The organism is Streptomyces sp. NPDC001770, from assembly GCF_053596135.1.
Window position 1 is genome coordinate 1 of record NZ_JBSFFN010000014.1, and the last position, 56596, is coordinate 56596.

Genomic DNA, 56596 nt, shown 5'->3' on the forward strand with positions numbered 1-56596 from the left:
TCCGCGCGGGCCACTTCCTCGGCGTCGGCCTCGACGTGTACGAGGAGGAGGCCGGGCTCTTCTTCCTGGACAAGTCGCTGGAGGGCATCGACGACTGGCCGTACCGCCCCGCGCTCCCTCCGCATCCGCTCCACGACCGGCATTCCCCGGCGGGCGCGCCGCGCCGGGTACGCCGCGCCGTTGTCGCGCTCCCCGCTCCCTACGTCATGCGCCCGCCGTGCGCCCCGGCGTGCGACCCGCGCGGGGTTGGCGTGTTTTCCTTCTCCCAGTTCGGTAACTCCGTGCGCCTGCGCACGGCCGGTCTGTCACTCTGTCGTGTGTCGGCGGCGTTTCGAGATCCGGAGGAGCCGCACCGTGGGGCCAATTCCACTGCAACGGGCCACCATTCACCGGCCGGGTGGCACCGACGCGGACCGGGCGGGCGGACCTCCGCTCGTCAGTACCACCAGCCTGCCCGCGACACCGCAGTCCCCGTCCGGGGCCCGTCGGTTCGTCCGTGCCGTGCTCGCCGAATGGGCCGGGCTGGGGGTGCCCGCCGCCGTGGGGTTCAGCGACCGGCTCGCCGACGATCTGGTGAACGTCGCCAGCGAGCTGGTCACGAACGCCGTGGTGCACGCCGGGACCGTGGTCGACGTGCTGGTGCGCCTGGAGCACGCGACCGGCGAGGAACCCGCCGCCCTGGTCCTGGAGGTCACCGACCACCACCCGGCCCGTGCGACCGGCGAAGAGGCCGGGGAGCCGGCCACCGCTCCCCGGGCGCTCCCCGGCGCGGGCGCCGCCACACCGACCGCCGCCACCGTCCCCGATGCCACCGTCCCCGACGCCACGGCCACGGTCACCGCCGCCGGTGACGCGTACGGTCTGGCCGAATACGGTCGCGGGCTCGACCTCGTCGCCGCGCTCTCCGTCGCCTGGGGCATCACCTACCGCACCGGGCACAAGACCGTCTGGGCCCGGCTCCCCGTGGACGACTGGGGCTCCGGCGCACCGGCCTGTGCGGACACCCCCGTCGAGCACCGGCAGGGCGCGGACCCCGCGGCGGCTGCCGCAGGCCACCCGGTCTTCGTGCCCCCGCAGCCGGCCGCGGACCACCTGGTGCCCGCCGCTGCGCCCGGGGCGCGCGACGACGGCGTCTGGGACCAGCAGGGCGCGCTCGCCTTCCTCGCGGAGGCGTCCGACCTGCTCACCGGGCAGCTCGACGAGGAACTGGTGGCGACGATAGCGGGCCGGATGCTCGTCCCCCGGCTGGTCGACTGGTGCGCGATCTGGCTGGACGAGGAGGGCTCGGGCGCCCCTGGCGCACCCCGCCTCACCCGCGTACGGCACGGCGACGAGCCGGGCGCCGGTCCGCTGGGTGGCGCGCTGGAGAGTGAACCGTTCCGGCTGCCGGGCAGCGCAGGACCGGGGCCCGTGCCGCTGCCCTGGCCGCCGGGCGGCCGGGAACCGGGCGCCCACGACGGGGCCGCCCTCGCCTGCCGCATCACGGCGGGCGGCCGCACGCTGGGCACCGTGCTCGTCGGCCGCGACCACGACTCCGGCGCCGAGCTGCCCGAGGCCGTGGTCCGGGTCGTGGAGGACTTCGTACGCCGCCTCGGTCAGGCGGTCGGGGCCGCCCGCGCCTACACCCGGCAGGCCACCATCAGCCGCATCCTCCAGCGCGGACTGCTGCCCAACAAGGTCGCCGACATCCCCGGCATGAGCAGCGCCGTCGTCTACGAGCCCAGCGACGACGGCGTGGTCGGAGGTGACTTCTACGACATCTTCCCGTGCCCGAAGAGCCGCTGGTGCTTCGTCCTCGGCGACGTCCAGGGCAGCGGCCCGGAGGCCGCCGTGGTGACCGGCCTGGCCCGGCCCTGGCTCCGGCTGCTGTCCCGCGAGGGCTTCGGCGTCGGCGAGGTGCTGGACCGGCTCAACCGGCTGCTGCTCGACGACGCCATGGAGGCCGCCGAGGCCGCCGCCCTGATGGTCGCCGCGGCGGGCGGACAGCAGCTGACGGACGCCGGGCAGTCCCGGTTCCTCTCGCTGCTCTACGGCGAGGTCGTCCCGCTCCCCGGCGGCGGCGCCCGGTGCACGGTGGCCAGCGCGGGCCACCCGCTGCCGCTGCTGCTCCGCCCGGACGGCACGGTACGCCCGGTCGCCGAGCCACAGGTGCTGCTCGGGGTGGTGGAGGACGTGGCGTACGAGAGCCAGAGCTTCGTCCTGGAGCCGGGCGACAGCCTGCTCTGCGTCACCGACGGGGTCACCGAGCGGCGCTCCGGCTCCGCCCTCTTCGACGACGGCGACGGCCTCTCCCAGGCCCTCGCGCCCTGCGCCGGGCAGAGCGCTTCGCAGGTCGCGGAGGAGATCCGCCGGGCCGTGCACGGCTTCTCCGAGCTGCCGCCGGACGACGACGTGGCGCTGCTGGTGCTGCGCGCCGACTGAGCGGCCGCGCCGGGGTGCCCGGCGGCCCGTCGGCTCACTCCTCGCCGGCGGGCTCCTCGGTGGCGCGGGAGTCGGTGAGGGTGAGCGCACCGCCCGCCGCGATCAGGCCGACGACGACCGCCAGTACGGCGTAGGTGATCCGCTCGCCGTGGAAGAACGAGGTCACCAGGGCGCCGCTCCAGGTGCCCGCGGGCAGCTGTGTGGTGACCAGTGCGGCGATCAGGGTGCCGACCACGGCGGTGCCGAGGCTGCTGCCGACCTCCTGGGCGGTGTCGTTGAGCGCCGCGCCGATCGACGTGCGGTTGGCGGGCATCGCGTCGACAAGCGCGATGGCGCAGATGGTCATCACGGTGCGCAGGCCGATGGTCATCACGACCATGCAGACCGCGATGGCGAGGTACCCGTGGCTGACGCCCCAGGACAGGCCGGCCAGGGAGCCGGCCAGGCAGGCCGCGCCGACCAGGCAGGCGACCCGGTGGCCGAACCGCTTCGCGAGCCACTCGGAGAGCGGGGTCGCGGCGATCATGGTCACGATGAGCGGCAGGTTCGCCAGGCCGGCCCGGACGGGGCTCCACCCGTACGCGTACTGGAAGTGGAGGATCAGTCCGAACATCACGGCGGCCATCGCGATGGCCGTGCCGATCTGCGCGATCGCCGCACCGCGGACCGTGCCGCTGGAGAAGAGGCGGAGGTCCAGCATGGGGGAGGAGCTGCGGCGCTCGTGCGTCACGAAACCGAGGCCGGCGGCGAGGGCGCCGAGGAGCGAGGCGAGCGTGGGCGCGGAGAGCCAGCCGTGCTCGACGCCGCTGGTCAGCGCGTAGCAGGCGAGGCCGATGGTGGCGACGCTCAGGGCGGCGCCGGGCAGGTCGAGCCGGTCGCGGGTCAGGTCCTCGGGACGGTCGGCCGGGACGCCGAGGCGGACGCCGACGGCCGCGATCAGCGCGATCGGGGCGTTGACGAGCAGGAGCCACTGCCAGCGCGCGTGGGCCAGGGCGGTGCCGCCCAGCAGCGGGCCGAGGATGAAGCCGGAGAGACCGACGGTGATCATCAACGTCATCGCGCGCATCCGCAGCGCCTTGTCGTCGAAGAGCCGGAAGACCAGCGAGTTGGTGATGGGGGCCATCGCCGCCGCGGCGATCCCGAGGCCGGCCCGCAGGGCGATGAGTTCGCCCGAGGTGCTCACCGCGGCGACGCCCAGGCTCAGCAGGCCGAACACCGCCAGGCCCACCAGCAGCACGCGCCGGCGCCCGAGCCGGTCGGCCATCGATCCCGCCGTCAGCAGCAGGCCGCCGAAGGTCAGGGAGTACGCGCCGGTGACCCACTGCAGCGCGGTCGTGCCGCTGCCGAGGTCCCGGCCGATCGTGGGGAGCGCGATCGACAGCAGGGTGTTGTCGACCATCTCGACGAAGAAGGCCAGGCAGAGCGCGGCCAGGGGTATCCAGGCCGCTCGCAGGGACGGGTAGGTGCGCGACGTGCCGGGCGGCGCGGTGGCGTCGGTCGTGGTCATGGCGGGCCTCCTCCTGGAACGCCGCCGACGATCGAACGACGTTCTATAGAACGTTGTTCTAAGATAGAACGACGTTCGATGATGAGGCAAGCTGTGATTGGATGGGGCCCATGACAGGCCCGCGACCACGACCCGCCGACCGCCCTTCCCGAGGGCGGCAACGTGCCTCGCACTCCATCGAGGCCGTGCTCACCGCGGCCGTGGACCTGCTCGACGAAGCGGGCGAGCCGGCGCTGACCCTCCGCGCCCTCGCCGCCAGGCTCGGCACCGGCGTCGGCAGCATCTACTGGTACGTCTCAGGCAAGGACGAGCTGCTCGAGCGGGCCATCGACCACGTGCTCGGCGGGGTGCTGACCGCGGTCGAGGGGCAGACGAGCAGCGGCGACCCGATCGACGACCTGCGCGTGATGGCCGTCACGCTCTTCGACGCGATCGTGGACCGGCCGTGGCTGGGCGCGAACTTCATGCAGAACATCAGTTCCAAGGGCAACTCGCTGCGCCTCTACGAGGAGCTCGGGCAGCGCACCCTCCGGCTCGACCTCACGCCGAAGCAGCGGTTCCACGCCGTGTCGGCGGTGGTGGGCGTCGTCGTCGGCAACGCCGCCGACATGGGGCAGGAACCGCCCCGGGAGGTGGTCGACGGCTCCGTGGGCCGCGACGAGTTCCTCGGCCGCTACGCCGAGACGTGGCGCGGCCTCGACCCCGAGCAGTTCCCCTTCGTGCACGACATCGTCGACGAGTTCGACGGGCACGACGACAAGGAGCAGTTCCTCGCCGGGCTGGAGCTGACGCTGGCGGGCCTCCGCCTCCAGGCCGGAGCCTGACACCGGCTTCCCGGGCTCCCCGACCCCGACGGGACGCGCGTGGCGGGGGCCACTCCGGCGGCGAGCGACAATGGACGGTATGCCTTCCGTACTGCCCGATGGTGAGCCCGTGCCCGACGACGGGGCGCTGCCCCGCCACGCCCTGGAAGGCGCCGCCGACCGCCCCCTCGGCTTCTACCTGCACGTCCCGTACTGCGCGACCCGCTGCGGCTACTGCGACTTCAACACCTACACCGCCACCGAGCTGCGCGGCTCCGGCGGCGCCCTGGCCTCCCGCGACAACTACGCCGCCCACCTCGTCGAAGAGGTCCGCCAGGCCCGCAAGGTCCTCGGCGACGACCCGCGCCCGGTGCGCACGGTCTTCGTCGGCGGTGGTACGCCCACCCTGCTGGCCGCCGCCGACCTGGTCCGGATGCTCGCGGCGATCCGCGACGAGTTCGGGCTCGCGCCGGACGCGGAGATCACCACCGAGGCCAACCCGGAATCAGTGAACCCGGCCTATCTCGCGGAGCTGCGCGAGGGCGGCTTCAACCGGATCTCCTTCGGCATGCAGAGCGCCAGGCAGCACGTGCTGAAGATCCTGGACCGCACCCACACCCCGGGCCGCCCCGAGGCCTGTGTCGCCGAGGCCAGGGAAGCCGGGTTCGACCACGTCAACCTGGACCTGATCTACGGCACCCCCGGCGAGTCCGACGACGACTGGCGGGCCTCCCTGGACGCGGCGATCGGCGCCGGACCCGACCACGTCTCGGCGTACGCGCTGATCGTGGAGGAGGGCACCCAGCTGGCCCGCCGCATCCGGCGCGGCGAGGTCCCGATGACCGACGACGACGTACACGCCGACCGGTACCTCATCGCCGACGAGGCGATGGCAGCCGCCGGCTTCTCCTGGTACGAGGTGTCGAACTGGGCCCGCACCCCCGAGGGCCGCTGCCTGCACAACGAGCTGTACTGGCGCGGCGCCGACTGGTGGGGCGCCGGACCCGGCGCGCACAGCCACGTCGGCGGGGTGCGCTGGTGGAACGTGAAGCACCCCGGGGCGTACGCCCAGGCGCTCTCCGAGGGCCGCTCGCCCGGCGCGGGCCGGGAGATCCTCTCCGCCGAGGACCGCCGCGTCGAGCGCGTCCTCCTGGAGCTCCGGCTGCGCGAGGGCTGCCCGCTCTCCCTCCTCAAGCCCGACGGCCTCGCCGCCTCCCGCCGGGTCCTCGGCGAGGGCCTGCTGGAGCCGGGGCCGTACGAGGAGGGCCGCGCGGTCCTCACCCTGCGCGGGCGCCTGCTCGCCGACGCGGTCGTGCGCGACCTGGTCGACTGAGGCCAGGGCCAGGGCCAGGGCCAGGAGCACGGCCAAGAGCAAGGCCAGGGTCAGAGCCAGGACGCCGGGTCACGGCTTGCAGAGCTCGGCGGTCAGCTTCGGCGCCGGGCCCGCGGGCTTGCCGCACACGACCGTGCTGACCGTCTGCTCCCCCCGGCGGGCGACCTTGACGACGTCGATCCCGTGCAGGTTGTCGCTGACCGACGAGGGCGAACCGGCCAGGGAGATCGTCCCGGTGGGCATGTTCTCGCGGTTGACCGTGTGCAGCAGCGCCCAGGTCTCGGCGGCGCTCCTCGGGACGTCGCGCCGGGCGGCGGCGTCGTAGAGGGCGGCCGTCGCGCTGTACGCCATGACGATCTGCCCGCTCGCGAAGAGGGCGTTCCGGTAGCCCGGCGGACCGGTCTCGGCGGCCGTCCGCCCGGTGCCCTCCGGGAGCAGGCCGGCGAGGGCGGCGGCGGCGCTCCGGTAGAAGGCGGAGCCGCGCTCCGGTGCCATCGGGGCGAGAGCGGTGTAGTACAGGGTGACCCTGCTCGTGTCGTCGAAGGTGGCCTTGGTCAGGTCGTCGCCGGTGAAGACGGTGATGTCCTTCTCCGAGCAGCCCGCGGTCTGCGACAGCTTGTCCAGCAGCGGGTTGACGTCTTCCGCCCGGCCCGCGAAGTACAGCGCGTCCGGGACCGGCTGCTCCTCGCACATCTCGCCGACCGCACCGCCCAGGGCGGCCGCACCGTTCCCGGCGAGGGGGTAGCCGACGTTCTCGCCGACGAGATAACCCGCGGCCTCGAGCATCGCCCGGCCCGCGTCCCGCTGGTCGATCGTGTACTGGTCCTTGTCCCCGTTCTCCTCCGTCCGGGAGAGCACGCGCGCGTGGCCGGTGCCGTTCTCGGGCAGCAGCTGACGCGCGATGAGCCCGAGTGCGTACGTCTGCTCCGTGTCGGTCGCCGCGAGCCCGAAGTAGTTCGGCTCCTTGGGCAGCTTGCTGCTGGAGTTGGTGGTGTCCACCACGGCGAGCCCCGCCTTGCCCAGCGCCTCGGTGGCGGCCGGGCTCTCGGTGGTGTTCCGGCCCATGCCCACCACCCCCACGACGTGCGGGTCCCGGTGGGCCACCTCGATGATCTTCCGCACGGCGACGGTCTGCCGCAGCATGTCCTCGCCGCCGTTGGCCAGGAGGACCTTCAGCTTGACGGGGTGCTCGTCGGTGGCGGTGCCGTTGACCGCCTGCTGCTCCAGATAGACCCCGGTGAGCTCCTCCAGCCCCTTGCGGGTGTCCGTCTCCTCCTCGGCGGTGAGCGGACCGGCGTAGATCACCGTGACGTACGACTCGGAGGGGCCGATCCTGGCGTTCTCGTCCCGGACCGCCTGCTCGACGCGTTCGAACGTGACCTTCGCGCCGAGCCCCTTCAGCGCGAGGTCGTTCCCCTCGGCGAACCGCACCTCGGGCGCCGTGGCCACGCCCACGCACTCCCGGGGGCTGCCGTGGCCCGCGCTGCTCCACACGGCGTCCGTGTTCCGGTCGGTCAGCGGCCCGTGGCAGTACGTGTCCTGCCAGTGCTTGCTCCAGAGGAAGGTGCCGAGCAGGCTCCCGACGAGGACCAGCGCGACCGTGGTCCGGGACATCACGTACCAGGCCCACGTCCGGCGCACCCGCACCGTGCGCAGCTGGGCGTCCGCGTGGTCGTGGGTCAGCTGCGCGGTGGAGAGCGGCAGGCGCAGCACCCAGGAGAGCGCCGAGGCTCCGGCGGGGGACTGACCGACGCTCAGCTCGTCCACCCACAGCCGGTAGCGGGCCTGCGCCCCCAGCCACGGCGCCCGGCCGCCCACCGGCCGGCCGGGCGGCTGCGAGGGCGTGTGGACCAGCTCCTCGGCGGCCGGCAGCGTGGCGAGAAGCAGCAGCGGGTCGACCTCGCTGCGGCGCGAGCGCACGTTGTTGATCGCGTTGATCAGCAGTACGCCCCCGTTCTCGTTGGTGGCCGTCGGCAGCAGCACCACCGGGGGGACGGTGCGCTTGCTGCGCCGCCAGTCCAGCGCACGGGGGCGGTAGCTGTGCCGCAGGTCCTCCAGGAGCGCCTGGACCCGCAGCTCCAGATGGAACTGGCGGGCGGCCGCGTCGCCCTCCTCGGCCTCCGCCACCCGGAGCGCGACGGCGGCGGCGCGGGCCCGGATCACTCGCCACGAGCCCCTCGGCGACAGCCAGGACCAGCCGTCCGAGGGGTACCCGGTGCTGGAGGCGGCGAGCGAGGAGGTGGTGGCGAACCAGCGGCTGGCCCGCCGCAGCCAGAGCAGCGGGGGAGCCGAGGTCGTCAGCAGCCGCACCACCGCCAGGACCAGCGTCGCGGCGGCGGTCAGCAGCAGGGTGGCGGTCCAGCCGATCTCGCCGAGCAGGGTGCCCAGCACCGCGATGAACACGGCGCCCAGGAAGGTCTCGGGGCGGACGGACGCGCGCAGCGAGCGGGACCAGTCGCTGGACCCGGACCGGGCGGGCCGCCACCGCAGCGAACCCAGCTCCTCCAGGATGCGCTCGCCCCGGTCGGACCGGGTGGTGGCGCCCGGCTGCGCGAGCACCTGGGCGGTCGCCTGTTCGATGGCGCCCAGCAGCCGCGACCGGGGGAAGGAGAAGGGTTTGTACTGGCTGCGCTCCCGGGTCTCCCAGGGCCGCTCGCCGAGCCTGCGCACCATGTCGAGCGCCGAGTCGTACGGGGAGGTGCCCCGGCTCTCCAGCAGCCGCACCGGGACCCGGCGCGGCTCGTTGGCGCGGTGCACCAGGTGCGCGATCTCCCGGACCCGGTCGTCGATCCCGGGCGGGGCGCCGCCGTCGTCCGCCTGGGCCACCACGATCGGCATCACCGGCCGGTTGATCCGGTACCGGTCGATGAGCTCCTGCACGAGGTGGAAGACGGCGGAGGCCGCCTCGTTCCCGCCGCTTTCCTGCCAGTCCCCTTGCGACATCCCCGTATCCCCCGTCGCAGACGAATCCCGTACTCCCAATTAACCGGTCAGGAGTGCGAACCGCAGCGCTTTGTCCGGATCGGAACCCGATCCGTGGGAACAACTTCCGTGCGGCGTCGCGGGGGGATCCGGGTGTCACCCCGGAAGCGTGACAAAGTCGATCAATTCCTCTACCCGGCCCAGGAGTTGGGGCTCAAGATCCTTGTACGAGCGGACCCCGGACAGGATGCGCTGCCAGGCCGCCCCGGTGTTCTCCGGCCACCCCAGCGCCCGGCACACCCCGGTCTTCCAGTCCTGCCCGCGCGGTACGGACGGCCAGCCGGCGATCCCCGCCGAGGCGGGCTTCACCGCCTCCCAGACGTCGATGAAGGGGTGCCCCACCACCAGCAGGTGCGGATCGGACACCTCGGCCACGATCCGGGACTCCTTGGAGCCCGGTACGAGATGGTCCACCAGCACCCCGAGCCGCGCGTCCGGCCCCGGTCCGAACTCCCGCACGATCGCCGGAAGATCGTCGATGCCCTCCAGGTACTCCACGACCACCCCCTCGATCCGCAGGTCGTCGCCCCACACCCGCTCGACCAGCTCCGCGTCGTGCCGGCCCTCCACGTAGATCCGCCCGGCCCGCGCCACCCGCGCCCGCGCCCCCGGCACCGCCACCGACCCGGAGGCCGTACGCACCGGCACCGCCGGACCGCCGGACGACGGGCGCACCAGCGTCACCACCCGGCCCTCCAGCAGGAAGCCGCGCGGCTCCATCGGGAACACCCGGTGCTTGCCGAACCGGTCCTCCAGTGTCACCACCGGCCCCTGGGCGGACTTCTCGCAGCGGATCACCGCACCGCAGAAGCCGGTGGACACCTCCTCCACGACCAGATCCGGATCGGCGGGCACCTCGGGCACGGGGGCGGACCTCTTCCACGGCGGGGTCAGGTCCGGCTGGTAACTGCGCATGGCACGACGATAATTCGGCCGCCGTCCGCCACGGGGGACCACCCGCTCCGGCGGACGTCCTTCACACGCCTCACACGCCGAAGCGCCCCGCCAGCAGCTCCCGCTGCGCCCGCACGAACGCCGCGTCCACCGCCGCCCCGTGCCCCGGTACGTACACCGCGTCCTCGCCGCCCAGCGCGAGGAGCCGGTCCAGGGCGGCGGGCCAGCGGGCCGGCACCGAGTCCGGGCCCGTCTGCGGTTCGCCGGACTCCTCGATCAGGTCCCCGCAGAGCACCACCGCGGGCGCCCCCGAGGACCCGGACCCGGGCACCAGGACCGCCAGATCGTGCCCCGTATGACCCGGCCCCACATTGGCGAGCACCACCTCGCGCCCGCCGCCCAGGTCGAGCGTCCAGCGGTGACACACCTCACGGCCGGGGAACACCAGCGCGTCCACCGCCTCGGCCGCGTCGTGCTCGGGCAGACCGTTGCGCACCGCGTCGGCGTGCATCTCGTCCACCGACCGACGCATCCGCGCCGCCGCCCCGTACGCCCCGAACACCTCCGTGCCCGCGAAGGCCGCGGTGCCGAAGACGTGGTCGAAGTGGGGATGGCTCAGTGCGACATGGGTCACCCTCCGGCCCAGCAGCCGCTGCGCCTCGGTCCGCAGCCCGACGCCCTCGCGCAGGCTCGCGCCGGTGTCCACCACCAGCGCGCGGTCCGCCCCGGCGACCAGGGCGGCGGTCGCGTCCCAGCCGGGAAGCCTTCGGCGGCCCACTCCGTGGCCCAACCGCTCCCAGCCCAGCTCTTCCCAAGAGAGGTCCATGAGGAGACGCTATCCGCATCGACCTGCGCGGTCTCGCGGACCGCGGCCGGTCACCCTTGCCCGCTGCCCTCCCCACCCCCGTACACTGGCCGGGGGAAAGCTGGCACTCAGACGCACAGAGTGCCAGGCAGAAGCCACCACGACCGACAGCTGGAGGTGTGCGCGATGCTCAGCGAACGCAGACTTGAAGTGCTGCGCGCCATCGTCCAGGACTACGTCGGCACCGAGGAGCCGGTCGGCTCCAAGGCGCTCACCGAGCGGCACCGGCTCGGGGTCTCCCCGGCCACCGTCCGCAACGACATGGCGGTGCTGGAGGACGAGGGCTTCATCGCCCAGCCCCACACCAGCGCCGGCCGCATCCCCACGGACAAGGGCTACCGCCTCTTCGTCGACCGGCTCGCGGGCGTCAAGCCCCTGTCGTCGCCGGAGCGCCGGGCGATCCACAACTTCCTCGACGGGGCGGTCGACCTCGACGACGTGGTGGGCCGTACGGTACGGCTGCTCGCGCAGCTGACCCGGCAGGTCGCCATCGTCCAGTACCCCTCGCTGACCCGCTCCACGGTGCGTCACGTGGAGTTGCTGGCCCTGTCGCCGGCCCGGCTGATGCTGGTCCTGATCACCGACACCGGCCGGGTCGAACAGCGTATGATCGACTGCCCCGCGCCGTTCGGCGAGACCTCTCTCGCCGATCTGCGGGCCCGGCTCAACAGCAGGGTCGTGGGACGCCGCTTCAGCGACGTCCCACAGCTCGTGCAGGACCTGCCGGAATCCTTCGAGAACGAGGACCGCGGGACGGTTTCCACGGTCCTCTCCACTCTCCTCGAAACTTTGGTCGAGGAGACGGAGGAGCGGCTGATGATCGGCGGCACCTCCAACCTCACCCGCTTCGGGCACGACTTCCCCCTGGTGATCCGGCCCGTGCTGGAAGCACTGGAGGAGCAGGTCGTCCTGCTGAAGCTGCTCGGTGAGTGCACGGACTCGGGCATGACCGTACGGATCGGGCACGAGAACGCCCACGAGGGCCTCACCTCCACGTCCGTCGTCACGGTCGGCTACGGTTCGGGCGACGAGGCAGTCGCCAAACTCGGCGTGGTCGGACCGACCCGCATGGACTACCCCGGAACGATGGGAGCGGTACGCGCAGTGGCACGTTACGTCGGACAGATCCTGGCGGAGTCGTAAGTGGCCACCGATTACTACGCCGTGCTCGGCGTACGGCGCGACGCGTCGCAGGACGAGATCAAGAAGGCATTCCGTCGGCTCGCCCGCGAGCTGCACCCGGATGTCAACCCCGACCCGAAGACCCAGGAGCGGTTCAAGGAGATCAACGCCGCTTACGAGGTGCTCTCCGACGCCCAGAAGAAGCAGGTCTACGACCTGGGCGGGGACCCGCTGTCGGCCTCCGGCGGCGGCGGTGGCGCGGGCGGCTTCGGAGCCGGCGGCTTCGGCAACTTCTCCGACATCATGGACGCCTTCTTCGGTACGGCGTCGCAGCGCGGACCCCGTTCGCGCACGCGGCGCGGCCAGGACGCCATGATCCGGCTGGAGATCGACCTCGCCGAGGCGGCCTTCGGAACCACCAAGGACATCCAGGTCGACACCGCCGTCGTCTGCACCACGTGCAGCGGCGAGGGCGCGGCCCCCGGCACCTCGGCCCAGACCTGCGACATGTGCCGCGGGCGCGGTGAGGTGTCCCAGGTCACCCGGTCCTTCCTCGGCCAGGTCATGACCTCGCGGCCCTGCCCGCAGTGCCAGGGCTTCGGCACCGTCGTGCCGACCCCCTGCCCGGAGTGCGCCGGCGACGGCCGCGTCCGCTCGCGGCGCACCCTCACGGTCAAGATCCCCGCGGGTGTCGACAACGGGACCCGTATCCAGCTGGCCGGCGAGGGCGAGGTCGGCCCCGGCGGCGGCCCGGCCGGTGACCTCTACGTCGAGATCCACGAGGTCGCGCACCCGACGTTCCAGCGGCGCGGCGACGACCTGCACTGCACGGTCACCATCCCCATGACGGCGGGCGCGCTCGGCACCAAGGTGCCGCTGGAGACGCTCGACGGGGTGGAGGAGATCGACATCAGGCCCGGCACCCAGTCCGGCCAGTCGGTCCCGCTGCACGGACGCGGCATCACGCATCTGCGCGGCGGCGGCCGGGGCGACCTGATCGTGCACGTCGAGGTGCTGACCCCCAGCAAGCTCGACGCGGAGCAGGAGCGCCTGCTGCGCGAGCTGGCCAAGCTGCGCGGCGAGGAGCGGCCCACCGGGCAGTTCCAGCCCGGACAGCAGGGGCTCTTCTCCCGCCTGAAGGACGCCTTCAACGGCCGCTGAGGCCCGTACGGCTCCGTACGTACGCATCCGCACCGCCCGCCGGGACCCGTCCCGGCGGGCGGTGCGCGTCCGCGGCCACCGGCGCCGGCCGGTGGCGGATTCGGTGCGGTGGACCGGACATGGCACGATGCGGGGATGTCCTCCCTGACCGATCTCTGCCGATATCCGATCGTGCAGGCGCCGATGGCGGGCGGGCCCTCCTCCCCCCGGCTCGTCGCCGCCGTCGCCGACGCGGGCGGGCTCGGCTTCCTCGCCGCCGGGTACAAGACGGCCGAGGAGATGCGCCAGGAGATCGACCAGGTCCGCGCGGCGACCGCCGGCCCCTTCGGCGTGAACCTCTTCATGCCGCAGCCCCCGCCCGCCGACCCCGGCGCCGCGGCGGCGTACCGCGACCGCCTCGCGGCCGAGGCCGACACCTACGGCACCCCGCTCGGCGACCCCGACGGCGACGGCCCCGACTCCGGCTCCGACGGCACCGACGGTTACGACGCGAAGGTGGCTGCCCTGCTGGCCGAGCCGGTCCCGGCGGTCTCCTTCACCTTCGGCTGCCCCACCCGCGACACCCTGGACGCCTTCGCCCGCGCCGGTACATACACGATCGTCACGGTCACCACCGCCGAGGAGGCGCGCGACGCCCAGTGGGCCGGGGCCGACGCCGTCTGCGCCCAGGGCGTCGAGGCGGGCGGCCACCAGTCCACCCACCACGACGACCCGCGGGCCGACCACACCGGCGTCGGGCTGCTCACCCTCGTCACCCAGGTCCGCGAGACCGTGCAACTGCCGGTCGTCGCGGCGGGCGGGATCATGCGCGGTGCCCAGATCGCCGCCGTCCTCGCGGCCGGCGCCGACGCCGCGCAACTGGGCACCGCCTTCCTCGCCTGCCCGGAGTCCGGCGCGCACCCGCTGCACAAACAGGCCCTGACCAGCCCGATGTTCGTCCGCACCGCGCTCACCCGCGCCTTCTCCGGACGGCCCGCCCGGGGCCTGGTCAACCGCTTCGTCCGCGAACACGACCCGTACGCCCCCGCCGCCTACCCCCAGGTGCACCGCGTCACCGCCGGGCTGCGCAAGGCGGCGGCCCGGGCCGGGGACGCCCAGTCCATGGCGCTCTGGGCGGGGCAGGGCCACCGGATGGCACGCGAGCTGCCCGCCGGGGAGCTCGTCGAACTGCTCGCGGCGGAACTGTCAGGAACGGCCGGCGCGGCCGTCGGCATGAGGAGTGAACAGTGACCGCACCGGTCTTCGTCGTCGAGAAGCTGCCCAGTGGGCCCGAGTACGTGCTGGAGGGCCCCGAGGGACGGCACGCCGTCTCCGTGAAACGCCTCCAGCCCGGCGAGGAGGTCGTGCTGACCGACGGGCTCGGCCGCTGGGCCGAAGGCGTCGTGCGCGCCGCCGAGGGCAAGGACCGGCTGATCGTCACCGTGCGGCCGGTCCAGGAGGAGGAGCCCCCCGCCCCCCGGATCACGGTCGTCCAGGCACTGCCCAAGGGCGACCGGGGCGAGGTCGCCGTCGAGACGATGACCGAGACCGGCGTCGACGCGATCGTGCCCTGGCAGGCCGGCCGCTGCATCACCCAGTGGAAGGGCGACCGGGGGCTCAAGTCGCTCGCCAAGTGGCGCTCCACCGCCCGCGAGGCGGGCAAGCAGTCGCGCCGGGTGCGGTTCCCCGAGGTCGCCGAGGCGATGACCACCAAGCAGGTCGCCGCCCTGCTGGCAGCCGCCGACTTCGCGGGCGTGCTGCACGAGGACCGCGACTGCGACAGCGAACCGCTGGCCACCGCCGAACTCCCCCCGACCGGCGAGATCGTGCTCGTCGTCGGCCCCGAGGGCGGGGTCTCCCCGCAGGAGCTGGAGGCCTTCGCCGCCGCCGGGGCCCGTACCTACCGGCTGGGCCGCAGCGTGCTGCGCACCTCCACCGCCGGCACGGCCGCGACCGCGCTGCTGCTGGGGCGGACCGGCCGCTGGGGCTGAGCCCGGGGCGGGGTCGGACAGCACCCGTAGCCCGTGCCGCCCGGCCGCGGGCGGCCACCGCCCCGATACGATGGGCGGCCGAACGGATCATCAGCGTCACCACCACCCACCGAGGAGGCCGGCCCATGGCGGGAGAGCCGCAGTCCGACTGCCTGTTCTGCAAGATCGTCTCGGGGGAGGTCCCGGCGACCATCGTCCGCGAGAGCGACACCACGGTCGCCTTCCGGGACATCAACCCGCAGGCACCGACCCACGTCCTGGTCATCCCCAAGGTCCACTACCCGGACGCCGCGTCGCTGGCCGCCGCCGAACCGCAGATCGCCGCCGACGTGCTGCGCGAGGCCGGAGCGGTCGCCACCGAGGACATGGTCGACGGCCACGGCTACCGCGTCGTCTTCAACACCGGCGCGGGCGCCGGCCAGACCGTCTTCCACGCGCACGCGCACGTCCTGGGAGGCCGCGGCCTCCAGTGGCCCCCCGGCTGACCGGAGCTCCCTTCCATGTCCGCACGTGAGCTGGTGGTGCTCGGCACCGCCAGCCAGGTCCCCACCCGCCACCGCAACCACAACGGCTACCTGCTCCGCTGGGACGGCCAGGGCATCCTTTTCGATCCCGGCGAGGGCACCCAGCGCCAGATGCTGCGGGCCGGCGTCGCCGCGCACGACATCGACCGGATCTGCGTCACCCACTTCCACGGCGACCACTCGCTCGGGCTGGCCGGGGTGATCCAGCGGATCAACCTCGACCGGGTCCCGCACCCCGTCACCGCCCACTACCCGGCGAGCGGCCAGCACTTCTTCGAGCGGCTCCGGTACGCCACCGCCTACCGCGAGACCGTCGAGCTCACCGAGGCCCCGGTCACCGCCGACGGGGTGCTCGCCACCACCGACGCGTACACCCTGGACTCGTACCGGCTCTCGCACCCCGTCGAGTCGTACGGCTACCGCCTCACCGAACCCGACGGGCGCCGCATGGTCCCCACGCTCCTCGCCGCCCACGGCATCCAGGGCCCGGACGTGGGCCGCATCCAGCGCGAGGGCTCCCTCGGCGGCGTCCCGCTCGACGCGGTCTCCGAGCACCGGCCCGGACAGCGGTTCGCGTTCGTCATGGACACCAGGCTGTGCGACGGTGTGTACAGGCTCGCCGAGGGCTGCGACCTGCTGGTCATCGAATCGACCTTCCTCGACGAAGACCTCGCCCTGGCCACCGACCACGGCCACCTGACCGCCGGCCAGGCGGGCCGGGTGGCCGCCGAAGCGGGCGTACGCCACCTCGTACTCACCCACTTCTCCCAGCGGTACGACGACCCGGAACTCTTCGAGGTCCAGGCCCGCGCCGCCGGGTTCGAGGGCGGACTGACCGTCGCCCAGGACCTGACCGTGGTACCGGTCCCGGCGCGGCACCACTGAAGTACCGGCGCCCACCGGGCACCACCGATCCACCCCCGGTGCCGGCCGACCCCGGCACCACCGACCGACCGATCCACCCCCGGTGCCCACCCGGCACCACCGAAGGACCGGTGCCGACCCCGGCACCACCGATTCACGTCACCACCCCCCTCCGTGAGCGAGACACCGTGCACCTCCCCAAGGCAGAACTCCACCTCCACATCGAAGGGACCCTCGAACCCGAGCTGGCCTTCGCGCTGGCCCGGCGCAACGGGGTGACCCTGCCCTACGCCACCACCGACGAGCTGCGCACCGCGTACCTCTTCGACGACCTGCAGAGCTTCCTCGACCTGTACTACGCGCTGATGGCCGTGCTCCGGACCGAGGAGGACTTCGCCGAACTCGCCGACGCCTACCTCACCCGGGCCGCCGCCCAGGGCGTCCGGCACGCGGAGATCTTCTTCGACCCGCAGGCGCACACCGCCCGGGGCGTGCCCATCGGTACCGTCATCGAGGGCCTCGGCCGCGCGCTGGAGAGCAGCGAGGAGAAGCACGGCATCTCCACCCAGCTCATCCTCTGCTTCCTGCGCGACCAGTCGGCCGACTCGGCCCTGGAGACGCTGGAGGCCGCCAAGCCGTACCTGCACCGCATCACCGCCGTCGGCCTCGACTCCGCCGAGGTCGGCCACCCGCCGGCCAAGTTCCGCGAGGTCTACGAGGAGGCCGGGCGGCTCGGCCTGCGCAAGGTCGCCCACGCGGGCGAGGAGGGCCCGCCGGAGTACATCCGCGAGGCCCTCGACGTCCTCGGTGTCGAGCGCATCGACCACGGGCTGCGCTGCATGGAGGACCCCGAGCTGGTCGAACGGCTCGTCGCCGAGCGCGTACCGCTCACCCTCTGCCCGCTCTCCAACGTCCGGCTGCGCGCCATCGACATCCTGGAGGAGCACCCGCTGCCCGCCATGCTCGCGGCCGGGCTGCACTGCACGGTGAACTCCGACGACCCGGCCTACTTCGGCGGATACGTCGGAGACACCTTCCACGCGGTCCACGAGGCGCTCGCCCTCGACCACGAGCAGCTGCGCACGCTGGCCCGCAACTCCTTCGAGGCGGCCTTCCTCGACCACGACGAGGAGCGCCGGGCGCGCTACCTGTCCGAGGTCGAGGCGTACGCGTTCGACTGACCGTCCCCGCCCGCCGGCCCGGCCGTCCGGAACGCGCTCCGCCCCAGCCGCCTGCGGCGCAGGGCGGGCACGGCGAGTTCCGTGACGGCCTGCTCCGGCGCGCCGAGCTTCGGTACGGCACCGGGCAGACCGCCCGTCGTCGCGGCGAGCAGCGCCGCCGGGGCACCACCGCGGCGGCGCACCGAACCGGGCACCAGTGGACGCCCGCCCGCGTGCAGGGCCACCGCCGTGACCGGGGCCGCCACCAGCAGGGTCGCCGCCCCGAGGATCAGGCCCATCGCGGGGAACCCGGCCCCCTCGGAGAGCACACTGCCCAGCACCGGCCCGCAGGCCACCCCCACCGACGAGGCCGACCCGGCGAGCACCGCCCAGCGGCCCCGTACGTCGAGCGAGGCGGCCAGACCGATCAGGTACGAGAGGACCACCGGGTAGACGGTGTTCCACAGGACCTCGCCGGTCGCGAACGAACCGAGCCCCCGCGCCGAGGCGCTCAGCACGATGCTCCCGGCGATGACGACCGTGCCGCAGCCGATCGGGACCGCGCGGCCCAGCCGGGAGCCCAGCGCCCCGGCGCCCATGACCCCGAGCAGCCCGGCGCCCAGCGCGGCGGCGAACACCGCGCCGACGGTGACCTCGGAGAGCCCCACCTGGTCCACGCCGATCCGGCTGCTGACGCCCCAGAGCGCGTTCTGCGCCATGGACCAGACGAGCATGCCGCCCGCCAGCAGGAGACCCGAACGCCGGTGCGGCAGACGGCCGGTGACCGGGGTGCCGGTCACGGCGGGGACCGGTGTGCCGAGCCGGGAGGTGGCCGGCCAGACCAGCAGGGCGACCAGCGCGATGGCGGCGAAGGGAAGCCGGTGGCCGCCGCCCAGGTGCGGGATCGTCAGGTAGAGGGCGCCCGCGGTCGCGGAGACGGAGAGCAGCCCGAGCGAGGAGGTGCGGTGCGGGTCGCTCTGCGCCGCGATCCCGGACGCGGCCACGGCGGTGGCCGTACCGGAGCCGAAGCCGCCGACCACCGCGCCCAGCACCACCAGCGGCACCGAGGTGGTCAGCGCGGCGCAGCCGTACCCGGTGAAGGCGAGGACCAGCCCGAGCCGCGCGGGGCGACGGGCCCCGAACCGCTCGACCCGGCCCGCGAGCGTGAAACCGGCTGAGGCCGAACTCAGCAGCAGGGCGCTGCCGACGAGGCCGGCCTGAGCGGTCGTCAGGCCGAGATGGGCGCTGAGCCGCCCGACGACGGTGGGAAGGAGGTAGGCAGCGAGGTAACCGGCGGTGAACACGGCGACCAGGGGCCACGCGGCGCGAGGGCGCGAGGACATGGGCGTTCCTGAAGACATGCCGGAGTCCGGCAGGGAGGTGGGGGGAGAGGTGGGGCAGGGGTGAAGAGATGTGGGGAGAACCAGGGTGACGCGAGAAAAGGGGGGAGAAGGGCGATTCCCCGGTCTTCGTACCCGATCGTGTCCGCCGGGCAATTTGTATCAAGCACGCACAGGTGATCGAAAGGCGGGATTATGTGATCCGCGTCACTTGTGTGTTTGCTGCCGTGTGGCAGGGGTAGCGGTGCATGTTCGCCCAGGTCGGCCGCGTCGGCGCGAAGGCGTGCGGGACCTGCGGAAGCACCCGTGAATCGGGCACACTGGCCGGAATCCGCAGGGTCGCGGGGCACGTCGGCGGAGACCGCCGGCGGAGCGCACCGGGGAGCCCGCGCGGCACGGCACGTCACGTCACCGGCACGGCAACAGCACGGCACGGCACGTCAACAGCACCGCACGTCACCAGCACCGCACGCCCGGGGAGCGCAAGATGAGCACGGAGAGCAGCCCAGCCGTCGATCCACTGGTGGGGCTGCGCGTCCCCGAGGACCCGGCCTGCGACGTCTTCCTCACGGGCACCGTCTTCCTCGACATCGTCTTCACCGGCCTGGACAGCGCCCCCGTGCGCGGTACGGAGTCCTGGGCTCGGGGCATGGGCTCCAGTCCCGGCGGCGTCGCCAACATGGCCACCGCCCTCGCCCGCCTCGGCCTGCGCACCTCGCTCGCCGCCGCCTTCGGCGACGACCACTACGGCGAGTACTGCTGGGACGCCCTCGAACAGGGCGAGGGCATCGACCTCTCCATGTCGCACACCGTCCCCGGCTGGCACTCGCCCGTCACCGTCTCCATGGCGTACGAGGGCGAGCGCACGATGGTCTCGCACGGCCACGAGGCCCCGCTCCCGGCCGCCGCCCCCGGTACGGAACGCCGTACGTTCCCGCACTGCCCGCCGCGCGCCCGCGCGGCCGTCGCCTCGCTCACTCCCGGACGCGGTGAACCCTGGGTCGCCTCGGCCGCCCGGCACGGCGCCCAGATCTTCGCCGACGTCGGCTGGGACGAGACCGGCCGCTGGGACCTCGCCGCCCTCCCCGACCTCGCGCACTGCGCCGCCTTCCTGCCCAACGCGGAGGAGGCCATGCGCTACACCGGCCGCGACACCCCCCGCGCCGCCGCCCACGCGCTGGCCGAACACGTACCGCTCGCCGTGGTCACCCTCGGCGCGGAGGGCGCCTACGCCGTGGACGCGGCCACCGGCACCACCGCCGAGGTCCCCGCCATCGACGTGGCGGCCCTGGACCCCACCGGCGCCGGCGACGTCTTCGTCGCCGGGTTCGTCACCGGCACCCTCGCGGACTGGCCGCTCGCCGACCGCCTCGCCTTCGCCGGCCTCACCGCCGCTCTCTCCGTACAGGAGTTCGGCGGCTCGCTCTCCGCCCCCGGCTGGGCCGAGATCGCCGCCTGGTGGCAGCAGGTACGCACCTTCGAGGCCCAGGACCCGGCCGCCCTGGAGCGGTACGCCTTCCTGGAGCGCCTGCTGCCCGCGGCCGGCCGCCCCTGGCCGCTGCGTCGCGCGGTCCCCACCATCGGCTTCAGGGCGCCCTGAGCGGGCCTCCGGGGTGCGCTCACGGCGTACCGGAACGGGGCGCAAAACCCCTCGGCGTTGTCGGCGCGGAGTCGTAGGCTGGACACAGAGGTTGTCGACCGGCGAGAACCCCGCAACAGGAGGTATGCGCAGGCCCGAGGGCCGGCCCATGACTCAGTCACCCACACGGCCACAGGCGCGTGCCCACATCAGGATCCCGGCCGCTCACCCGATGGTGATGCTCCTCGGATCGGGCGACTCGCTGCTGCGCGTGATCGAAACGGCGTTCCCGGCCGCCGACATCCATGTCCGGGGAAACGAGATAAGCGCTACGGGCGACCCCGCCGACGTCGCCCTCATCCAGCGCTTGTTCGACGAGATGGTGCTGGTGCTCCGCACCGGGCAGCCGATGACGGAGGACGCAGTGGAACGCTCGATCGCCATGCTCAGGGCAGCCGGCAACGGCGAGGGCGACCCGCAGGGCGAGACCCCCGCCGAGGTGCTCACGCAGAACATCCTCTCCAACCGCGGGCGCACCATCCGGCCCAAGACGCTCAACCAGAAGCGGTACGTCGACGCCATCGACAAGCACACCATCGTCTTCGGCATCGGCCCCGCGGGCACCGGCAAGACCTACCTCGCCATGGCGAAGGCGGTCCAGGCGCTCCAGTCGAAGCAGGTCAGCCGGATCATCCTGACCCGGCCCGCCGTCGAGGCGGGGGAGCGGCTCGGCTTCCTGCCCGGCACGCTCTTCGACAAGATCGACCCGTACCTGCGCCCGCTCTACGACGCGCTGCACGACATGCTCGACCCCGACTCGATCCCGCGCCTGATGGCCGCGGGCACGATCGAGGTCGCGCCGCTCGCCTACATGCGCGGCCGCACCCTGAATGATGCTTTCATCATCCTGGACGAGGCCCAGAACACCAGCGCCGAGCAGATGAAGATGTTCCTCACCCGCCTCGGCTTCGACTCGAAGATCGTCATCACCGGTGACGTCACCCAGGTCGACCTCCCGAACGGCACCAAGAGCGGTCTCCGGCAGGTCCAGGAGATCCTCGACGGCGTCGAGGACGTCCACTTCTCCCGGCTCACGTCCCAGGATGTCGTCCGGCACAAGCTCGTCGGCCGTATCGTCGACGCGTACGAGAAGTACGACGACCGAGCCGGTACCAACGGGAAGTAGTTTCAGCGCACCATGTCGATCGACGTCAACAACGAGTCCGGAACCGAGGTCGACGAGCAGGCGATCCTCGACATCGCCCGCTACGCCCTCGCCCGGATGCGGATCCACCCGCTGTCCGAACTCTCGGTGATCGTGGTGGACACCGACGCCATGGAGCAGCTCCACATCCAGTGGATGGACCTCCCGGGCCCGACCGATGTCATGTCCTTCCCGATGGACGAGCTCCGTCCGCCGTCGAAGGACGACGAGGAGCCCCCGCAGGGCCTCCTCGGTGACATCGTGCTCTGCCCGGAGGTCGCGAAGCGGCAGGGCGAGGAGGCCGGGACGCGGCACTCCATGGACGAGGAACTCCAGCTCCTCACCGTCCACGGAGTGCTGCACCTCCTCGGGTACGACCACGAGGAGCCCGACGAGAAGGCCGAGATGTTCGGCCTCCAGGCCGCCATCGTGGACGGCTGGCGGGGCGAGCGCGGCCTGACCGGCCCCTCCCCGGCTCCCACGGTCTCGTGAGCTTCCCCCTCGTCGCCGGAGCCGTCCTGCTGGTGATCGTCGGCTGGCTCGCCGCCTGCGCCGAGACCGCCATCGCCCGCATGTCCAGCTTCCGGGCCGCCGAGGCGGTCCGGGCCGGACGGCGCGGCAGCGCGAAGCTCGCGCAGGTCGCCTCCGACCCGACCCGCTACCTCAACGTCGCCCTGCTCGTGCGGGTCGCCTGCGAGATGGCGGCCGGGGTCCTCGTCACGTACGCCTGCCTCCAGGAACTCGCCGAGACCTGGGAGGCGCTGGCCGTCGCGATGGGGGTCATGGTCCTCGTCAGCTACGTCGCCATCGGCGTCTCGCCCCGCACCATCGGCCGCCAGCACCCGCTGAACACGGCGACCGCGGCCGCGTACGTACTGCTGCCGCTGGCCAGGATCATGGGCCCGATCCCGCAGCTGCTGATCCTCATCGGCAACGCCCTCACCCCCGGCAAGGGGTTCCGCAAGGGACCGTTCGCCAGCGAGGCGGAGCTGCGTGCGATGGTCGACCTCGCGGAGGCCGAGTCGCTGATCGAGGACGACGAGCGCCGCATGGTGCACTCCGTCTTCGAGCTGGGCGACACCCTCGTGCGCGAGGTGATGGTGCCCCGTACCGACCTGGTCGCCATCGAGCGGTACAAGACGATCCGCCAGGCGACCACCCTCGCCCTGCGCTCCGGGTTCTCCCGGATCCCGGTCACCGGGGAGAACGAGGACGACATCGTCGGGATCGTCTACCTCAAGGACCTGGTCCGCAAGACCCACATCAACCGCGACTCCGAGGCCGACCTCGTCTCCACGGCGATGCGGCCGGCCGCGTTCGTCCCCGACACGAAGAACGCCGGCGACCTGTTGCGCGAGATGCAGCAGGACCGCAACCACGTCGCCGTCGTCATCGACGAGTACGGCGGCACGGCCGGCATCGTCACGATCGAGGACATCCTGGAGGAGATCGTCGGCGAGATCACCGACGAGTACGACCGGGAACTCCCGCCCGTCCAGGAGCTGGAGAACGGCTGCTACCGGGTGACCGCCCGCCTCGACATCGGCGACCTCGGACAGCTCTTCGGCTTCGACGCGTACGACGACGAGGACGTCGAGACCGTCGGCGGCCTCCTCGCCAAGGCGCTGGGCCGGGTCCCGATCGCCGGAGCCACGGCGGTGATCAGCCTCCCGGACGGCCGCGGGCTGCGGCTGACGGCGGAGGCCACGGCGGGGCGCCGCAACAAGATCGTCACGGTGCTGGTGGAGCCGGAGGCCGAGTCGTCGGAGTCGGAGGCGGACGCGGAGGCCACGGCGGAGTAGGCGAAGCCCGGCCTGAGTGACCGAAGTCGGAGTGGTCCACGTCGGAGCAGGGGAAAGGGAGTCGGAATGAACGGTGCACAACTACGGGCCTTCTGCCTGGACTTCAACGAGGCCGTGGAGGAGTTCCCGTTCACGCCGGAGACCTCGGTCTTCAAGGTGCTCGGCAAGATGTTCGCGCTCAGTGCCCTGGACGCCCGCCCGCTCACCGTCAACCTCAAGTGCGACCCGGACGAAGCGGTGCGCCTGCGCGAGGAGTACCCGGCGATCGTCCCCGGCTGGCACATGAACAAGCGCCACTGGAACACCGTCACGGTCGGCGACCTGCCCGCCAAGCTGGTCCGCGAGCTGGTCGAGGACAGTTACGACCTGGTGGTGGCGGGGCTGCCCCGGGCGGAGAGGCTCCGGCTGGACCGGGCCTGAGCGTGGGGTGGTCCTCGGCGCCCCCGGTTTCGCAACCGGGGGCGCCGAGCAGTTCTCAGCTCGGTTCCTTCTCGATGGCCTCGAAGATGTCGGCGTCGGTCTCCTGCTGCCAGGAGGGGAGGTCGGGCCAGTCGGCCACATAGCCCGGCTTCGGGTCCTCGAAGTGCTTGAACATCTGGGCCGTCCAGCACACCGCGACGAAACGGCCCTTCTGCTCGCGGGACAGCCGCGCCGCCGATCCGCCGCTGACCTCCACGAACTGGCGGACCTGCGCGTACACGGAGCCTGCGGCCTCGCGCTCCCACTGCGGAGTGCCGTCCCACGGCGTGACGTACCCGGGCTTCGGCTCGCCGGGGAAGTGCTGGTGCACTCCCGCGATCCAGGCTTCCCGGAACACACGTGCACCCTCGGTCTGCGACATGCCCAACCCTCTCGTCACGGCGAACTCAGAGCGGCGATCTCGGCCTTCAACTCTGATACACGGGGGTCGCGGCTCAAGGGGCCGAACTCCTCGCGCAGGGCCTGGAGTCTACGGGCGACGTACCCGGACGCGGATGCTCGTGCCAGGTCGACAGCTTCGCTGCCGTACGTCACAACCCGCTCCACGTCCCGCCGCTTCGCGCCGATGGCGGCCAGGTCGGCAAGCACCGTTGCGCGTCGCCGGTACGACTGCCCAGAGGCCAGCGCCGTCTGCTCCAACGCATGCCTCAGCGCGCTCTACGCCAGATCCAGACGGCCGAGCCGCAGGTATCGCGATCCGCGTTCCTCGGCTAGCCGTGTGCCGTCGAACCGAAGCCATCCACCGTTGACACCGACTGCGGTGAGGTCGAGGACGGTCTCCGCCTGGTCCATCGCGCGCTCGCATGCGCTCAGGTCGCCGAGGCCTGCGTACGCCTCGGCTTGGACTGAGGCGACCCATTGTCGGGTCGAGAGGTTGCTGTCCCCCCGGCCGGCCAGCCGCTCGGCAGCCTTGAGCATCTGTGCCGCCTGGTGAAAGCGCTGCTCGGACATGTCCACGTAAGCGTGACGAACGAGCGCGCACGCCCACATGTCGTACGCCTCGGCGTCCTTGCTGATCGATGCGGCGAGTGAGTACGACGAGGCTGCGTCGGAGTACCGGTTTCCGTCGTATGCCACCTCACCGGCCAACTGGAAGAGCTCGGAGGCCGCGTGCAGAAGGGTCCGTGCGCTCCCGCGGTGGCTCGCCAATGCCTCGTTCAACGTCATTAGTTGATCGCGGACGACGGGGTACACCGAACCCTTGGAACGGGCCATTTGGTAGACCTGCCAGAGATGGCTGTTCATGCGCGCGAAGTCGGCAGGCACCCCCCGACGGACGCCTTCTGTGAGCGTGTCAGCCTCTTCGGCCGGCAGTACGGCCAGGGCCCCGCTGACAGTCAGTATGCGGAGAAATTCGCGGCGAATCATTTCGTCGGGGTCTCCCACGCTCGGGGGTGCGGTGGACTGGCGCCCGGACGCTTCCTTGCCCGCGGCTTGTGACGGTTCCAGAAGGGCGTCCAGCTCTTGGGGGCCCACTTCGAGAGCAGCGGCCAACGCTCGTCGCTGGGGTGGTTGAGGAGCAACTCTGCCGCTTTCCCAACGTCCGACGGTTGTGCGGTCCACACCGAGCAACTCGGCCAACTTCTCCTGACTGTAGCCCAGGGCTTTGCGGCGCTCCGCCAGTCCCACGGCACCCCCTTCCTGCGGTTTCAGTCTCATCGGCACCCGTGCACGGGCGTGCGTCAAGACTGCCGCATGAATGCCGTGGAGACCTCCGATTCCTGCCGCTTCGATGGAAGTTGCCCCGGAAGAGCAGAGGGATTCACAGAGGAGTTCGGTCATGACGATGAGAAGAGAAGCCGTAGCGCGTGAGCTGGTAGCTCACGCGCGGAATCAGGGTCTGGATGGCGACCATCGGGTCCTAATGACGCTCAGGGTGTCCCGGGACTCCGGGCGAACCTGGGGCCAGGTTGAAGAGGTCCTGGACGACGAAGATCGGGTGATCCCTGACAATCCCGGTCTCTTTCCGGCGTGCACGTGCTCGCGCTGCAAGGACCGCCTCTCGCCCGCCGATGTCTCTTCTCGAACGGGATCGTAATGCGGTGCCCGAACTGGCGCCGGGTGCCCTCGGACCTGGTGCGGGACGCGCAGGAGAGGTCTGCCGACGCGTGCGTCGACAGCATGGTGCAGTGCCAGTTGTCCGCACATGGAGAGGGGGAGCACTACGGCCTCGTCGGCGACCTTGGTGAGTACGGGACCGCGCTGTGGGTCCGTTGGTCGGAGATGACCGCGGTGGACCAGGTCACGCTGCCGGACTGCCCGGCAACCGCCCCGGGGCGCGACGGCGATGCGTGCTGCTTGTTCGTCGGACACTCTGATCGGCATACCTGGGAAGAGGCGCCCGAAGAGGTCCCTTGCGGGAGTTGATACGCGAGCTGGCAGGGCGGCCGCCCTGCCAGCTCGGCGGCACTGCCGGGCGCTTGGAGGATCGTGTTCCGGTGCCCCGACGAACCCTCTCGTCGTGCGCGTTCAGGCCGACGTCACCACGGAAGGGTCCCGGACCGGTCGATGAACTGGCCCATCGGCCCGGCCGGGCCGACCGTCGCGGGGGCCACGACGGACACGGCGCCCTTGGCGGACGCTCCTACACCGGCCGACGAGCAAACCGCACGCGCAGTGGAGAACGGTGGCGGCCCGGACCAGGAGCGGTTCCGGGCGCCAACGCAAGCTTGAGTGCAGACCTCACGAACGACGGTCGGGGCGGTAGAACGGGATCGTCGGCCGGTACGGCTCCGGCGCCGGAGGGAGCCTTCCGAACGTCGGAAGATCGACCCGCTCAGCCTGGGAGGAAACGGACTCTCTGGACTCCCGGTCAGTGGCTGAGTAGCTCTCGGCGACACCTTCCGCAACCCACTGATGCCCGTCCCACACCTCGACGGCGCGTGGTGCATCGGGATCAACGTGTGCCCCGCGCCCCACGTCGTTTCCGAGAGGGACCGTCCGCCGCTCACCGACCTCGGGCCGTCGTCGGTCACGCCGATCGGCCCACTCCTCCAGGGGTTCGTCGTCCACCTGGAACCTCCTTCCTCGCCGGTCCGAGTCAGTCTGCCGGACGGGGCGTCGGGGGCACAGGGCGATGCCCGCTATCCGATCCCGTCAGGGCGTTGTCCGAAGGCCCGGCGGCATCCAGGGTGGGAGATCGGCCACTCCGCCGTCCCTTCCAAGGACCGCAGGGGCCTCCCGGCTCCGCCGCACGACCGGTTGGGGTCTTGGCCCCGCCGAAGCCAGCCCGGAAGCTAAGGGTTGTCCTGCCCGGGGCTTCCGCCCAGCACCAGCATGACGTGCTCGTTCTCGCCGTACCGGACCGTGCCCGTGCGCCGGAAGCCCTGCTTCTCCAGGAGGCGCACCGAGCCGGTGTTCCCGGCATAGGGATCGGCGTACAGGGGGCGGGCGGTTTCCCGCTCCAGGAACAGGGCCAGTGCCTGGGTGCCGATGCCCCGGCCCCAGTACGCCCTGCCGAGCCAGTACCCGATGAAGCGCCGCTCCTCGTGCCACCAGGCCACCGCGTTGCCCGCCAGCTCTCCGTCGACCGTGATGGCCTGCACGAAGTTGGCGGGGTCCCCGAGGACCTTCGTCCTCCAGTGGGTCATGAAGGCTTCCCGTTCCCGGGGCGGGAACTTCGACCGCCGCACGGCCTCGGGATCGTGCTCCTGCGCGAGGAACTCCTCCAGATCGCCGAGTTCGACATCTCTCAGACTCACCTGATCGCTCATACCGGCGGAGTCTGCCAGCCGGCACTGACACCCGACGGCCCCTGACCGGTGAACTGGTCAGGGGCCGTTCCTCCACGGTGCCCGGTCCCGCAGCCCCCCAGGGGGCTCAGCCGCGCCGCCGCAGCCCCGCCGCCACGACCACCGCGCCGACCAGGAGCAGCGCCGCGTCGAGCGCCATGACCGTACGGACCCCCGTGAACAGCTCGTCCTGCGTCGTGGCGAGCACGCCCAGCAGCGGGATGCCGAGGGTCAGGCCGACCTGCTGGGTCGTGGTGACCAGGCCGGTCGCCAGGCCCTGTTCGGCGTCCGGGACACCGGAGGTCACCGCGAGGCCGTAGCTCACGATCGCGCCCAGGTGGCACATGCTCGCCAGCGAGACGCCGACCGTGGCGACCAGCACGCCGCCGTGCTCGCCCAGGGCCAGCAGCAGGGCGACGAAGGCGCCCTGGCCGAGCAGCGAGCCGACCAGCGTGCGGCGGGCGCCGAAGCGGCCGATGACCCGGGGGGCGTACGTACCGGCCACCGCCGACAGCAGGCCCTGCACCCCGAAGACCAGCCCGGTGGCGAAGGCCGACAGACCCAGTACGTCCTGGAGGTAGAGCGTCAGAACGAAGACCACGGTGGACATCAGGGCGAAGGTCAGCAGCCCGCCGAGGTTGCCGAACGCCACGGTCCGGCGGCGCAGCATCGGCAGCGAGACCAGCGGTTCGGCGGCCCGCGACTCCACCACCACGAACGTCGCCAGCAGCGCCACCCCGAGGACCAGGGTGAGCAGGACGTCGGTGTGCCCGAAGCCGTCCTGGGCGGCGGTGGACAGCGCGTAGATCAGGGCCAGCAGCCCGCCCGTGACACTGACCGCGCCGGGCACGTCCAGGCGGGGCCGCTGCGGGGTCCGGGACTCCGTCAGCGCCTTCGGGGCGAGGGTCAGGACGCCCGCCGAGGCGAGCGCCAGCAGGCCCATGGTGGAACGCCAGCCCAGCGTGTCGGTGAGTACGCCGCCGGCCACCATGCCCACGGTGAAGCCGAGGGAGAGCAGCGTGCCGCTGATGCCCAGCGCCCGGTCGCGCTCCGGGCCCTCCCGGAACGTGGTGGTCAGCAGCGACATCCCGGTGGGCACGATCGCGGCGGCGCCGAGGCCCTGCAGGGCGCGTCCGGCGAGGAACGCCGCCGGGTTCCAGGCGAGCGTGGCCAGCAGCGAGGCCGCGCCGAACACGACCAGACCGCTGAGGAAGAGCCGGCGCCGCCCGGACAGGTCGCCGATCCGGCCGAAGAGCAGCAGGAACCCACCGGAAGGGAGGGCGAACGCGGTGATGGCCCACTGGAGTTGGGCGGTGCTCAGCCCGAGGTCGGTGCCGAGTGCGGGCAGCGCCACGTTCAGTACGGAGAAGTCGAGCGCCACCATGAACTGGGCGGCGCAGAGGACCATGAGGATCAGCCGGGACCGGCCGGAGAGCCGGGCGGGGCGGGGTGCGGCAGGAGCAGCGGTGGGAGCAGCGGGACCGGGGGTGCCGGTGGCCTCGGGAGGGGATTCGATCGCCATGGACCAACCTTCGGTCGCACCGGACAGGGGTGGGGAGACGCTCCTTATCCTGTTGGTACGAACACCAGTCGGCACCGGCTGGTACCGACACCGGTCGGCACCGTCCAGTCGGCGCCGACCGGTTGGCACCGTGCGGAAACCCAGGGGGAGTGACGTGGCGACACCGGCCCGTTCGACGACGGACAACGCCAAGGCCCACCGGCTCGCCGAGCTGCGGGAGTTCCTGATGAGCCGCCGGGCCCGGGTCACCCCGGCCCTCGCGGGCCTCCCCGACGGCGGTGCGCGCCGCCGCACCCCGGGGCTGCGCCGGGAGGAGGTCGCCGTCCTCGCGGGCGTCGGGGTCTCCTGGTACCAGTGGCTGGAACAGGGGCGCGACATCACCGTCTCCCCGCAGGTGCTGGACTCGGTGGCGCGGGTCCTGCGGCTCACCAGCGCGGAGCGCCGCCATCTGTACGTACTGGCCGGGCTCAACCCGCCCGCCCCCGAGGTCGATCCGGCCGACGCCGACATGTGCGAGGGGCTGCGGCGGCTCATCGACGCTTGGATGCCGTTCCCGGCGCACATCATGGACCGGTACTGGAACGTCATCCTCTACAACGACGCCGCCTCCCTGGTCCTCGGGCTGCGCCCCGGCATCGTGCAGAACTGCCTGATCTCCTTCTTCACCGACGACGTCTACCGGTCCCGTGCCACGACCTGGGAGCAGATCGCCCCGATGGTCGTCGCGCAATTCCGCGCGGGCTGTTCGGAGAACCCGGAGGACGAGGGTTTCCAGGCCGTCGTCGCCGAGGCGAAGGAGGCCAGTTCCGAGTTCGCCGCGCTCTGGGAGCAGCGCGACATCGCGCCCGGCGGGCAGATGCGCAAGGAGCTGGAGCATCCGACGGCCGGAACGCTCCAGGTGGAGTCCACCCAGCTGCGGGTGCCCGCCCGTCCGGACCTGGCGATCGTGCTGCACACCCCGCTGCCCGGGACCGGCACCGAGGAGCGGCTCAAGTGGCTGGCGTCCCCGGAGGGGCGGCGCGACGCGATGTACCCGGTACCGGGATGAGGCGCGCGCCACACGGTTCGTATGCTCGGCACATGACAGACAGCACCGACCTCGGGGCCGAGGACCGCAAGATCGTCACGCTGGCGCGCAGTGCCCGCGCCCGCAACGGGGTGCCGGAGGGCGCGGCCGTACGGGACGAGACGGGGCGTACGTACGTGGCGGGCACGGTGGCCCTGGAGTCGCTGCGGCTCACCGCCCTCCAGACGGCGGTGGCGATGGCCGTGGCCAGCGGTGCCACCTCGCTCGAAGCGGCCGCGGTGGTCTCGGACGCCGAGGCCCCCTCCGACGAGGACCGGGCGGCGGTGCGCGACCTCGGCGGGGCGGACACCCCGGTGTTCCTCGCGGGTCCGGACGGGACCGTGCGGGTGCGGGTCACCGCGGGGTGACACCGTGACTTCGCCCACGTCCCGCACGCCTCCGGCTTCCACGGACCCCGGCTGAGGCGGGTCGGCCGTGCGGGCCGTGCGGGCCGGCCGTGATCGGGTCAGTGCCCCCGGGGCCCATACATGATCACGGCCATGCCGGCGAGGCAGATCAGCGCGCCCGCGACGTCCCAGCGGTCCGGGCGGTAGCCGTCCGCGACCATGCCCCAGGCGATCGAACCGGCCACGAAGACCCCGCCGTAAGCGGCGAGGATGCGGCCGAAGTTGTCGTCGCTCTGGAGCGTCGCCACCGCGCCGTACACCCCGAGGGCGATCACCCCCGCGCCGATCCAGGCCCAGCCCCGGTGCTCGCGGATGCCCTGCCAGACCAGCCAGGCACCCCCGATCTCGAAGAGCGCGGCGACGACGAAGAGGGCGGCGGAGCGGGCGACGAGCATGGACGGCACGGTATCCCGGGTCCCGTCCCGGCCGGCCGTGCGAGGGTCCGGGGGCACGCGTCGCCGGGCCGGGCGGGCGACCGTTGTGCACCGGGCCGCCGCGATCGGGGACAATGGGCGCCATGAGCGCTCGACCGAACCCCGAAGCCGCTGCGCGGCAGGCCACGGACACCGCCCCCCACCGGGCCGGTTTCGCCTGCTTCGTGGGCCGCCCCAACGCGGGCAAGTCCACCCTCACGAACGCTCTGGTCGGGCAGAAGGTGGCGATCACGTCCAACCGCCCCCAGACCACCCGGCACACCGTGCGCGGCATCGTGCACCGTGACGACGCGCAGCTGATCCTGGTCGACACCCCGGGACTCCACAAGCCGCGCACCCTGCTCGGCGAGCGGCTGAACGACGTCGTGCGGACCACCTGGGCCGAGGTCGACGTCATCGGCTTCTGCCTCCCCGCCGACCAGAAGCTCGGCCCCGGCGACAAGTTCATCATCAAGGAACTCGCCGCCATCAAGAAGACCCCGAAGATCGCGGTCATCACCAAGACGGACCTGGTCGACTCCCGGGCGCTCGCCGAACAGCTGCTGGCCGTCTCCCAGCTGGGCCAGGAGCTCGGCTTCGAATGGGCCGAGATCGTGCCGGTCTCGGCGGTCAAGGACGAGCAGGTCGGGCTGCTCGCCGACCTGATCGCCCCGCTGCTGCCGGTGAGCCCGCCGCTCTACCCGGAGGGCGACCTCACCGACGAGCCCGAGCAGGTCATGGTCGCGGAGCTGATCCGTGAGGCCGCGCTCGAAGGCGTACGCGACGAGCTGCCGCACTCCATCGCCGTCGTCGTCGAGGAGATGCTGCCCCGCGAGAACCGTCCCGCGGACAGGCCGCTGCTGGACATCCACGCCAACGTCTACATCGAGCGCCCCAGCCAGAAGGGCATCATCATCGGCCCCAAGGGCCAGCGGCTGAAGGACGTCGGGACCAAGTCCCGCAAGCAGATCGAGGCGCTGCTCGGCACCCCGGTCTTCCTCGACCTGCACGTCAAGGTCGCCAAGGACTGGCAGCGCGACCCGAAGCAGCTGCGCAAGCTCGGTTTCTGAGCCGCCCGCCTGCCGGGCCGAGCTGCCCGCCTACCCGCCGCACCGGCGCGCCGCCGGTCTCACGCCCCCTCGCGGAGGACGCGTGAGACCAGCGCGCGCTGGTCGTCGGTCAGATCAGGGTCCGCACAGTGCACGGACCGCCCGTCGACGGTGATCGTGTACCGGAAGCCGTCCGGCACCCCCGCCGGCGGAGACCCGGCCCCCTCCGCGAGCGCGGAACGGGCCAGGGACTCCCAGGCGGCGGCGTCCTCCCGCCCGGCCGTGTCGATCTCACCCCGGCGGGAGAGGCCGGCGAACCCGCCGGTCCTGCTCACTTGAATGCGCATGGGACCCATACTGACCCGCTCACGCGGTCGGTACGCCTACTTCCGACCACCCCTTGATCACGGCCTCGCGCTCGTCCCCGTCGCCGAAGCGGTCACGGGCCGCAGCCACGGTGAGCCGGGCGAAGTCCGCGAAGTCCGCCGTCGCGGTCAGCTCGCCGCCGGTCAGTACGTCGTACCAGATCTGGCCGGCCCGCTCCCAGGCGTTCCCGCCGAGGGCGGAAGCGGCGAGGTAGAAGGCGCGGTTGGGGATGCCGGAGTTGAGGTGGACGCCGCCGTTGTCGTCGTCGGTCTCGATGTAGTCCTCCATCGAGGCCGGCTGCGGGTCCTTGCCGAGCACGTCGTCGTCGTACGCGGTGCCCGGCGCCTTCATCGAGCGCAGCCCCTCCCCGGTGACCCCGGGGGCGAGCAGCCCCGCGCCGATCAGCCAGTCGGCCTGCTCGGCGCTCTGCCCCAGGGAGTACTGCTTGACCAGGGAGCCGAAGACGTCCGAGACGGACTCGTTGAGCGCGCCGGACTGGCCCTCGTAGACGAGGTTGGCGGTGTGCTGGGTGAGTCCGTGCGCCAGTTCGTGGCCGATCACGTCGATGGAGAGCGTGAAGTCGAGGAAGACCTCGCCGTCGCCGTCGCCGAAGACCATCTGCTGGCCGTCGAAGAAGGCGTTGTTGTAGTCCCGGTCGTAGTGGACCGAGCCGATGAGCCGCATCCCCTTCCCGTCGAGCGAGCTGCGGCCGTAGGCGGAGAGCAGCAGGTCGAAGGTGGCGCCGAAACCGGCGTACGCGCGGTTGACGCTGGCGTCGCCGGTGGGGTCGTCGCCCTCGCCGCGGACCTTGCGTCCGGGCAGGAGCGTGTGGTGGCGGCAGTCGTAGATGGTGCGGCGGGGCTTGCTGGGCACGGCGCCCGCGGTGGCGGGGGCCGGGGCGGTGCCCGCCAGCGAAGCCGCGTGGCGCAGGGTGCGGCGGGCGCCGTCCGCGTCGAGGGTCCGCCGGGCGGGATCGGCGACCGCGGGATTGTCGGACTGCGCCAGCTGGTCGAGGAGGTGCGGCGGCACGATGGTGCAGAAGACGGGGTGGATACCGGAACCGTCGTCGGAGCGAGAGATCATGCAAATGACTGTGGCACTCTGTTATCGCCCTGTCACTGGTTGCGACGGCAATTGACGAAATAGAGTGATGCATCACTGTTTACTCGTCATGTGTGCACGGTCCCGCATACTGATACGGACCGGCGTCCCGCGCACCTCTCGGTTACTCTCGTCGCATCATGCGTTTCGGGCTGCTTCTCCTTAGCTGCCGCGGCGAGGGCCTGTAGTCGTAGGCCGACCCCCTCCCCGCGGAGTCTGGTGCTGCAGCGACACAGTCGGCCGTCCCACCGCTGGACCCCGAGGAGCCCTACGCCATGACCACCGTGAACACTTCCGGTAATTCTGTCGGCCGTCCCACGCCGATCACCAACGCGACGCAGCTCCAGAAGACTTCCGGAATGCCGGTCCACAAGTACGGCCCGTACGAAGCGGTCGAGATCCCCGACCGCACCTGGCCGGACAAGCGGATCACGGTGGCCCCCCGCTGGCTCTCCACCGACCTGCGCGACGGCAACCAGGCCCTGATCGACCCGATGTCCCCGGCCCGCAAGCGCGAGATGTTCGACCTGCTCGTGAAGATGGGCTACAAGGAGATCGAGGTCGGCTTCCCGGCCTCCGGCGAGACCGACTTCGCGTTCGTACGCTCCATCATCGAAGAGGGCGCGATCCCCGAGGACGTGACGATCTCCGTCCTGACCCAGTCCCGCGAGGAACTGATCGAGCGGACCATCGAGTCGCTGCGCGGCGCGCACCGGGCCACCGTCCACCTGTACAACGCCACCGCACCCACCTTCCGCCGCGTGGTCTTCCGCGGTTCGAAGGAGCAGGTCAAGCAGATCGCGGTGGACGGCACCCGGCTGGTCATGGAGTACGCCGAGAAGATCCTCGGCGGCGACACGATCTTCGGCTACCAGTACAGCCCCGAGATCTTCACCGACACCGAGCTGGACTTCGCCCTCGAGGTCTGCGAGGCCGTCTGCGACGTGTGGCAGCCGGAGGAGGGCCGCGAGATCATCCTCAACCTGCCCGCCACCGTGGAGCGTTCGACGCCGTCCACGCATGCGGACCGGTTCGAGTGGATGTCGCGCAACCTGTCCCGCCGTGAGTTCGTCTGCCTGTCGGTCCACCCGCACAACGACCGCGGTACGGCCGTCGCCGCCGCCGAGCTGGCGCTGATGGCCGGCGCCGACCGCGTCGAGGGCTGCCTGTTCGGCCAGGGCGAGCGCACCGGCAACGTCGACCTGGTCACCCTGGGCATGAACCTCTTCTCCCAGGGCGTCGACCCGCAGATCGACTTCTCGCAGATCGACGAGATCCGCCGCACCAGCGAGTACTGCAACCAGATGGAGATCCACCCGCGCCACCCCTACGCGGGCGACCTCGTCTACACCTCCTTCTCCGGCTCCCACCAGGACGCCATCAAGAAGGGCTTCGACGCCATGGAGGCCGACGCCGCCGCCCGGGGCAACGGTGTCACCGTGGACGATCTCGAGTGGGCGGTCCCGTACCTGCCGATCGACCCGAAGGACGTCGGCCGCTCCTACGAGGCCGTGATCCGCGTCAACTCGCAGTCCGGCAAGGGCGGTATCGCGTACGTCCTGAAGAACGACCACAAGCTGGACCTGCCGCGCCGGATGCAGATCGAGTTCTCCCGGATCATCCAGGCCAAGACCGACGCCGAGGGCGGCGAGGTCACCCCGGCGCAGATCTGGTCCGCCTTCGAGGACGAGTACCTGCCCAACACCGGTGACGCCGAAGCCCGTTGGGGCCGCGTCCAGATCCGTTCGGGCCAGACCACCACCGATCAGGACGGCCGGGACACCCTGACGGTCGAGGCGACCGTGGACGGCGCCGACACCGTGCTGACCGGTACCGGCAACGGCCCGATCTCCGCCTTCTTCGAGGCGCTGGCGGGCATCGGCATCGACGCGCGCCTGCTGGACTACACCGAGCACACCATGAGCGAGGGGGCCAGCTCGCAGGCCGCCTCCTACATCGAGTGCGCGATCGACGGCAAGGTCCTGTGGGGCATCGGCATCGACGCCAACACCACCCGGGCCTCGCTCAAGGCGGTCGTCTCCGCCGTCAACCGCGCGGGCCGCTGAGCGGGGCGGGCGGTGGCCGGTTGACGCCGTCGCCCGCACATCCCGTCGATTTCGCCTCGATCCGGTGATCTACGGGAGTACGCCCCGTACGCATGTCCGGTTGATCCGGTGAAGCACGGTTCGCCGAACCCCGTCCGCCCGTTCCGGGTGGGCGGGGTTCAGCCATTTCCAGGTGTTGTGACAGTGAGGGTGATGACGCCGCCTCACGCATGTGGCTAACATCACGTGCAACACACGGCAATGTTGCCGGAGCGTTACGGAGGTGTGCGACGTGCGGTCAGCCAAAGGACAACGCGCCCTGAGAGCGGGTCTCTACGGCCTCCGCACCGCATGGGACGTCGTCGGCGACGGCGAGTTCTTCTGCCAGGACTGCGGCGGGGACCGCAACTACCACCGCCTCACCGGCCGTCGCAGGCTCACCGTGCTCGGAGTGCCGCTGCTGCGGCGCGGCGGGACGGGCCCCGTCGTCGAGTGCGCCGACTGCGGCGCCCACTTCGGCACCGAGGCGCTGGAACACCCCACCACCACCCGGTTCTCCACCATGCTCCGGGAGGCCGTGCATACGGTCGCGCTGGCCGTCCTGGCCTCGGGCGGCACTCCGCGCACCGCCCTGGAGACCGCCGCGCACACCGTCCGCGACGCCGGGCTCGACGACTGCTCGGAGGAGCAGCTCCTCACCGTCGTGGAGGTGCTGACCGCCGACATCGGCCACGACGGCGGCTCCGGCGCCGCCGGGGCGTGCGGTGCCGCGCTCGCCATCGAGCTCCACGAGGTGCTCACCCCCCTCGCCCGCCACCTGGTCCCGGCGGGCCGCGAGTCGGTGCTGCTCCAGGGCGCCCGGATCGCCCTGGCCGACGGCCCGTACGGCGCGGCCGAGCGCGAGGTGCTGACCACCGTGGGCCGCGCCCTGCGGATCTGCCCCGAGGACACCGCCCGCCTGCTCACGGAAGCGGCCCGTATGCCCTCCTGAGCGCCGCTGGGCGCCGCTCGCGCCCCCGGGGTGCTCCGGGCGCCCCTGCGGTGCCCACGGGCGCCCCCGCGCGCTCCCCGCGGACACCGGGGCGAGCAGGAGCGCGGGGCGGTCGCGGGGACCCCCGGCCGGTTCGCGGGCCGGTGGGCGACAATGGGGCCATGAGCTTGTTCCGGGACGACGGCGTCGTACTGCGTACGCAGAAACTGGGCGAGGCCGACCGGATCATCACCCTGCTGACCCGCGGCCACGGCCGGGTGCGTGCCGTCGCCCGGGGGGTGCGCCGCACCAAGTCCAAGTTCGGCGCCCGCCTCGAACCCTTCTCCCACGTGGACGTGCAGTTCTTCGCGCGGGGCAGCGAGCTGATCGGCCGCGGGCTGCCGCTCTGCACCCAGAGCGAGACCATCGCCCCGTACGGCGGCCGGATCGTCACCGACTACGCCCGCTACACCGCCGGCACCGCGATGCTGGAGACCGCCGAACGCTTCACCGACCACGAGGGCGAACCCGCCGTCCAGCAGTACCTCCTCCTCGTCGGCGGACTGCGCACCCTGGCCCGGGGCGAGCACGCCCCCCACCTCATCCTCGACGCGTTCCTGCTGCGCTCCCTCGCCGTCAACGGCTACGCCCCGAGCTTCGAGGACTGCGCCCGGTGCGGAATGCCCGGTCCGAACCGTTTCTTCTCCATCGCGGCCGGCGGAGCCGTCTGCTCCGACTGCCGGGTGCCCGGCAGCGTCGTACCCTCGGCGGAGGCCCTGACCCTGCTGAGCGCGCTGCTCAGCGGCGACTGGGCGACGGCGGACGCGTGCGAGGCGCGGCATGCCAGGGAGGGGAGCGGACTGGTGTCCGCCTACCTGCACTGGCACCTGGAGCGCGGTCTGCGCTCGCTGCGGTACGTGGAACAGTGACCCTCGCAGCGTTCGTGGAAGAGCGACACAGGGAGACGAGAGAAGCTCATGGCAGTACGCGGGATCCTCGGCGGCCGTAACCGGCGCACGTACAAGACCCCCGAGCCGCACCCCTCCGGTGCGACGCCCCCGAAGATCCCCGCCGAGCTGGTGCCCCAGCACGTGGCCGTCGTGATGGACGGGAACGGCCGCTGGGCCAAGGAGCGCGGCCTGCCGCGCACCGAGGGCCACAAGGTCGGCGAGGGCGTCGTGATGGACGTCCTCAAGGGCTGCATCGAGATGGGCGTGAAGAACCTCTCCCTCTACGCGTTCTCCACCGAGAACTGGAAGCGGTCCCCGGAGGAGGTGAAGTTCCTGATGAACTTCAACCGGGACGTCATCCGCCGCCGCCGCGACGAGATGGACGAGCTCGGCATCCGCATCCGCTGGGTCGGCCGGATGCCCAAGCTGTGGAAGTCGGTCGTCCAGGAGCTCCAGGTCGCCCAGGAGCAGACCAAGGACAACGACAGGATGACGCTGTACTTCTGCGTCAACTACGGCGGCCGGGCCGAGATCGCCGACGCCGCGCAGCGCATCGCCCAGGACGTGGCCGCCGGGAAGCTCGACCCGTCGAAGGTCAACGAGAAGACGTTCGCGAAGTACATCTACTACCCGGACATGCCGGACGTGGACCTCTTCGTCCGCCCCAGCGGTGAGCAGCGCACCTCCAACTACCTGATCTGGCAGAGCGCGTACGCCGAGATGGTCTTCCAGGACGTGCTGTGGCCCGACTTCGACCGCCGTGACCTGTGGCGCGCCTGCCTGGAGTACGCCCAGCGCGACCGCCGCTTCGGCGGTGCGCAGGAGGCGGCCCCGGCCGTGGAGCCCGCGTCCGGGGCGTGAAGCGAGCGGGAGGGGGGAGAACCGGTGGCCGGTTCTCCCCCCTCTTGTGTTGTGTCGCTGTGCGTCAGTGCTTCTCGGCCGTGCGGTCCGCGCACTCCGCGCAGGTCCCGAAGATCTCCACGGTGTGCGCCACGTTGACGTAACCGTGCTGGGAGGCGATCGTCTCGGCCCACTGCTCCACGGCCGGGCCCTCCACCTCCACGGCCTTGCCGCAGACCCGGCATACCAGGTGGTGGTGGTGCTCGCCGGTCGAGCAGCGGCGGTAGACCGACTCGCCCTCGGTGGTGCGCAGCACATCCACCTCGCCCGCGTCGGCGAGGGACTGGAGGGTGCGGTAGACCGTGGTCAGCCCCACCGAGTCGCCGCGGTGCTTGAGGACGTCATGCAGCTCCTGGGCGCTGCGGAACTCGTCGACCTCGTCGAGCGCCGCCGCGACCGCCGCCCGCTGGCGGGTGGACCGCCCCCGTACCGGAGCCGCGTTCGTGCCACTGATCGGCGCCGCCACAGCTGCCTCCTCATGTCGCCCGTACAGATGTCGGGCCATTGTGCCAGCCGGACCGGGCGAAATCCTCATACGTGCACGTCGTCCGCGGCGGTGCGACCGGCCGGTACCTCCAGGGTGCACGCCTCCGTCTCCGCGGTGCGGCCGCGGGCCCTGCGGCGGGCCAGCGGCGCGGCCAGCGCGGTCAGCGCGACGAAGGCGGCGATGGCCAGCAGCACGATCGTCGCGCCGGGCGGGACGTCCTGGTAGTACGAGGTGACGGTGCCGGCCAGGGTGACGGCGGTGCCGATCACCACGGAGAGCACGAAGGTCAGCCGGAAGGACTTCGACACCTGCTGGGCCGCCGCGACCGGCACCACCATCAGGGCGCTGACCAGCAGCAGGCCGACGACCCGCATGGCGACGGTGACCGTCACGGCGGCCGTCACCGCGATCAGCAGGTTCAGCAGCCGCACCGGCAGCCCGGTGACCCGGGCGAACTCCTCGTCCTGGCTGACCGCGAAGAGCTGGCGGCGCAGCCCCACGGTCACCAGCACCACGAACGCGGCGAGCAGACCGATCGCCCACACGTCCGAGGAGGAGACGGTGGAGAGCGAGCCGAAGAGGTACGAGGTGAGGTTGGCGTTCGAGCCGGTGTCGGAGATGTTGATCAGCAGCACCCCGCCCGCCATGCCGCCGTAGAACAGCATGGCCAGCGCGATGTCACCGCGGGTGTGGCCGAACCAGCGGATCAGCTCCATGACGACGGCGCCGGCGACGGCGACGGCGGTGGCCATCCAGACGGGGCTGGTGGAGAGCAGGAAGCCGAGGCCGACCCCGGTCATCGCGATGTGCCCGATGCCGTCGCCCATGAGGGCCTGGCGGCGCTGGACGAGGTAGATGCCGATGGCGGGGGCGGTGATGCCGACCAGGACGGCGGCGATCAGCGCGCGCTGCATGAAGGCGGGTTCCAGGAATTCCATCAGGTCAGCAGTCCCGTTCGGACGGGCTCGGAAGCCGCGTGGGGGTGGACGTGGTCGTGGCCGGGGAGCGCGTGCTGCCCGACGGAGCGCGGCGGCGGGCCGTCGTGCGTCACACAGCCGTCGCGCAGCACGACCGCGCGGTCGATCAGGGGTTCCAGCGGGCCCAGCTCGTGCAGGACCAGCAGCACGGTGGTGCCGGCGGCGACCTGCTCGCGCAGGGTGGCGGCGAGGATCTCCTGGCTGGCCAGGTCGACCCCGGCCATCGGCTCGTCCATGATCAGCAGCTCGGGCTCGGAGGCCAGCGCGCGGGCGATCAGGACCCGCTGGTGCTGTCCGCCGGAGAGCGCGCTCACCGAGTCCCCGGCGCGGTCGGCGAGGCCGACGAGGGCGATGGCCCGGTCGACGGCGGCACGGTCGGCGCGGCCGGGGATGCGTAGCTTGGTGCGGGACAGCCGCCCGGAGGAGACGACCTCGCGAACGGTCGCGGGAACCCCGGCCGAGGCGGTGGTGCGCTGCGGTACGTACCCGACGCGCGCCCACCGGCGGAAGCGCCGGAGCGGGGTGCCGAAGAGTTCGACGGTGCCGCCGGTGAGGGGGACCTGGCCGATGACGGAGCGTACGGCGGTGGACTTGCCGGAGCCGTTGGCGCCGAGCAGGGCGACGACCTCGCCGCGGTGGACGGCCAGGTCGACCCCGCGCAGTACGGGGCGGGAGCCGAGGGTGGCGGTGGCGCCGGTGAGCCGGATCACGGCTTCGGTCCCCGGCTTCGTCTCCGGCTTCCCGGCCCCGGCGGCGGTCCTGCTGCCGGCGGCGGGGGCCGGGGCGGGGATGCTGGGCTCGTCCATGCGCGTCTCCGGTCCGGTTGCGGGGGTCGTGGCGTCGGTCACTTGGCGCCCAGGGCCTTCTGGAGGGCGGCGAGGTTGGACTCCATGACCTCGACGTAGTCGTGGCCCTTGGACTTCTCCGTGATGCCCTCCAGCGGGTCCAGGACGTCGGTGCGCAACCCGGTGTCCTTCGCGAGGGTCTTCGCCGTCTTGTCGCTGGCGAGCGTCTCGAAGAAGACGGTGGTGGCGCCGTCCTCCTCCGCGATGTGCTGGAGGTCCTTGATGCGGGCCGGGCTCGGCTCCGCCTCGGGGTCGACTCCGGCGATGCCCTCCTGGGTGAGGCCGTAGCGCTCGGCGAGGTAGCCGAAGGCGGAGTGCGTGGTGAGGAAGGTCTTGGTGGTGGTGGACTTCAGCCCGGCCGCGTACTCCGTGTTCAGCGCGTCCAGCTTCTTGACCAGCGCTTCGGTGTTCGCGCGGTAGTCGGCGGCGTTGTCCGGGTCGGCCTTCTCCAGGGACTTGCCGACGCCCTGGGCGACCTCGGCGTATTTCACCGGGTCCAGCCAGACGTGCGGGTCTCGGCCGGCCGTCTCCTCGTCGGAGTCCCCGTGCTCCTCGGAACCGTGGTCGTGGCCGTCCACCTCGGCGCCGTGCTCCTCCATCGTGGTCAGCTCCGCGGCGTCCACGGTGTTCTTCGCACCGGACTGGGCGATGGCGTCGTCCACGGCGGGCTGGATGCCCTTGAGGTACAGGATGTAGTCGGCGTCGCTCAGGGAGCCGATCTGCCGGGGGCTGAGCTCCAGGTCGTGCGGCTCGACGCCCGGCTTGGTGAGCGTGGTGACCGAGACGTGGCTGCCGCCGATCTCCTCGGCCAGGTACTGCATCGGGTAGAAGGACGCGACCACGTCCAGCTTGCCGTCCGGCCCGCTCGCGGTGTCGGGGCCCGAACAGGCGGAGAGCGCGGTGAGGCCGAGGGCGACCGCGCCGGCGACGGCGGTGGCGGGTATGAGGCGGCGTACGTTCATGAATCCCATTTTCAACAAAGCTGGAAACGATTGTCAACAAGGATGATGAACGGACCGGAAGCAGGGAGGGGCCGGGAGCGCACTCCGGCCCCCGATTTGATCCGGGGGGTGCGCCCGCCGGTAATCTTGGGCATTCGCTCGCCCGTCTCCTGAGCAGCACCCCCCAGCGAGGCGCTCAGCGCCGCTTCTGTCCCATTTCGCCGTCGTAATGAAGAGAGCACCGTGGCCGCCGACAAGATCGACTCCATCGTCAGCCTGAGCAAGCGCCGTGGCTTCGTCTATCCCTGCAGTGAGATCTACGGTGGCCAGAAGGCCGCCTGGGACTACGGCCCGCTGGGCGTGGAGATGAAGGAGAACCTCAAGCGCCAGTGGTGGCGCTACATGGTCACCTCGCGCGAGGACGTGGTCGGTCTCGACTCGTCGGTGATCCTGGCCCCCGAGGTCTGGGTCGCGTCGGGTCACGTCGCCACCTTCAGCGACCCGCTGACCGAGTGCACCTCCTGCCACAAGCGCTACCGCGCCGACCACCTGGAGGAGGCGTACGAGGCGAAGCACGGCAAGCCGCCGGTCAACGGCCTCGCCGACCTCAACTGCCCCAACTGCGGCAACAAGGGCACCTTCACCGAGCCCAAGCAGTTCTCGGGTCTGCTCTCCACCCACCTCGGCCCGACCCAGGACTCCGGATCGGTCGCCTACCTGCGCCCCGAGACCGCCCAGGGCATCTTCACCAACTTCGGCCAGGTGGCCCAGACTTCCCGCAAGAAGCCGCCGTTCGGCATCGCGCAGATGGGCAAGTCCTTCCGGAACGAGATCACTCCGGGCAACTTCATCTTCCGCACCCGTGAGTTCGAGCAGATGGAGATGGAGTTCTTCGTCAAGCCGGGCGAGGACGAGGAGTGGCAGCAGTACTGGATGGACCAGCGCTGGAACTGGTACACCGACCTCGGCATGCGCGCGGAGAACATGCGCTGGTTCGAGCACCCGAAGGAGAAGCTCTCCCACTACTCCAAGCGCACCGCCGACATCGAGTACCGCTTCCAGTTCGGCGGCAGCGAGTGGGGCGAGCTGGAGGGTGTCGCCAACCGCACCGACTACGACCTGAAGGCGCACTCCAAGGCCTCCGGCACCGACCTGGTCTACTTCGACCAGGAGGCCAACGAGAAGTGGACGCCGTACGTCATCGAGCCGGCGGCCGGTGTCGGCCGGGCGATGCTGGCCTTCCTCCTGGACGCCTACGTCGAGGACGAGGCGCCCAACGCCAAGGGCGTCATGGAGAAGCGCACCGTGCTCCGCCTCGACCCGCGCCTCGCGCCGGTCAAGGTCGCCGTGCTGCCGCTCTCCCGCAACGCACAGCTGTCGCCCAAGGCCAAGGGCCTCGCGGCCGACCTGCGCAAGAACTGGAACATCGAGTTCGACGACGCCGGCGCCATCGGCCGCCGCTACCGCCGCCAGGACGAGATCGGTACGCCGTTCTGCGTCACCGTCGACTTCGACACCCTGGACGACAACGCGGTGACCGTCCGCGAGCGCGACACCATGAAGCAGGAGCGCGTCTCCCTGGACCAGATCCAGGCGTACCTGGGCGCCCGCCTGCTGGGCTGCTGACGCCGGCTCCGCGCACCAGGTTCACCGCATCACGGTTTCACTCCGAAGCCCCCGGACCCCGCACGGGTCCGGGGGCTTCGCCGCACACTGGGCGCACCCCTACCCCGGAGGCCGCCGTGTCGTCCACGACCCAGAGCAAGGTCACCCGCTGGGACCGGCACGGCCGCGAACACGTCGTCCACGTGCGGAAGTCGGGGGCCCAGCGGCTGCTGACCTGCGCGACCTGCGGCTGGAGCAAGGGGGCGCAGTTCCTGCCCTGGCTGAAGGCGCAGGAGCACCTCGCCGAGGCCCACCAGGCGCTGATCGACCCGGGGGCCTGAGCACCGGCCGGGGGTGTACGGAGCGGCGGGCGGCGGATATTCCGGTGCGGGGCGCTCCGGGAGCGGGGTACGGTTTCCGGCATGCCGTTCTTCCAGATCTACGAGTGAGCGCGCGGCAGGGCTGAGCGGTACGACTCCGTACGGCACCGGGCCGGCCGCCCCACGGATCGATCCGTGAGTTCCACGGACCCCCCTTCTCACCCCCACATGGGAGAACACCATGGCCAAGAGCCGCAACAACCTCCTCGGCGTCGGCGGACAGCGCAAGAAGCTGTCCCGCGCCGATCAGCAGGGCGCGGGCACCGTCCGCGACGCCGACCGCAAGGTCGCCGAGGACAAGAAGCAGGAGCTGGTCCGCAAGATGCGCGAGCGCGCCACCGGGACCGCCGCCGCCCCGGAGGCGGACGCTGCCGAGGGCCGGAGCTGACCCGGCCTTTCGAACGAACCCGTGGGGCCCGGACCGTCTTCTCGACGGTCCGGGCCCCACGGCCGTCGCGGGCCCCGGCTCAGCCGACCGCCGCCGCCAGCACCGCCGCCGTCTTCGCCACCAGCGGGTGGTCCCCGGCAGCCGTCTGCTGCGGCTTGGTGGTGAGTACCGTCACCACCACCGGTTCGCCTCCGGCCGTCCAGGCGACGCCCGCGTCGTTGCAGGTGCCGTAGGAACCGCCGCCGGTCTTGTCGGCGATCGTCCAGTCCTCGGGCAGCCCGGTCCGGAAGCGGGTCGCGCTGGTCCGGCAGTTCAGCAGCCAGCCGGTCAGCCGCTCCCGGTCGCCCGGCGTGAGCGCGTCACCGACGACGAGCCGGGCGTACGTGCGGGAGAGGGCGTACGGGGTGGTGGTGTCCCGCCACTGCCAGGGCTCGGCCGAGTTCAGCTCCGTCTCCCACCGGTCCAGCCGGGTCGTGCGGTCCCCGAGCGACCGGCAGAAGCGGGTGACCCCCGACGGGCCGCCCAGCTCCCGCAGCAGCAGGTTGCCCGCGGTGTTGTCGCTGTCGCAGATCGCCGCCTCGCAGAGCTCCGCCACGGTCATCCCGGTGGCCAGGTGGGCCCGGGTGACGTCGGAGGCGTCGACCAGGTCCGCCTCGGTGTAGCGGACCAGCCGGCCCAGCACCTCGCCGTCCCGGTCCAGGTCGCGCAGGACCGCCGCCGCGGCGAGCGTCTTGAAGGTCGAGCAGAGCGGGAAGCGCTCCTCCGCCCGGTGGGCCACCGTGCGCCCGGTGGCGAGGTTGTGGGCGTACGCGCCGACCCGGGCGCCGTGCTCCCGCTCCAGGGCCCGCAGCGCGTCCCGCGCGGTGGCTCCCGTGTCACGCGGGGCCCCCGCGGCCCCGGGTGACACGGTGGCGTGCGCGGTCCCGGCCGCGAGCAGCGTGGCGGCACCGGCCGCCCCGGCCAGCGTCAGCAGGCTCCGGCGGGACGGATGCGCGGCGGGGGAGAGGTGCGGCTCGGGGAGGTGCGGCATGGGGCGGTTCGGCATGAGGGGAGCCTCTCGTCGTTCCGTACGTAAGGTCATGCCGCCCGACGCTAGCCACCGACCGCCGGAACCCCGTGTTCCGCCGGTACGGGCGTGGCGCGTGGGGCGTGCGGGCAGGGCGTGGCGCGGGAGACGTACCGGCCCCGGCGGAGGAGTTCCGCGCGTACGGGACAATGGGGGGATGACCACGCTCGCCCCCGCGCCCCAGCAGCTCCGCATCGGCCCGCACACCGTGCAGCCGCCGGTGGTCCTCGCCCCCATGGCCGGTATCACCAACGCGCCGTTCCGCACCCTGTGCCGCGAGTTCTCCGGCGGCCGGGGGCTGTTCGTCAGCGAGATGATCACCACGCGGGCGCTGGTCGAGCGCAACGAGAAGACCATGCAGCTCATCCACTTCGACGCGAGCGAGACCCCCCGGTCGATCCAGCTCTACGGTGTGGACCCGGTCACGGTCGGCAAGGCCGTCCGCATGATCGTCGACGAGGACCTCGCCGACCACATCGACCTGAACTTCGGCTGCCCGGTCCCCAAGGTGACCCGCAAGGGCGGCGGCTCGGCGCTGCCGTACAAGCGCCCGCTGCTCCGCGCGATCCTGCGCGAGGCGGTGGGGAACGCCGGTGAGCTGCCGGTCACGATCAAGATGCGCAAGGGCATCGACGACGACCACCTCACCTACCTCGACGCAGGCCGGATCGCCGTCGAGGAGGGCGTGGCCGCCGTCGCGCTGCACGGCAGGACCACCGCCCAGCACTACGGCGGAACCGCCGACTGGGAGGCCATCGCACGCCTCAAGGAGCACGTTCCGGAGATCCCGGTCCTCGGCAACGGCGACATCTGGTCCGCCGAGGACGCCCGGCGGATGATGGCCGAGACCGGCTGCGACGGCGTGGTCGTGGGCCGCGGCTGCCTCGGCCGCCCCTGGCTCTTCGGCGACCTGGTCGGCGCCTTCGACGGTACGAACACCAAGCGCGAGCCCGTCCTGCGTGAGGTCGCCGAGGTGATGGTGCGCCACGCGACCCTGCTGGGCGAGTGGATCGGCGACGAGGCGCGCGGCGTGATCGACTTCCGCAAGCACGTGGCCTGGTACCTCAAGGGCTTCGCGGTGGGCTCGGAGATGCGCAAGAAGCTCGCGATCACCTCCTCCCTCGAGGAGCTGGCCGGCCAGCTGAACGAGCTGGACCTCGACCAGCCCTGGCCGGACGGCGCCGACGGCCCCCGCGGCCGCACCTCGGGCAACAACCGGGTGGTGCTCCCGGACGGCTGGCTGAAGGACCCGTACGACTGCTCCGGCGTGAGCGCGGACGCCGAGCTGGACACCTCCGGCGGCTGACCGCGGCACCGACGCGCGGAGGTACGGAGCCCTCGGCGCGGCGGCACCCCTTGCCCGGGCGGCCGCCGCGCCGGCCGCGCTCAGTTGACGGTCAGGCCTCCGCACCGATCTGAACGGCGGTGTAGTCGTTCACGGAGTCGATGTCCTGGGCGCCGCCGCCGGGCTCGACTCCACAGCGCGTCGGTCTGCGGCGGATCGTCGTCGGCGAACGCGGGGACGGTGAGGCAGGCGACGAGCAGGCCGGCCACCGCCGTCGTCACGGCACCGGATCTGAGACGTACGGGATGTCCAGCAGCGATCTGCCTCATGGAGTTCCCCCAGGGTGTGATGCGGGAGGCGCCGGCGGATCCGACGCGCCGGAGGGATCATCACTCGAGGGGTGTCCCCAAGCACGCCTGCTTTCGGGCCAGTCGGAGTGCGGGAGACCGCGGGCCGGCCGGTTCGTCCGCCCGGGGACGGCGGGCGTCCGGACGCCCGGACCTCCCGGTTCCTTCGGTGCCTTCAGGCCCCCGCCCTCCGCGGTCCTGGGGGATCGGCGGGTGGCGACGGCCTGATCGCGGGGTGTCCGCATGGTGGCATCGAGGTGCTCCAGCAGACGTGATACTTGCCACGTCTGAGGCGTGTTTGGCTCAGATGAGCACCCGGTGGAGCGTCCCGGCGTGACGCAACTTCTCAAATGATGGCACTGCGTGCCAGATGTGCAGACTTTGATCGATCGACGCCTTCGTTGCCGAACGTCACGACTCTCCGGGGGAGCGTCTACGGAACGTCACCCCGCGTTCGAGAGGTGAACGCACCGGCCAGGAAGGCCCGGGCGGGCTCTCACTTTCGATCTGCTGGCAGACGGGTGGTTGCGGCCGCACGATGGAGAAGCGGACACCACCGGACGCCTTTGATCTGGGTATGTTCCTGGCCGTCAGGGCACCCACCGCGTCCTCAAGGAGTCGAGACCCGTGTCGGGAAACAACGGTCCTCAGAAGTTCGTCTACGACTTCACCGAGGGCAACAAGGATCTGAAGGACCTGCTCGGTGGGAAAGGTGCGAACCTCGCCGAGATGACCAACCTCGGTCTGCCGGTCCCTCCCGGCTTCACCATCACCACCGAGGCGTGCAAGGTCTACCTCGACAGCGGCGTCGAACCCGCCGAGCTCCGCGACGAGGTGAGCGCCCATCTCACCGCCCTCGAAGCCCGGATGGGCAAGACCCTCGGCCAGGCCGACGACCCGCTCCTGGTCTCCGTACGCTCCGGCGCCAAGTTCTCGATGCCCGGCATGATGGACACGGTCCTCAACATCGGCCTCTCCGACGCCTCCGTCGTCGGACTCGCCGCGCAGGCGGGCGACGAGCGGTTCGCCTGGGACTCGTACCGCCGGCTCATCCAGATGTTCGGCAAGACCGTGCTCGGTGTCGGCGGCGACCTCTTCGAAGAGGCGCTGGAGGACGCCAAGCGGGCCAAGAAGGTCGAGGTCGACACCGACCTCGGCGCCGAGGACCTCAGGAAGCTCGTCAAGAACTTCAAGCGGATCGTGAAGACCGAGGCCGGCCGCGACTTCCCGCAGGACGCCCGGGAGCAGATGGATCTGGCCATACACGCCGTCTTCCAGTCGTGGAACACCGACCGGGCCAAGCTCTACCGCCGCCAGGAGCGCATCCCCGGCGACCTCGGAACCGCCGTCAACATCTGCTCCATGGTCTTCGGCAACCTCGGACCCGACTCGGGCACGGGCGTCGCCTTCACCCGCGACCCGGCCAGCGGCCACCAGGGCGTCTACGGCGACTACTTGCAGAACGCCCAGGGCGAGGACGTCGTCGCGGGCATCCGCAACACCGTCGCGCTCGCCGAACTCGCGTCCATCGACCGGACGTCGTACGACCAGCTGATGCAGATCATGGAGACGCTGGAAACCCACTACCGGGACCTCTGCGACATCGAGTTCACCATCGAGCGCGGCCAGTTGTGGATGCTCCAGACCCGCGTCGGCAAGCGCACCGCCGGTGCCGCGTTCCGGATCGCCACCCAACTCGTCGACCAGGGGCTCATCGACGAGGCCGAGGCACTCCAGCGCGTCACCGGAGCCCAGCTCGCCCAGCTGATGTTCCCGCGCTTCGACGACACCGCGAAGACCAGGCTGCTCGGCCGGGGCATCGCCGCGTCCCCGGGTGCCGCCGTCGGCAAGGCCGTCTTCGACTCGTACACCGCGATCAAGTGGTCCCGCTCCGGCGAGAAGGTCATCCTGATCCGCCGCGAGACCAACCCCGACGACCTGGACGGCATGATCGCCGCCGAGGGCATCCTGACCTCGCGCGGCGGCAAGACCTCGCACGCCGCCGTCGTCGCCCGGGGCATGGGCAAGACCTGCGTCTGCGGCGCCGAGGAGATCGAGGTCGACACCAAGCGCCGCCGGCTCACCGTGGGCGACACCGTCGTGGAGGAGGGCGACCTCGTCTCCGTCGACGGTTCCACCGGCAAGGTCTACCTCGGCGAGGTACCCGTCGTACCGTCCCCGGTCGTCGAGTACTTCGAGGGACGGATGCACGCGGGCGCCGACGACGCCGACGAACTCGTGGGCGCCGTGCACCGGATCATGGCGTACGCGGACCGGATGCGCCGACTGCGGGTACGGGCCAACGCCGACAACGCCGAAGACGCCCTGCGCGCCCGCCGCTTCGGCGCCCAGGGCATCGGCCTCTGCCGCACCGAGCACATGTTCCTCGGCGAACGCCGCGTCCTCGTGGAGAAACTGGTCCTCGCCGACACGGACGCCGAACGCGAGGCCGCCCTCGCCGAGCTGCTGCCGCTCCAGAAGGCCGACTTCATCGAGCTGTTCGAGTCGATGGACGGACTGCCCGTCACCGTACGGCTCCTCGACCCGCCGCTCCACGAGTTCCTGCCCGACATCACCGAACTCTCCGTACGCGTCGCGCTCGCCGAGTCCCGCAAGGACGCCAACGAGAACGACCTCCGGCTCCTCCAGGCCGTCCACAAGCTGCACGAGCAGAACCCGATGCTGGGCCTGCGCGGGGTCCGCCTCGGGCTGGTCATCCCCGGCCTCTTCGCCATGCAGGTACGCGCCATCGCCGAGGCGGCCGCCCACCGCAAGAACGCCAAGGGTGACCCGCGCGCCGAGATCATGATCCCGCTCGTCGGCACGGTCCAGGAGCTGGAGATCGTCCGCGAGGAGGCCGACCAGGTCATCGCCGAGGTCCAGGCCGCCACCGGCACCGACCTCAAGCTGACCATCGGCACCATGATCGAGCTGCCCCGCGCCGCCCTGACCGCCGGTCAGATCGCCGAGGCCGCCGAGTTCTTCTCCTTCGGGACGAACGACCTCACCCAGACGGTCTGGGGCTTCTCCCGCGACGACGTGGAGGCCTCCTTCTTCACCGCCTACCTGGAGAAGGGCATCTTCGGGGTCTCCCCCTTCGAGACCATCGACCAGGACGGCGTCGGCGCCCTGGTGCGCAGCGCCGTCGCGGCCGGCCGCGCCACCCGCCCCGACCTGAAGCTCGGCGTCTGCGGCGAACACGGCGGCGACCCGGAGTCGGTGCACTTCTTCCACGAGGTGGGCCTCGACTACGTGTCCTGCTCGCCGTTCCGCATCCCGGTCGCCCGACTGGAGGCGGGGCGGGCCGCCGCCGCGGCGAAGGGCGGGGACGGCACCAGCTGAGACGTCTCCCCGTCCATGACTTCCGGAGCCGCCACCCCCGGGCCGCACCCGACCCTCGCCCAGGCCCGGGCGGCGCCTCCGGAACCGGAGCGGCGGCACCCTGTGCGGGGGTGCCGCCGCTCCTCCCATGCGGGGTGAGGTGTCCAGGGGTGCGGGCTCACGGGTACGGGCTCACGGGTACGGGCTCACGAGTACGGGCTCACGGCGTGGTGAAGAGCAGCGCCGCGTTCTGGCCGCCGAAGCCGAAGGAGTTGGACGCGGCGGCGGAGAGGGCGACCGGGCGCGGTGCCCCGGTGACCACGTCCAGTTCCAGGCCCTCGTCCTGGCGGGAGAGGTTGGCGGTCGGCGGGACCAGCTGCTTCTCCAGGGTGAGGACGGTCAGGGCCGCCTCGATGGCGCCGGCCGCGCCCAGCGAGTGACCGAGGACGCCCTTGGGGGCGGTGACCGGCGGGGGCGTGCCGTCGAAGACCCGGAGCAGGGCCCGCGCCTCGGCGGTGTCCCCGGCCTGGGTGGACGTGCCGTGCGCGTTGACGTGGCCGAGGTCCGAGGGGGCGCAGCCGGCGTCGGCGAGAGCGGCCCGCAGGGCGCTCTCGGCACCCCGGCCCTCCGGGTGCGGGGCGACAGGGTGATGGGCGTCGCTCGTCGCGCCGAAGCCGCGCAGCAGGGCCCGGGTGTGCGCGCCCCGGGCCAGCGCGCGGTCGGGGCGTTCCAGGACGAGGACGGCGGCCCCCTCGGAGAGGACGAATCCGTCGCGGTCCGTGTCGAACGGGCGGGACGCCACATCGGGCCCGCCCCGGGAGAGGGCCCGCATCTGGGTGAAGCAGGTGGCGGCCATCCGGGAACGCCCGGACTCGCTGCCCCCGGCCAGCACGATGTCGCAGGCGCGGGAGGCGATCAGGCCGCGGGCGACACCGAGTGCGGTGGCCCCGGAGGCGCAGGCGCTGGTGACGGTGAAGTTGGGGCCGCGTACGCCCAGGTCGAGCGCGACCTCGGCGGCGGCCATGCTGGCCACGCTGCGGGGCAGTGCCAGGGGTGAGACCAGGTGGGGCCGGTCCTCGCCGAGCAGCGTGAACTCGCGTACGTAGGTCTCCATGCTGTTGCAGCTGACGCCGAGGACGACGCCGATCCGGTCGGCGTCCCAGGTGGCCGCGGAGAGTTTGGCGTCCGCCACGGCCTGGCGGGCGGCCACCAGGGCGAGCTGGCAGAAACGGTCCAGCCGACGGGCCAGGCGGCGCCCGAGGACGGCATCCGGGTCGAGATCGACAGGGCAGGAAAGATCGACGGGAAGGCCCGCCAGCACGGGATCGCGCCGGGCGAGGCTCTTGCCCGCGCACACACCGTCCCAGGTCGCGGCGGCGGTCCCGCCGGCCGGGGTGATCATGCCGATGCCGGTGACGGCGGCCTCAGCCGGCATGGTGCGTCCCCTCGGTGGTGGTGGCGCGGTGGCGCACCGCGGGAACGGTGCCGGGCGGCGACGTGCGGGTGAGGGTCATCGGGAGGCTCTCGCGGTGGTGGTGAGCAGGCGGACGTGGTGGGGGAGGGCGATTCCGGCCATCGGCGCGGGGTCCTGCGACGCGCCGGAGACCGGATCGCCGGGCGCCGGGGCGTCGGCGAGGCGAAGGGACGGGAACCGGCTGAGCAGAGCCGGAAGGAACTCGCCCAGCTGAAGACGGGCGAGGGCCGCGCCCAGGCAGTAGTGGACGCCGACCCCGAAGGTCAGATGGGCGGTGGCGGCTGCCCGGGAGTCGCGGTTGGCGGCCGGGATCACCACGATCAGCCGCTGCTGGGCGGCGACGGGGACCCCCGCCAGCACGCAGCCGCGGGTCGCGACGCGGCCGACGACCGCGGCGGCCGGCCGGTTGCGCAGCACCTCCTCCACAGCCGTCCCCATGTCCTCGGGCCGCCGGCGCAGCGCGGCCGTCAGCTCGGGGCTGCTCAGCACGGCGTACGCCGCGCTGGTCAGCGAGGACTGGACGGTCATGAAGCCGGTGACGAACAGCTGGGCGGTGTGCACCACGATGTCGTCGATCCCCACCCCGTCCGCCCGGGCGGCGGTCACCCAGGTGGAGAGGAAGTCCTTGCCGGGGCAGCGCTCGCGCTCCTGGACGACCCGCAGGAAGTACGCGACCAGCGCGGAGTCCGCCGCGTCCGCGTCGTCCAGGTCGGCCTCGGAGGGGAAGAGTTCGGCGGCGGCGGTCCAGCGGGCGGTCAGACCCGCGAGCATCGGGGCGTCCTCGTCGGGCAGCGTGAGGACCCGGCACATGACCCGGGAAGGCAGCGGCCGGCTGATGTGCTCGGTCAGGTCGGCGGTGCCGTGGGCGGCGAGTGCTGCCCCCAGCTCGTTCAGGCCGCTGTGCACCAGGCCGGTCACCACGGGCCGCAGCTCGGCGAGTGCGGTGCGGTGGAAACCCTGGGCCAGGTGGGCCCGGAGCGCGGTGTGGCGGGGCGGGTTGGCGTTGGGCAGGGAGGCCGCGTAGCTGACCGCGCTGCGGTGGTGGCGCCAGCCGCCGGCGTGCGCGTCGCGCCAGGCGGTGTCCGGGAGGATGAACGCCGGGTCGCGCAGCACGTGGCGGCACTCCTGGAAGCCGGTGACGACGGCCGCGTTCAGCGCGGGTACGGGGATCACCGGGCCCAGCTCCCGCAGCCGGTCGAACACCGGGTACGGGTCGGCCTCGGTACGCAGCCGGCGGAGCAGGCGCATCACCTGGGTCTGGGAGCCGGCGGCATCGGGCTCGGTGGAGGACGGAGTGGAGGACGAGGTGGAGGACGAGGTGGAGGACGAGGCGGCGGGGTAGGGCGACGGGGCGGTGGGGAGGACGGCGCTCATGGGGTTCGGTGCTTCCAGTGGTTCACGGGGAGCGGCGGGTGCGCCGCGCCGTTCGGTGCTTTCACGGGTACGGCGGATCGCCGTTCGTGCGGTCCGGGCGGTCGTGCGGTCCGGGGGTACGCGGGTGGGGGGCGGGGTACGGCCGGTGCGGGTTGCGGGCGGTTGCGGAGCTCTTCGGCGGCGGGCGGCGGGCGTGGGCGTCGGGCGGAGGGGGCACGGGGGTCGGAAGGCGGGCGGCTACGGGCGGCGGGCAGTGCGGTGCGTGGGCGCGGGGCGGGTGCCGGGTCGCGCGCGGGTCAGGAGGCCATCAGGGCCAGGGCGCTGTTCTGGCCTCCCAGGGCGGTGGAGACGCAGAGCGCGGTGCGCGCCACGCCGGGGCGGGGGACCTTGGTGACGAGGTCGATCCCCTCGGCGAAGGCCGGGTCCGGTTCGGTGAGGTTCGCGGTCGGCGGGATCGTCCGGCGGGCCAGGGTGAGCACGCTGAGGACGGCCTCGACGCCTCCCGAGCCCGCACCGGCGTGGCCGAGGGTGGCCTTGGTGGCGGTGACCGGCGGGCGGTGCGGCAGCAGCCGGGCCAGCCAGGACGCCTCGGCCGCGTCGTTGGAGGCGGTCGCCGCACCGTGGGCGTTGACGTGTTCCACGTCCTCCGGCCGCCAGCGGGCGTCGGCGAGCGCGGCGCGTACCGCCTGCTCGGCGCCCCGGCCCTCGGGGTGGACGGCGGCGATGTGGTGCGCGTCGCCCGCGGCCCCGTAACCGGCCGTCCAGGCGAGGACCGGAGCGCGGCGGGCCCGGGCGTGCGCGGCGCGCTCCAGCACCAGGATTCCGGCGCCCTCGGCGACGACGAAGCCGTCCCGGCCGGCGCCGAAGGGGCGGGCCGCGTCGCACGGTTCGCAGGGGCGGGTGGACAGGATGCCCAGCTGGCCGAAGGCCGTCACGGTGAGGGGGTGGCAGAGGCTCTCGGAACCGCCGGCCACCGCGATGTCCAGGGCGCCGGAGCGCAGCAGATCGCGGGCGACGCCGATCGCGGTCAGCCCGGAGGCACAGCCCGCCGAGGTCGCGAAGTTCGGTCCGGCCGCGCCGAGATCGAGGGCCACCTCCGCCGCGCTCGCACTGGGCAGGCTGCGCGGCAGCGCCATCGGGGAGACGGTCTCGGGGCGGCCGGCGGCGAGTCTGCCGCAGATGTCGATGAGGCCGTCGACGCTGGAGCCGCCCGTACCGATGACCACCCCGACACGGACCGGGTCCCAGTCGCGTCCGGTGAGTCCCGCCATGGCCATGGCCTCGCGTGCGGCGACCACGCTGAGCTGGGTGTTCCGGTCCATCCGGCGGGCCAGCCGCCGCCCGAGCAGCGCGTCGGCGTCGAAGTCCGGTACGCGGCAGGAGATGTCCACCCGCAGTCCGGCCAGCAGCGGGTCACGGGCGGCCGTGGACACCCCCGCGAGCGCGGCGCGCCAGCCGGCCTCCACGCCGATCCCGCCGGACGTGACCAGGCCCAGACCCGTCACGACGACACCGGCTCTCACGACTGGGCAGGCGTGACGAGCAGAGCCTGGTCGAGCGACGTCGCGGGAGCCGTGGCCGCGGCCGCGGGGCGGTGCCGGTGGGGCGAGGCGGCTGCCACGGCGCGGTCCTGGGCGGAGGAGGGCGCGGAGGCGGTTCCCGGGGGGAGGGCCCGGGCGAAGACCTCCGCCATCTCGCCCAGGGTGCTGTCAGGGTTCACCTCCACGTCCTCCAGGCGGACCCCGGTGCTCTCGGTGATGATCACCGCCAGCTCTGCCAGGGAGAGGGAGTCCAGCTCCAGTTGACGGGCCGTCGCGTCGGGCCGCACCTGTTCCTCGTTCAGCCCGAATTCCTCGACCAGCAGTCTGGCCAGCGTTTCGTACATCGTGCCGTCCTCCATGAAGTTGTTTCTTGCGCAAACACAGTCGCCAACGATGCCAAGCCCTCCTGGTCACCCCGAAACACCGATTCGCCAGGGTTGACACGCGAGAGTCCCCGCATACGGCCGTGTGGCGGGGGGTGGCGCGAACGGGGGTGGGGTGGCGCGAGGCCCCGTACGCCGTGTTCGACCGGGCGCCCGGACCGGCGCCGGAGGGCGTTGTCAGTGGGCGCACGTATGTTCAGTCGTGTTCCGCTTCCGCCGTCGCGGAGTGGGCCCACTCCTCCGTGCAAAAACCTCCTGGGGTCTCCAAAGCCCTTTTAGCGCAAAGGACATGACGTGTCGTCAGATGTGGAGAGGTCGAGTGTCGCGCGGGTGGTCCCGCCCGCCCGGCCGCGCAGGCTCGCCAAGGTCCCGTTCGTCGAACTGGCCGACGGGCGGCTGCAGGGCGTGGTGTCCAGCGGGTCGGACATCGAGCGCGTCTACGTCTCGTCCGTCGAGACGCGGACCTTCGCCTACGCCTGCAGTACCAACAACAATCGCCCCTGCGGCGGGGCGCGCGGCGGCTTCTGCAACCACATACGTGCCCTGGTCAACGAGTCCGTCCTCCAGTACGGCCCCGAGCGCGTGGCCCGGTACCTGAAGGCCGAGCCCGCCGACGGCGAGCCGACCGCGCAGGGCATCACGGCCACCATGACGGCCGCCCGCCCCGGACCGGCCGGCAGCAAGGCCGCCGCGCCCGTCTTCAGCCGCTTCCTGCACCACCTGGCGTACCTCGAACTCGCGCCGACCACGCTGCCGCTGCCCGAGATGCAGTGGTTCCCGCCGACCCGCTCGCTGACCGGCGAGGCGGCGTGATGCGGGCCGGCCTGCTCGTCGAGGAGATCGACGGACTGGACGAGGCGCTGGCCGCCGTCGACTCCTTCGACCGGGTCCTGGTGGCCGGCCTGCTCCGGCCGCGCCCCGCGCAGGCCGCCGGGCTGGCGGAGTTCGCCGATGCCCTCGCGGGGAGCCCGCTCGCCGTCCGGGTCGCCGAGGCGGCCGGGAAGGCGGCCTCCGGGGCGGCCGGCGAGGAGCACTTCACCGCCCTCGCCGCCGCGCGCGCCGCGCTGCTCGGCTCGGCGCACGACGCGCTGACGGCCCGGGCGGCGGAGGCGACCGGCCGTACCACCGCCTCCGTGGCAGCCCCCGGCATCGAGCCGGGTGTCCCGGTGAACCTGCTGGTCGCCGCCCGTTCCTGGCTCTGCGACCTGGCGCGCTGCGGCTGGCGGGGCATCGACCACGAGGTGGTCTCCGGGGCCGCGCGGATCGTCTCCGCGATGCTCGACGACCCGGAACTCCGCCGCCTGGCCGCCCTCCTGGACGGCTTCGCCGCCGAACTCGCCGCGTCCTGCCCCGGCGCCTCCCTGGAGCACGTCCCGGTCCGGCGCTGGGCCGACCTCTGGACACGGGCGATGCTGCTCACCCTGCCCGGCGCGGCGGTCACCCCGGAGACCGTCCCGGTCACCGGCCGGCTGCTGCCGCTCGGGGTGGACGTGCAGGAGCACGCCACCGCCGTACAGGCCCAGGTGCACGCGGTGTTCGAGCCCGCGGACGGCTCCGTCCCGTACCTGGTCCGCGCGTCGGTGTCGGCGCCCAAGCCCGACTCGGTCGTCGGTGCCGGACTCTGGCAGTTGCTCCGCCCCCACCTCTCCCT

General features: G+C 72.2%; 52 protein-coding genes (1 of these 52 cut by a window edge). 29 read left to right on the forward strand and 23 right to left on the reverse strand.

Annotation, left to right across the window (positions count from 1 at the left end):
* Positions 1-354: 354 nt before the first annotated feature.
* Complete coding sequence (locus ACWCSV_RS14740; protein ID WP_451142100.1) at positions 355-2421, forward strand: SpoIIE family protein phosphatase; 2067 nt, start codon at positions 355-357, stop codon at positions 2419-2421.
* A 34-nt stretch (positions 2422-2455) separates the two neighbouring features.
* Here ACWCSV_RS14740 and ACWCSV_RS14745 read toward each other — a convergent pair whose 3' ends face one another.
* A complete protein-coding gene (locus ACWCSV_RS14745; RefSeq protein WP_451142102.1) occupies positions 2456-3928 on the reverse strand; it encodes an MFS transporter in 1473 nt (490 codons plus the stop codon).
* A gap of 176 nt (positions 3929-4104) precedes the next feature.
* Here ACWCSV_RS14745 and ACWCSV_RS14750 point away from each other — a divergent pair, with 176 nt between their 5' ends.
* Together ACWCSV_RS14750 and hemW are read left to right on the forward strand one after the other, a co-directional pair.
* A complete protein-coding gene (locus ACWCSV_RS14750) occupies positions 4105-4752 on the forward strand; it encodes a TetR/AcrR family transcriptional regulator (protein WP_451142391.1) in 648 nt (215 codons plus the stop codon).
* Positions 4753-4831: 79 nt separating this feature from the next.
* A complete protein-coding gene (gene hemW / locus ACWCSV_RS14755) occupies positions 4832-6064 on the forward strand; it encodes a radical SAM family heme chaperone HemW (protein ID WP_451142104.1) in 1233 nt (410 codons plus the stop codon).
* 69 nt (positions 6065-6133) lie between these two features.
* Here the strand turns inward: hemW and ACWCSV_RS14760 are convergent, their stop codons facing one another.
* The 3 genes from ACWCSV_RS14760 to ACWCSV_RS14770 all read right to left on the reverse strand — a co-directional run bounded on the left by ACWCSV_RS14760 (position 6134) and on the right by ACWCSV_RS14770 (position 10766).
* Positions 6134-9007 (reverse strand): ABC transporter substrate-binding protein, encoded by a 2874-nt coding sequence (locus ACWCSV_RS14760; protein ID WP_451142106.1) that lies wholly within the window; start codon positions 9005-9007, stop codon positions 6134-6136.
* Between the two features lie 135 nt (positions 9008-9142).
* On the reverse strand, positions 9143-9961 hold the full coding sequence (locus tag ACWCSV_RS14765) for a DUF3097 domain-containing protein (RefSeq protein ID WP_451142108.1): 819 nt from the start codon (positions 9959-9961) through the stop codon (positions 9143-9145).
* A 70-nt stretch (positions 9962-10031) separates the two neighbouring features.
* Positions 10032-10766 (reverse strand): MBL fold metallo-hydrolase, encoded by a 735-nt coding sequence (locus tag ACWCSV_RS14770; RefSeq protein WP_451142110.1) that lies wholly within the window; start codon positions 10764-10766, stop codon positions 10032-10034.
* 165 nt (positions 10767-10931) lie between these two features.
* On the opposite strand from ACWCSV_RS14770, the gene hrcA reads away from it, so the two are divergent.
* From hrcA to ACWCSV_RS14805, 7 genes are all read left to right on the forward strand, one after another.
* A complete protein-coding gene (gene hrcA / locus ACWCSV_RS14775) occupies positions 10932-11948 on the forward strand; it encodes a heat-inducible transcriptional repressor HrcA (RefSeq protein ID WP_390963316.1) in 1017 nt (338 codons plus the stop codon).
* Positions 11949-13088 carry a molecular chaperone DnaJ gene (gene dnaJ, locus ACWCSV_RS14780; RefSeq protein ID WP_451142112.1) on the forward strand — a complete coding sequence of 380 codons (1140 nt, stop codon included), beginning with the start codon at positions 11949-11951 and terminating at the stop codon, positions 13086-13088.
* A gap of 135 nt (positions 13089-13223) precedes the next feature.
* On the forward strand, positions 13224-14318 hold the full coding sequence (locus ACWCSV_RS14785) for a nitronate monooxygenase (RefSeq protein ID WP_451142114.1): 1095 nt from the start codon (positions 13224-13226) through the stop codon (positions 14316-14318).
* A complete protein-coding gene (locus ACWCSV_RS14790) occupies positions 14315-15058 on the forward strand; it encodes a 16S rRNA (uracil(1498)-N(3))-methyltransferase (protein ID WP_451142116.1) in 744 nt (247 codons plus the stop codon). The genes ACWCSV_RS14785 and ACWCSV_RS14790 overlap by 4 nt, the downstream gene beginning before the upstream one ends.
* Before the next feature lie 125 nt (positions 15059-15183).
* On the forward strand, positions 15184-15543 hold the full coding sequence (locus ACWCSV_RS14795) for a histidine triad nucleotide-binding protein (protein ID WP_451142118.1): 360 nt from the start codon (positions 15184-15186) through the stop codon (positions 15541-15543).
* A gap of 15 nt (positions 15544-15558) precedes the next feature.
* Positions 15559-16467 carry a ribonuclease Z gene (locus tag ACWCSV_RS14800; RefSeq protein ID WP_451142120.1) on the forward strand — a complete coding sequence of 303 codons (909 nt, stop codon included), beginning with the start codon at positions 15559-15561 and terminating at the stop codon, positions 16465-16467.
* 167 nt (positions 16468-16634) lie between these two features.
* Entirely contained in the window at positions 16635-17627 is a 993-nt protein-coding gene (locus tag ACWCSV_RS14805) for an adenosine deaminase (RefSeq protein ID WP_451142122.1), read from the forward strand.
* On the opposite strand, the gene ACWCSV_RS14810 is transcribed toward ACWCSV_RS14805, so the two are convergent.
* A complete protein-coding gene (locus ACWCSV_RS14810; protein WP_451142124.1) occupies positions 17591-18949 on the reverse strand; it encodes an MFS transporter in 1359 nt (452 codons plus the stop codon). The genes ACWCSV_RS14805 and ACWCSV_RS14810 overlap by 37 nt on opposite strands.
* 484 nt (positions 18950-19433) lie before the next feature.
* Here ACWCSV_RS14810 and ACWCSV_RS14815 point away from each other — a divergent pair, with 484 nt between their 5' ends.
* The 5 genes from ACWCSV_RS14815 (at position 19434) to ACWCSV_RS14835 (ending at position 23951) form a co-directional block, all read left to right on the forward strand.
* Positions 19434-20546 carry a carbohydrate kinase family protein gene (locus ACWCSV_RS14815; RefSeq protein WP_451142126.1) on the forward strand — a complete coding sequence of 371 codons (1113 nt, stop codon included), beginning with the start codon at positions 19434-19436 and terminating at the stop codon, positions 20544-20546.
* A 148-nt stretch (positions 20547-20694) separates the two neighbouring features.
* A complete protein-coding gene (locus tag ACWCSV_RS14820; RefSeq protein ID WP_266704189.1) occupies positions 20695-21711 on the forward strand; it encodes a PhoH family protein in 1017 nt (338 codons plus the stop codon).
* A 12-nt stretch (positions 21712-21723) separates the two neighbouring features.
* Positions 21724-22221 carry an rRNA maturation RNase YbeY gene (gene ybeY / locus ACWCSV_RS14825; RefSeq protein WP_451142128.1) on the forward strand — a complete coding sequence of 166 codons (498 nt, stop codon included), beginning with the start codon at positions 21724-21726 and terminating at the stop codon, positions 22219-22221.
* A complete protein-coding gene (locus ACWCSV_RS14830; RefSeq protein ID WP_451142130.1) occupies positions 22218-23531 on the forward strand; it encodes a hemolysin family protein in 1314 nt (437 codons plus the stop codon). Before ybeY ends, ACWCSV_RS14830 begins: the two co-directional genes overlap by 4 nt.
* Positions 23532-23597: 66 nt before the next feature.
* Positions 23598-23951, forward strand: a complete 354-nt coding sequence (locus tag ACWCSV_RS14835) for an MmcQ/YjbR family DNA-binding protein (RefSeq protein ID WP_451142132.1) — start codon at positions 23598-23600, stop codon at positions 23949-23951.
* A gap of 55 nt (positions 23952-24006) precedes the next feature.
* Here the strand turns inward: ACWCSV_RS14835 and ACWCSV_RS14840 are convergent, their stop codons facing one another.
* The 6 genes from ACWCSV_RS14840 to ACWCSV_RS14865 form a co-directional block, all read right to left on the reverse strand.
* Entirely contained in the window at positions 24007-24372 is a 366-nt protein-coding gene (locus tag ACWCSV_RS14840; RefSeq protein WP_451142134.1) for a hypothetical protein, read from the reverse strand.
* Positions 24373-24386: 14 nt separating this feature from the next.
* On the reverse strand, positions 24387-24545 hold the full coding sequence (locus ACWCSV_RS14845) for a hypothetical protein (protein WP_451142136.1): 159 nt from the start codon (positions 24543-24545) through the stop codon (positions 24387-24389).
* A 123-nt stretch (positions 24546-24668) separates the two neighbouring features.
* Entirely contained in the window at positions 24669-25793 is a 1125-nt protein-coding gene (locus tag ACWCSV_RS14850) for a helix-turn-helix transcriptional regulator (RefSeq protein WP_451142138.1), read from the reverse strand.
* 900 nt (positions 25794-26693) lie between these two features.
* Entirely contained in the window at positions 26694-27023 is a 330-nt protein-coding gene (locus ACWCSV_RS14855) for a DUF6087 family protein (protein WP_451142140.1), read from the reverse strand.
* Between the two features lie 224 nt (positions 27024-27247).
* A complete protein-coding gene (locus tag ACWCSV_RS14860; protein WP_451142142.1) occupies positions 27248-27724 on the reverse strand; it encodes a GNAT family N-acetyltransferase in 477 nt (158 codons plus the stop codon).
* Between the two features lie 106 nt (positions 27725-27830).
* Positions 27831-29264 carry an MFS transporter gene (locus ACWCSV_RS14865; RefSeq protein ID WP_451142144.1) on the reverse strand — a complete coding sequence of 478 codons (1434 nt, stop codon included), beginning with the start codon at positions 29262-29264 and terminating at the stop codon, positions 27831-27833.
* Between the two features lie 154 nt (positions 29265-29418).
* On the opposite strand from ACWCSV_RS14865, the gene ACWCSV_RS14870 reads away from it, so the two are divergent.
* Together ACWCSV_RS14870 and ACWCSV_RS14875 are read left to right on the forward strand one after the other, a co-directional pair.
* Entirely contained in the window at positions 29419-30312 is an 894-nt protein-coding gene (locus ACWCSV_RS14870) for a helix-turn-helix transcriptional regulator (RefSeq protein WP_450771209.1), read from the forward strand.
* Positions 30313-30344: 32 nt separating this feature from the next.
* The gene (locus tag ACWCSV_RS14875; protein ID WP_451142146.1) at positions 30345-30698 is read left to right on the forward strand and encodes a cytidine deaminase; all 354 of its coding nucleotides are present in this window, start codon (positions 30345-30347) and stop codon (positions 30696-30698) included.
* Positions 30699-30796: 98 nt separating this feature from the next.
* On the opposite strand, the gene ACWCSV_RS14880 is transcribed toward ACWCSV_RS14875, so the two are convergent.
* Positions 30797-31132 carry a YnfA family protein gene (locus tag ACWCSV_RS14880; protein WP_451142148.1) on the reverse strand — a complete coding sequence of 112 codons (336 nt, stop codon included), beginning with the start codon at positions 31130-31132 and terminating at the stop codon, positions 30797-30799.
* Positions 31133-31245: 113 nt separating this feature from the next.
* On the opposite strand from ACWCSV_RS14880, the gene era reads away from it, so the two are divergent.
* On the forward strand, positions 31246-32220 hold the full coding sequence (gene era, locus ACWCSV_RS14885; RefSeq protein WP_327175737.1) for a GTPase Era: 975 nt from the start codon (positions 31246-31248) through the stop codon (positions 32218-32220).
* A 59-nt stretch (positions 32221-32279) separates the two neighbouring features.
* Here the strand turns inward: era and ACWCSV_RS14890 are convergent, their stop codons facing one another.
* Together ACWCSV_RS14890 and ACWCSV_RS14895 are read right to left on the reverse strand one after the other, a co-directional pair.
* A complete protein-coding gene (locus ACWCSV_RS14890) occupies positions 32280-32546 on the reverse strand; it encodes a protealysin inhibitor emfourin (RefSeq protein WP_451142150.1) in 267 nt (88 codons plus the stop codon).
* 19 nt (positions 32547-32565) lie between these two features.
* Complete coding sequence (locus ACWCSV_RS14895; protein WP_451142153.1) at positions 32566-33648, reverse strand: M4 family metallopeptidase; 1083 nt, start codon at positions 33646-33648, stop codon at positions 32566-32568.
* 293 nt (positions 33649-33941) lie between these two features.
* Between ACWCSV_RS14895 and leuA the strand changes: the two genes are divergently transcribed.
* The 4 genes from leuA (at position 33942) to ACWCSV_RS14915 (ending at position 38492) form a co-directional block, all read left to right on the forward strand.
* Positions 33942-35732, forward strand: coding sequence for a 2-isopropylmalate synthase (leuA, locus tag ACWCSV_RS14900; RefSeq protein WP_451142155.1), 1791 nt, complete (start codon positions 33942-33944; stop codon positions 35730-35732).
* Positions 35733-36003: 271 nt separating this feature from the next.
* Entirely contained in the window at positions 36004-36702 is a 699-nt protein-coding gene (locus tag ACWCSV_RS14905; RefSeq protein ID WP_451142157.1) for a TerB family tellurite resistance protein, read from the forward strand.
* Between the two features lie 161 nt (positions 36703-36863).
* Entirely contained in the window at positions 36864-37610 is a 747-nt protein-coding gene (gene recO, locus ACWCSV_RS14910; protein WP_390963190.1) for a DNA repair protein RecO, read from the forward strand.
* 48 nt (positions 37611-37658) lie between these two features.
* The gene (locus ACWCSV_RS14915; RefSeq protein ID WP_451142159.1) at positions 37659-38492 is read left to right on the forward strand and encodes an isoprenyl transferase; all 834 of its coding nucleotides are present in this window, start codon (positions 37659-37661) and stop codon (positions 38490-38492) included.
* A 64-nt stretch (positions 38493-38556) separates the two neighbouring features.
* On the opposite strand, the gene ACWCSV_RS14920 is transcribed toward ACWCSV_RS14915, so the two are convergent.
* The 4 genes from ACWCSV_RS14920 to ACWCSV_RS14935 are packed head-to-tail and all read right to left on the reverse strand — an operon-like array spanning position 38557 to position 41802.
* Positions 38557-39036, reverse strand: a complete 480-nt coding sequence (locus tag ACWCSV_RS14920) for a Fur family transcriptional regulator (protein ID WP_390963193.1) — start codon at positions 39034-39036, stop codon at positions 38557-38559.
* Positions 39037-39062: 26 nt separating this feature from the next.
* A complete protein-coding gene (locus tag ACWCSV_RS14925; RefSeq protein WP_451142161.1) occupies positions 39063-39956 on the reverse strand; it encodes a metal ABC transporter permease in 894 nt (297 codons plus the stop codon).
* Positions 39956-40801, reverse strand: coding sequence for a metal ABC transporter ATP-binding protein (locus ACWCSV_RS14930; protein ID WP_451142163.1), 846 nt, complete (start codon positions 40799-40801; stop codon positions 39956-39958). Before ACWCSV_RS14930 ends, ACWCSV_RS14925 begins: the two co-directional genes overlap by 1 nt.
* Positions 40802-40839: 38 nt before the next feature.
* Positions 40840-41802, reverse strand: coding sequence for a metal ABC transporter substrate-binding protein (locus ACWCSV_RS14935; RefSeq protein WP_451142165.1), 963 nt, complete (start codon positions 41800-41802; stop codon positions 40840-40842).
* A gap of 222 nt (positions 41803-42024) precedes the next feature.
* Here ACWCSV_RS14935 and ACWCSV_RS14940 point away from each other — a divergent pair, with 222 nt between their 5' ends.
* The 3 genes from ACWCSV_RS14940 (at position 42025) to ACWCSV_RS14950 (ending at position 44154) form a co-directional block, all read left to right on the forward strand.
* Positions 42025-43407 (forward strand): glycine--tRNA ligase, encoded by a 1383-nt coding sequence (locus tag ACWCSV_RS14940; RefSeq protein ID WP_451142167.1) that lies wholly within the window; start codon positions 42025-42027, stop codon positions 43405-43407.
* Positions 43408-43523: 116 nt separating this feature from the next.
* The gene (locus ACWCSV_RS14945) at positions 43524-43727 is read left to right on the forward strand and encodes a hypothetical protein (RefSeq protein ID WP_451142169.1); all 204 of its coding nucleotides are present in this window, start codon (positions 43524-43526) and stop codon (positions 43725-43727) included.
* A 220-nt stretch (positions 43728-43947) separates the two neighbouring features.
* Positions 43948-44154 (forward strand): DUF6243 family protein, encoded by a 207-nt coding sequence (locus ACWCSV_RS14950; protein WP_451142171.1) that lies wholly within the window; start codon positions 43948-43950, stop codon positions 44152-44154.
* Positions 44155-44233: 79 nt separating this feature from the next.
* Here the strand turns inward: ACWCSV_RS14950 and bla are convergent, their stop codons facing one another.
* Positions 44234-45199 (reverse strand): class A beta-lactamase, encoded by a 966-nt coding sequence (bla, locus tag ACWCSV_RS14955; RefSeq protein WP_451142173.1) that lies wholly within the window; start codon positions 45197-45199, stop codon positions 44234-44236.
* A 178-nt stretch (positions 45200-45377) separates the two neighbouring features.
* Here bla and dusB point away from each other — a divergent pair, with 178 nt between their 5' ends.
* Both dusB and ppdK read left to right on the forward strand, forming a co-directional pair.
* A complete protein-coding gene (gene dusB / locus ACWCSV_RS14960; RefSeq protein ID WP_451142175.1) occupies positions 45378-46526 on the forward strand; it encodes a tRNA dihydrouridine synthase DusB in 1149 nt (382 codons plus the stop codon).
* Between the two features lie 953 nt (positions 46527-47479).
* Entirely contained in the window at positions 47480-50194 is a 2715-nt protein-coding gene (gene ppdK / locus ACWCSV_RS14965) for a pyruvate, phosphate dikinase (protein WP_451142177.1), read from the forward strand.
* A gap of 199 nt (positions 50195-50393) precedes the next feature.
* Here ppdK and ACWCSV_RS14970 read toward each other — a convergent pair whose 3' ends face one another.
* From ACWCSV_RS14970 to ACWCSV_RS14985, 4 genes are all read right to left on the reverse strand, one after another.
* Positions 50394-51608: a beta-ketoacyl-[acyl-carrier-protein] synthase family protein gene (locus ACWCSV_RS14970; RefSeq protein WP_451142179.1), complete on the reverse strand. Its 1215-nt coding sequence runs from the start codon at positions 51606-51608 to the stop codon at positions 50394-50396.
* A 75-nt stretch (positions 51609-51683) separates the two neighbouring features.
* Complete coding sequence (locus ACWCSV_RS14975) at positions 51684-53021, reverse strand: cytochrome P450 (RefSeq protein WP_451142181.1); 1338 nt, start codon at positions 53019-53021, stop codon at positions 51684-51686.
* Positions 53022-53317: 296 nt separating this feature from the next.
* The gene (locus tag ACWCSV_RS14980) at positions 53318-54526 is read right to left on the reverse strand and encodes a beta-ketoacyl-[acyl-carrier-protein] synthase family protein (protein WP_451142183.1); all 1209 of its coding nucleotides are present in this window, start codon (positions 54524-54526) and stop codon (positions 53318-53320) included.
* A gap of 14 nt (positions 54527-54540) precedes the next feature.
* The gene (locus ACWCSV_RS14985; protein ID WP_451142185.1) at positions 54541-54921 is read right to left on the reverse strand and encodes an acyl carrier protein; all 381 of its coding nucleotides are present in this window, start codon (positions 54919-54921) and stop codon (positions 54541-54543) included.
* Between the two features lie 318 nt (positions 54922-55239).
* On the opposite strand from ACWCSV_RS14985, the gene ACWCSV_RS14990 reads away from it, so the two are divergent.
* Together ACWCSV_RS14990 and ACWCSV_RS14995 are read left to right on the forward strand one after the other, a co-directional pair.
* A complete protein-coding gene (locus tag ACWCSV_RS14990) occupies positions 55240-55758 on the forward strand; it encodes a hypothetical protein (RefSeq protein WP_451142187.1) in 519 nt (172 codons plus the stop codon).
* Positions 55758-56596: the 5' portion of a hypothetical protein gene (locus ACWCSV_RS14995; RefSeq protein WP_451142189.1), read on the forward strand. Its footprint extends 553 nt past the window's final position; the window shows 839 of its 1392 coding nt (coding positions 1-839); it begins with the start codon at positions 55758-55760; its stop codon lies off the right edge, out of view. The genes ACWCSV_RS14990 and ACWCSV_RS14995 overlap by 1 nt, the downstream gene beginning before the upstream one ends.

What these genes read in the sequence shown, in the direction of transcription:
- ACWCSV_RS14745 (WP_451142102.1), bottom strand. Translation starts at nt 3,928, where the DNA reads ATGACCACGACCGACGCCACCGCGCCGCCCGGCACGTCGCGCACCTAC.
- hemW (WP_451142104.1), top strand. Translation starts at nt 4,832, where the DNA reads ATGCCTTCCGTACTGCCCGATGGTGAGCCCGTGCCCGACGACGGGGCG.
- ACWCSV_RS14760 (WP_451142106.1), bottom strand. Translation starts at nt 9,007, where the DNA reads ATGTCGCAAGGGGACTGGCAGGAAAGCGGCGGGAACGAGGCGGCCTCC.
- ACWCSV_RS14765 (WP_451142108.1), bottom strand. Translation starts at nt 9,961, where the DNA reads ATGCGCAGTTACCAGCCGGACCTGACCCCGCCGTGGAAGAGGTCCGCC.
- ACWCSV_RS14770 (WP_451142110.1), bottom strand. Translation starts at nt 10,766, where the DNA reads ATGGACCTCTCTTGGGAAGAGCTGGGCTGGGAGCGGTTGGGCCACGGA.
- hrcA (WP_390963316.1), top strand. Translation starts at nt 10,932, where the DNA reads ATGCTCAGCGAACGCAGACTTGAAGTGCTGCGCGCCATCGTCCAGGAC.
- ACWCSV_RS14785 (WP_451142114.1), top strand. Translation starts at nt 13,224, where the DNA reads ATGTCCTCCCTGACCGATCTCTGCCGATATCCGATCGTGCAGGCGCCG.
- ACWCSV_RS14795 (WP_451142118.1), top strand. Translation starts at nt 15,184, where the DNA reads ATGGCGGGAGAGCCGCAGTCCGACTGCCTGTTCTGCAAGATCGTCTCG.
- ACWCSV_RS14800 (WP_451142120.1), top strand. Translation starts at nt 15,559, where the DNA reads ATGTCCGCACGTGAGCTGGTGGTGCTCGGCACCGCCAGCCAGGTCCCC.
- ACWCSV_RS14810 (WP_451142124.1), bottom strand. Translation starts at nt 18,949, where the DNA reads ATGTCCTCGCGCCCTCGCGCCGCGTGGCCCCTGGTCGCCGTGTTCACC.
- ACWCSV_RS14815 (WP_451142126.1), top strand. Translation starts at nt 19,434, where the DNA reads ATGAGCACGGAGAGCAGCCCAGCCGTCGATCCACTGGTGGGGCTGCGC.
- ACWCSV_RS14820 (WP_266704189.1), top strand. Translation starts at nt 20,695, where the DNA reads ATGACTCAGTCACCCACACGGCCACAGGCGCGTGCCCACATCAGGATC.
- ybeY (WP_451142128.1), top strand. Translation starts at nt 21,724, where the DNA reads ATGTCGATCGACGTCAACAACGAGTCCGGAACCGAGGTCGACGAGCAG.
- ACWCSV_RS14835 (WP_451142132.1), top strand. Translation starts at nt 23,598, where the DNA reads ATGAACGGTGCACAACTACGGGCCTTCTGCCTGGACTTCAACGAGGCC.
- ACWCSV_RS14840 (WP_451142134.1), bottom strand. Translation starts at nt 24,372, where the DNA reads ATGTCGCAGACCGAGGGTGCACGTGTGTTCCGGGAAGCCTGGATCGCG.
- ACWCSV_RS14850 (WP_451142138.1), bottom strand. Translation starts at nt 25,793, where the DNA reads ATGACCGAACTCCTCTGTGAATCCCTCTGCTCTTCCGGGGCAACTTCC.
- ACWCSV_RS14860 (WP_451142142.1), bottom strand. Translation starts at nt 27,724, where the DNA reads ATGAGCGATCAGGTGAGTCTGAGAGATGTCGAACTCGGCGATCTGGAG.
- ACWCSV_RS14865 (WP_451142144.1), bottom strand. Translation starts at nt 29,264, where the DNA reads ATGGCGATCGAATCCCCTCCCGAGGCCACCGGCACCCCCGGTCCCGCT.
- ACWCSV_RS14875 (WP_451142146.1), top strand. Translation starts at nt 30,345, where the DNA reads ATGACAGACAGCACCGACCTCGGGGCCGAGGACCGCAAGATCGTCACG.
- ACWCSV_RS14880 (WP_451142148.1), bottom strand. Translation starts at nt 31,132, where the DNA reads ATGCTCGTCGCCCGCTCCGCCGCCCTCTTCGTCGTCGCCGCGCTCTTC.
- era (WP_327175737.1), top strand. Translation starts at nt 31,246, where the DNA reads ATGGGCGCCATGAGCGCTCGACCGAACCCCGAAGCCGCTGCGCGGCAG.
- ACWCSV_RS14890 (WP_451142150.1), bottom strand. Translation starts at nt 32,546, where the DNA reads ATGCGCATTCAAGTGAGCAGGACCGGCGGGTTCGCCGGCCTCTCCCGC.
- ACWCSV_RS14895 (WP_451142153.1), bottom strand. Translation starts at nt 33,648, where the DNA reads ATGATCTCTCGCTCCGACGACGGTTCCGGTATCCACCCCGTCTTCTGC.
- leuA (WP_451142155.1), top strand. Translation starts at nt 33,942, where the DNA reads ATGACCACCGTGAACACTTCCGGTAATTCTGTCGGCCGTCCCACGCCG.
- recO (WP_390963190.1), top strand. Translation starts at nt 36,864, where the DNA reads ATGAGCTTGTTCCGGGACGACGGCGTCGTACTGCGTACGCAGAAACTG.
- ACWCSV_RS14915 (WP_451142159.1), top strand. Translation starts at nt 37,659, where the DNA reads ATGGCAGTACGCGGGATCCTCGGCGGCCGTAACCGGCGCACGTACAAG.
- ACWCSV_RS14920 (WP_390963193.1), bottom strand. Translation starts at nt 39,036, where the DNA reads ATGGCCCGACATCTGTACGGGCGACATGAGGAGGCAGCTGTGGCGGCG.
- ACWCSV_RS14925 (WP_451142161.1), bottom strand. Translation starts at nt 39,956, where the DNA reads ATGGAATTCCTGGAACCCGCCTTCATGCAGCGCGCGCTGATCGCCGCC.
- ACWCSV_RS14930 (WP_451142163.1), bottom strand. Translation starts at nt 40,801, where the DNA reads ATGGACGAGCCCAGCATCCCCGCCCCGGCCCCCGCCGCCGGCAGCAGG.
- ACWCSV_RS14935 (WP_451142165.1), bottom strand. Translation starts at nt 41,802, where the DNA reads ATGAACGTACGCCGCCTCATACCCGCCACCGCCGTCGCCGGCGCGGTC.
- ACWCSV_RS14950 (WP_451142171.1), top strand. Translation starts at nt 43,948, where the DNA reads ATGGCCAAGAGCCGCAACAACCTCCTCGGCGTCGGCGGACAGCGCAAG.
- bla (WP_451142173.1), bottom strand. Translation starts at nt 45,199, where the DNA reads ATGCCGAACCGCCCCATGCCGCACCTCCCCGAGCCGCACCTCTCCCCC.
- dusB (WP_451142175.1), top strand. Translation starts at nt 45,378, where the DNA reads ATGACCACGCTCGCCCCCGCGCCCCAGCAGCTCCGCATCGGCCCGCAC.
- ACWCSV_RS14970 (WP_451142179.1), bottom strand. Translation starts at nt 51,608, where the DNA reads ATGCCGGCTGAGGCCGCCGTCACCGGCATCGGCATGATCACCCCGGCC.
- ACWCSV_RS14975 (WP_451142181.1), bottom strand. Translation starts at nt 53,021, where the DNA reads ATGAGCGCCGTCCTCCCCACCGCCCCGTCGCCCTACCCCGCCGCCTCG.
- ACWCSV_RS14985 (WP_451142185.1), bottom strand. Translation starts at nt 54,921, where the DNA reads ATGGAGGACGGCACGATGTACGAAACGCTGGCCAGACTGCTGGTCGAG.